General features: G+C 49.6%; 58 protein-coding genes, 1 tRNA gene and 1 pseudogene (2 of these 60 cut by a window edge). 6 read left to right on the top strand and 54 right to left on the bottom strand.

Features of this window, described 5'->3' with window-relative positions; genetic code table 11:
• The 3 genes from AC3ARB_RS08435 to AC3ARB_RS08445 all read right to left on the bottom strand — a co-directional run.
• On the bottom strand, positions 1-237 hold the 5' portion of the coding sequence (locus AC3ARB_RS08435) for a CopY/TcrY family copper transport repressor (protein WP_488320127.1). It extends 195 nt beyond the left edge of the window; 237 of the gene's 432 nt are visible here — the first part of the coding sequence; it begins with the start codon at positions 235-237; its stop codon lies off the left edge, out of view.
• Positions 238-393: 156 nt separating this feature from the next.
• Positions 394-1110 (bottom strand): YebC/PmpR family DNA-binding transcriptional regulator, encoded by a 717-nt coding sequence (locus AC3ARB_RS08440; protein WP_488320128.1) that lies wholly within the window; start codon positions 1108-1110, stop codon positions 394-396.
• 111 nt (positions 1111-1221) lie between these two features.
• Positions 1222-2325, bottom strand: a complete 1104-nt coding sequence (locus AC3ARB_RS08445; RefSeq protein WP_488320129.1) for a nucleotidyltransferase — start codon at positions 2323-2325, stop codon at positions 1222-1224.
• A 703-nt stretch (positions 2326-3028) separates the two neighbouring features.
• On the opposite strand from AC3ARB_RS08445, the gene AC3ARB_RS08450 reads away from it, so the two are divergent.
• Entirely contained in the window at positions 3029-3778 is a 750-nt protein-coding gene (locus AC3ARB_RS08450) for a DUF6261 family protein (RefSeq protein WP_488320130.1), read from the top strand.
• Between the two features lie 60 nt (positions 3779-3838).
• Here the strand turns inward: AC3ARB_RS08450 and AC3ARB_RS08455 are convergent, their stop codons facing one another.
• The 26 genes and pseudogenes from AC3ARB_RS08455 to AC3ARB_RS08580 form a co-directional block, all read right to left on the bottom strand.
• Positions 3839-4624 carry a Fic family protein gene (locus AC3ARB_RS08455; protein ID WP_488320131.1) on the bottom strand — a complete coding sequence of 262 codons (786 nt, stop codon included), beginning with the start codon at positions 4622-4624 and terminating at the stop codon, positions 3839-3841.
• Positions 4625-4638: 14 nt separating this feature from the next.
• On the bottom strand, positions 4639-6054 hold the full coding sequence (locus tag AC3ARB_RS08460; RefSeq protein ID WP_488320132.1) for a hypothetical protein: 1416 nt from the start codon (positions 6052-6054) through the stop codon (positions 4639-4641).
• Positions 6051-7148, bottom strand: a complete 1098-nt coding sequence (locus AC3ARB_RS08465) for a hypothetical protein (RefSeq protein ID WP_488320133.1) — start codon at positions 7146-7148, stop codon at positions 6051-6053. The genes AC3ARB_RS08460 and AC3ARB_RS08465 overlap by 4 nt, the downstream gene beginning before the upstream one ends.
• Positions 7149-7159: 11 nt before the next feature.
• The gene (locus AC3ARB_RS08470; protein WP_488320134.1) at positions 7160-9970 is read right to left on the bottom strand and encodes a DNA methyltransferase; all 2811 of its coding nucleotides are present in this window, start codon (positions 9968-9970) and stop codon (positions 7160-7162) included.
• A 117-nt stretch (positions 9971-10087) separates the two neighbouring features.
• Positions 10088-11404: a hypothetical protein gene (locus AC3ARB_RS08475; protein ID WP_488320135.1), complete on the bottom strand. Its 1317-nt coding sequence runs from the start codon at positions 11402-11404 to the stop codon at positions 10088-10090.
• Positions 11405-11413: 9 nt separating this feature from the next.
• Positions 11414-12157 carry a class I SAM-dependent DNA methyltransferase gene (locus AC3ARB_RS08480; RefSeq protein WP_488320136.1) on the bottom strand — a complete coding sequence of 248 codons (744 nt, stop codon included), beginning with the start codon at positions 12155-12157 and terminating at the stop codon, positions 11414-11416.
• A 48-nt stretch (positions 12158-12205) separates the two neighbouring features.
• Positions 12206-12559 carry a ribosome silencing factor gene (gene rsfS, locus AC3ARB_RS08485; RefSeq protein ID WP_488320137.1) on the bottom strand — a complete coding sequence of 118 codons (354 nt, stop codon included), beginning with the start codon at positions 12557-12559 and terminating at the stop codon, positions 12206-12208.
• A gap of 10 nt (positions 12560-12569) precedes the next feature.
• Positions 12570-13013, bottom strand: coding sequence for a GNAT family N-acetyltransferase (locus tag AC3ARB_RS08490; protein WP_488320138.1), 444 nt, complete (start codon positions 13011-13013; stop codon positions 12570-12572).
• Entirely contained in the window at positions 13006-13518 is a 513-nt protein-coding gene (locus tag AC3ARB_RS08495; RefSeq protein ID WP_488320139.1) for a cysteine hydrolase family protein, read from the bottom strand. Before AC3ARB_RS08495 ends, AC3ARB_RS08490 begins: the two co-directional genes overlap by 8 nt.
• Positions 13511-14101 carry a bis(5'-nucleosyl)-tetraphosphatase (symmetrical) YqeK gene (gene yqeK, locus AC3ARB_RS08500; RefSeq protein WP_488320140.1) on the bottom strand — a complete coding sequence of 197 codons (591 nt, stop codon included), beginning with the start codon at positions 14099-14101 and terminating at the stop codon, positions 13511-13513. Before yqeK ends, AC3ARB_RS08495 begins: the two co-directional genes overlap by 8 nt.
• Positions 14098-14730 carry a nicotinate-nucleotide adenylyltransferase gene (locus AC3ARB_RS08505; RefSeq protein ID WP_488320141.1) on the bottom strand — a complete coding sequence of 211 codons (633 nt, stop codon included), beginning with the start codon at positions 14728-14730 and terminating at the stop codon, positions 14098-14100. Before AC3ARB_RS08505 ends, yqeK begins: the two co-directional genes overlap by 4 nt.
• Positions 14731-14739: 9 nt before the next feature.
• Complete coding sequence (gene yhbY / locus AC3ARB_RS08510) at positions 14740-15063, bottom strand: ribosome assembly RNA-binding protein YhbY (RefSeq protein ID WP_488320142.1); 324 nt, start codon at positions 15061-15063, stop codon at positions 14740-14742.
• A gap of 32 nt (positions 15064-15095) precedes the next feature.
• A complete protein-coding gene (locus AC3ARB_RS08515; protein WP_488320143.1) occupies positions 15096-15488 on the bottom strand; it encodes a DUF5301 domain-containing protein in 393 nt (130 codons plus the stop codon).
• 11 nt (positions 15489-15499) lie between these two features.
• Complete coding sequence (gene yqeH, locus AC3ARB_RS08520) at positions 15500-16606, bottom strand: ribosome biogenesis GTPase YqeH (RefSeq protein ID WP_488320144.1); 1107 nt, start codon at positions 16604-16606, stop codon at positions 15500-15502.
• Positions 16607-16610: 4 nt separating this feature from the next.
• On the bottom strand, positions 16611-16778 hold the full coding sequence (locus tag AC3ARB_RS08525; protein WP_488320145.1) for a hypothetical protein: 168 nt from the start codon (positions 16776-16778) through the stop codon (positions 16611-16613).
• Positions 16779-16793: 15 nt separating this feature from the next.
• Positions 16794-17342: a YqeG family HAD IIIA-type phosphatase gene (locus AC3ARB_RS08530; protein WP_488321553.1), complete on the bottom strand. Its 549-nt coding sequence runs from the start codon at positions 17340-17342 to the stop codon at positions 16794-16796.
• A 46-nt stretch (positions 17343-17388) separates the two neighbouring features.
• Positions 17389-18305: pseudogene (locus tag AC3ARB_RS08535) on the bottom strand (DMT family transporter).
• Between the two features lie 228 nt (positions 18306-18533).
• The gene (locus AC3ARB_RS08540) at positions 18534-19247 is read right to left on the bottom strand and encodes an MIP/aquaporin family protein (protein WP_488320146.1); all 714 of its coding nucleotides are present in this window, start codon (positions 19245-19247) and stop codon (positions 18534-18536) included.
• Positions 19248-19333: 86 nt separating this feature from the next.
• Complete coding sequence (gene glpO / locus AC3ARB_RS08545; protein ID WP_488320147.1) at positions 19334-21157, bottom strand: type 1 glycerol-3-phosphate oxidase; 1824 nt, start codon at positions 21155-21157, stop codon at positions 19334-19336.
• Positions 21158-21255: 98 nt separating this feature from the next.
• Positions 21256-22761 (bottom strand): glycerol kinase GlpK, encoded by a 1506-nt coding sequence (gene glpK / locus AC3ARB_RS08550; RefSeq protein ID WP_488320148.1) that lies wholly within the window; start codon positions 22759-22761, stop codon positions 21256-21258.
• Between the two features lie 195 nt (positions 22762-22956).
• Positions 22957-24432, bottom strand: a complete 1476-nt coding sequence (locus tag AC3ARB_RS08555) for an AcpB/EbpR/MafR family transcriptional regulator (protein ID WP_488320149.1) — start codon at positions 24430-24432, stop codon at positions 22957-22959.
• Positions 24429-25745: an NAD(P)/FAD-dependent oxidoreductase gene (locus AC3ARB_RS08560; protein WP_488320150.1), complete on the bottom strand. Its 1317-nt coding sequence runs from the start codon at positions 25743-25745 to the stop codon at positions 24429-24431. The genes AC3ARB_RS08555 and AC3ARB_RS08560 overlap by 4 nt, the downstream gene beginning before the upstream one ends.
• A 133-nt stretch (positions 25746-25878) precedes the next feature.
• Positions 25879-26415, bottom strand: a complete 537-nt coding sequence (locus AC3ARB_RS08565) for a YceD family protein (protein ID WP_488320151.1) — start codon at positions 26413-26415, stop codon at positions 25879-25881.
• Positions 26416-26433: 18 nt separating this feature from the next.
• On the bottom strand, positions 26434-27330 hold the full coding sequence (gene htpX / locus AC3ARB_RS08570) for a zinc metalloprotease HtpX (protein ID WP_488320152.1): 897 nt from the start codon (positions 27328-27330) through the stop codon (positions 26434-26436).
• A 50-nt stretch (positions 27331-27380) separates the two neighbouring features.
• Positions 27381-27935, bottom strand: coding sequence for a LemA family protein (locus AC3ARB_RS08575; protein WP_488320153.1), 555 nt, complete (start codon positions 27933-27935; stop codon positions 27381-27383).
• Positions 27936-28060: 125 nt separating this feature from the next.
• Positions 28061-28444, bottom strand: coding sequence for a hypothetical protein (locus tag AC3ARB_RS08580; protein ID WP_488320154.1), 384 nt, complete (start codon positions 28442-28444; stop codon positions 28061-28063).
• A 223-nt stretch (positions 28445-28667) separates the two neighbouring features.
• Between AC3ARB_RS08580 and rsmG the strand changes: the two genes are divergently transcribed.
• From rsmG to AC3ARB_RS08600, 4 genes are all read left to right on the top strand, one after another.
• Positions 28668-29381: a 16S rRNA (guanine(527)-N(7))-methyltransferase RsmG gene (gene rsmG, locus AC3ARB_RS08585; protein ID WP_488320155.1), complete on the top strand. Its 714-nt coding sequence runs from the start codon at positions 28668-28670 to the stop codon at positions 29379-29381.
• Positions 29378-30748: a TrkH family potassium uptake protein gene (locus AC3ARB_RS08590; RefSeq protein ID WP_488320156.1), complete on the top strand. Its 1371-nt coding sequence runs from the start codon at positions 29378-29380 to the stop codon at positions 30746-30748. Before rsmG ends, AC3ARB_RS08590 begins: the two co-directional genes overlap by 4 nt.
• Positions 30749-30783: 35 nt before the next feature.
• Positions 30784-31455, top strand: coding sequence for a potassium channel family protein (locus AC3ARB_RS08595; protein ID WP_488320157.1), 672 nt, complete (start codon positions 30784-30786; stop codon positions 31453-31455).
• A 225-nt stretch (positions 31456-31680) separates the two neighbouring features.
• Positions 31681-31938, top strand: coding sequence for a hypothetical protein (locus tag AC3ARB_RS08600; RefSeq protein ID WP_488320158.1), 258 nt, complete (start codon positions 31681-31683; stop codon positions 31936-31938).
• Positions 31939-32090: 152 nt separating this feature from the next.
• On the opposite strand, the gene AC3ARB_RS08605 is transcribed toward AC3ARB_RS08600, so the two are convergent.
• The 25 genes from AC3ARB_RS08605 to AC3ARB_RS08725 all read right to left on the bottom strand — a co-directional run bounded on the left by AC3ARB_RS08605 (position 32091) and on the right by AC3ARB_RS08725 (position 55262).
• Positions 32091-32729: a response regulator transcription factor gene (locus AC3ARB_RS08605; protein WP_488320159.1), complete on the bottom strand. Its 639-nt coding sequence runs from the start codon at positions 32727-32729 to the stop codon at positions 32091-32093.
• On the bottom strand, positions 32716-33726 hold the full coding sequence (locus tag AC3ARB_RS08610; RefSeq protein ID WP_488320160.1) for an envelope stress sensor histidine kinase LiaS: 1011 nt from the start codon (positions 33724-33726) through the stop codon (positions 32716-32718). Before AC3ARB_RS08610 ends, AC3ARB_RS08605 begins: the two co-directional genes overlap by 14 nt.
• The gene (gene liaF / locus AC3ARB_RS08615) at positions 33723-34421 is read right to left on the bottom strand and encodes a cell wall-active antibiotics response protein LiaF (RefSeq protein ID WP_488320161.1); all 699 of its coding nucleotides are present in this window, start codon (positions 34419-34421) and stop codon (positions 33723-33725) included. The genes AC3ARB_RS08610 and liaF overlap by 4 nt, the downstream gene beginning before the upstream one ends.
• 131 nt (positions 34422-34552) lie before the next feature.
• Positions 34553-36514, bottom strand: a complete 1962-nt coding sequence (gene pknB, locus AC3ARB_RS08620) for a Stk1 family PASTA domain-containing Ser/Thr kinase (RefSeq protein ID WP_488320162.1) — start codon at positions 36512-36514, stop codon at positions 34553-34555.
• Positions 36515-36516: 2 nt separating this feature from the next.
• Entirely contained in the window at positions 36517-37257 is a 741-nt protein-coding gene (locus tag AC3ARB_RS08625; RefSeq protein WP_488320163.1) for a Stp1/IreP family PP2C-type Ser/Thr phosphatase, read from the bottom strand.
• Between the two features lie 48 nt (positions 37258-37305).
• Entirely contained in the window at positions 37306-38628 is a 1323-nt protein-coding gene (rsmB, locus tag AC3ARB_RS08630) for a 16S rRNA (cytosine(967)-C(5))-methyltransferase RsmB (RefSeq protein ID WP_488320164.1), read from the bottom strand.
• Positions 38621-39553 carry a methionyl-tRNA formyltransferase gene (gene fmt / locus AC3ARB_RS08635; protein ID WP_488320165.1) on the bottom strand — a complete coding sequence of 311 codons (933 nt, stop codon included), beginning with the start codon at positions 39551-39553 and terminating at the stop codon, positions 38621-38623. Before fmt ends, rsmB begins: the two co-directional genes overlap by 8 nt.
• Before the next feature lie 196 nt (positions 39554-39749).
• Positions 39750-40400, bottom strand: a complete 651-nt coding sequence (locus AC3ARB_RS08640) for a CPBP family intramembrane glutamic endopeptidase (protein WP_488320166.1) — start codon at positions 40398-40400, stop codon at positions 39750-39752.
• A 199-nt stretch (positions 40401-40599) separates the two neighbouring features.
• Positions 40600-40938: a type II toxin-antitoxin system RelE/ParE family toxin gene (locus tag AC3ARB_RS08645; RefSeq protein ID WP_488320167.1), complete on the bottom strand. Its 339-nt coding sequence runs from the start codon at positions 40936-40938 to the stop codon at positions 40600-40602.
• Positions 40931-41221, bottom strand: coding sequence for an antitoxin (locus AC3ARB_RS08650; RefSeq protein WP_488320168.1), 291 nt, complete (start codon positions 41219-41221; stop codon positions 40931-40933). The genes AC3ARB_RS08645 and AC3ARB_RS08650 overlap by 8 nt, the downstream gene beginning before the upstream one ends.
• Positions 41222-41597: 376 nt before the next feature.
• Positions 41598-42239, bottom strand: coding sequence for a PBECR4 domain-containing protein (locus tag AC3ARB_RS08655; RefSeq protein ID WP_488320169.1), 642 nt, complete (start codon positions 42237-42239; stop codon positions 41598-41600).
• Between the two features lie 732 nt (positions 42240-42971).
• The gene (locus AC3ARB_RS08660) at positions 42972-45350 is read right to left on the bottom strand and encodes a primosomal protein N' (protein WP_488320170.1); all 2379 of its coding nucleotides are present in this window, start codon (positions 45348-45350) and stop codon (positions 42972-42974) included.
• 39 nt (positions 45351-45389) lie between these two features.
• Positions 45390-45704: a DNA-directed RNA polymerase subunit omega gene (gene rpoZ, locus AC3ARB_RS08665; protein WP_488320171.1), complete on the bottom strand. Its 315-nt coding sequence runs from the start codon at positions 45702-45704 to the stop codon at positions 45390-45392.
• 231 nt (positions 45705-45935) lie between these two features.
• Positions 45936-46550: a guanylate kinase gene (gene gmk, locus AC3ARB_RS08670; RefSeq protein WP_488320172.1), complete on the bottom strand. Its 615-nt coding sequence runs from the start codon at positions 46548-46550 to the stop codon at positions 45936-45938.
• A gap of 260 nt (positions 46551-46810) precedes the next feature.
• On the bottom strand, positions 46811-47551 hold the full coding sequence (locus tag AC3ARB_RS08675) for an ABC transporter ATP-binding protein (RefSeq protein WP_488320173.1): 741 nt from the start codon (positions 47549-47551) through the stop codon (positions 46811-46813).
• Positions 47551-48546, bottom strand: coding sequence for an ABC transporter substrate-binding protein (locus tag AC3ARB_RS08680; RefSeq protein ID WP_488320174.1), 996 nt, complete (start codon positions 48544-48546; stop codon positions 47551-47553). Before AC3ARB_RS08680 ends, AC3ARB_RS08675 begins: the two co-directional genes overlap by 1 nt.
• Positions 48543-49316, bottom strand: coding sequence for an ABC transporter permease (locus AC3ARB_RS08685; protein ID WP_488320175.1), 774 nt, complete (start codon positions 49314-49316; stop codon positions 48543-48545). The genes AC3ARB_RS08680 and AC3ARB_RS08685 overlap by 4 nt, the downstream gene beginning before the upstream one ends.
• Positions 49276-49566, bottom strand: a complete 291-nt coding sequence (locus AC3ARB_RS08690; protein ID WP_488320176.1) for a thiamine-binding protein — start codon at positions 49564-49566, stop codon at positions 49276-49278. Before AC3ARB_RS08690 ends, AC3ARB_RS08685 begins: the two co-directional genes overlap by 41 nt.
• A 387-nt stretch (positions 49567-49953) precedes the next feature.
• Positions 49954-51438 carry a DUF1846 domain-containing protein gene (locus AC3ARB_RS08695; RefSeq protein WP_488320177.1) on the bottom strand — a complete coding sequence of 495 codons (1485 nt, stop codon included), beginning with the start codon at positions 51436-51438 and terminating at the stop codon, positions 49954-49956.
• A 148-nt stretch (positions 51439-51586) separates the two neighbouring features.
• Positions 51587-52342 carry a DNA repair protein RecO gene (gene recO / locus AC3ARB_RS08700; protein ID WP_488320178.1) on the bottom strand — a complete coding sequence of 252 codons (756 nt, stop codon included), beginning with the start codon at positions 52340-52342 and terminating at the stop codon, positions 51587-51589.
• Positions 52332-53507, bottom strand: coding sequence for a pyridoxal phosphate-dependent aminotransferase (locus AC3ARB_RS08705; protein ID WP_488320179.1), 1176 nt, complete (start codon positions 53505-53507; stop codon positions 52332-52334). Before AC3ARB_RS08705 ends, recO begins: the two co-directional genes overlap by 11 nt.
• A gap of 105 nt (positions 53508-53612) precedes the next feature.
• Positions 53613-54056 (bottom strand): transcription antitermination factor NusB, encoded by a 444-nt coding sequence (gene nusB / locus AC3ARB_RS08710; RefSeq protein ID WP_488320180.1) that lies wholly within the window; start codon positions 54054-54056, stop codon positions 53613-53615.
• Positions 54049-54438 (bottom strand): Asp23/Gls24 family envelope stress response protein, encoded by a 390-nt coding sequence (locus tag AC3ARB_RS08715; protein WP_488320181.1) that lies wholly within the window; start codon positions 54436-54438, stop codon positions 54049-54051. The genes nusB and AC3ARB_RS08715 overlap by 8 nt, the downstream gene beginning before the upstream one ends.
• A 58-nt stretch (positions 54439-54496) precedes the next feature.
• Positions 54497-55057 (bottom strand): elongation factor P, encoded by a 561-nt coding sequence (gene efp / locus AC3ARB_RS08720; RefSeq protein WP_488320182.1) that lies wholly within the window; start codon positions 55055-55057, stop codon positions 54497-54499.
• A 134-nt stretch (positions 55058-55191) separates the two neighbouring features.
• A tRNA-Cys gene (locus AC3ARB_RS08725) sits at positions 55192-55262 on the bottom strand.
• Positions 55263-55454: 192 nt separating this feature from the next.
• On the opposite strand from AC3ARB_RS08725, the gene AC3ARB_RS08730 reads away from it, so the two are divergent.
• On the top strand, positions 55455-57671 hold the start of the coding sequence (locus AC3ARB_RS08730; RefSeq protein ID WP_488320183.1) for a G5 domain-containing protein. The gene runs 4161 nt beyond the window's last position; the window shows 2217 of its 6378 coding nt (coding positions 1-2217); its start codon is at positions 55455-55457; the stop codon falls past the right edge of the window.

The following is a 57671-nucleotide window of genomic DNA, read 5'->3' on the forward strand; positions in this document are numbered from 1 at the left end:
AGTCAACTGATCTTGATTGGCCTGACTTTGAGCCACCAAGGCCTCGTACTGAAACTGGCGACCAGACTTCGTCGTTTGCAGGTAGCCCTTGTCCACCAAGCGGGCCAGGAGGGTCTTGGTGGTCGAGGCCGACCAGGCCAATTTGTCCTCTAAAACAGTAACAAGCTGGGAAGATGAGCTGGCAGGTCTGGCCCAGACCGCCCGCATGACTTCCCATTCCGAAGGGGATATGGTCATTGATTGCTCCTTTCATCTACATTTGTAGATTTATTTTACCATGAGCTGGTTGTTCTGTCAAGTTAAATATCTACATTTGTAAACAAAAACTTCTGCTCTGCTATTTCCCCCAAAAAAGAAAAGGCTGGGAAATCAGCCCAGCTCAAATCATGTTTCTTAGAAATCCGCCACGTTGTGGTAAACTTTTTGCACGTCGTCGTCGTTCTCAAGAGCGTCAACCAGCTTTTCAAAAATGGCCAAGTCCTCATCAGACAGGGTCACCTCGCTCTGAGGAATCATCTCAAGCTCGGTCACTTGGAAGTCGCTAATGCCAGCTGCACGCAGGGCTTCAAGGCCCTTGTGGAGGTCAGTTGGAGCCGTGTAAACGGTGATGGTGCCTTCTTCAGCTTCCACATCGTCCACCTCAACGTCCGCCTCAAGCAGGGTCTCAAAAATGCTGTCGGCATCATCGCCCGCAAAAACGATGACCCCTTTTTTGTCGAACATGAAGGACACCGCACCCGCAGCACCCATGTTACCACCGTTCTTACCGAAGGCCGTGCGGACATTGGCTGCCGTCCGGTTAACGTTAGAAGTCAGGGTGTCAACGATAAGCATGGAACCGTTAGGACCAAAGCCCTCGTAACGGCCCTCAACGAAGGTCTCGTCGGTTTTACCCTTGGCCTTGTCGATGGCACGGTCAATGATGTGCTTAGGCACCTGTGCCTGCTTGGCCCGCTCCAAAACAAAACGCAGGCTGGCGTTGGTCTCAGGGTCTGGATCGCCCTGCTTGGCTGCTACATAAATCTCAACGCCAAATTTAGCGTAAACCTTCGAGTTGGCACCGTCTTTTGCGGTCTTCTTGGCAACAATGTTTGCCCACTTACGTCCCATGGGAAGTCTCCTTTTGATTGGTTGTGTTTTTGGAAATAGCAGAGCTGATGACCAGCTCCTACTTTGCCTTACTATTATAGCATAGACCGACCCTTTTTTTCAAACCAACCACTAAAAATTATTAGGGGAGAAACGAACCGGCACCCGTACCCAGTTCTGCTCAGGCAGGTCAGGGTTGCCTAGTCGGTAAATCTGGTCAGCTTGTTGGGTCAGCTGGTCCCAGGGCTCCTTGCCGATGCGGCTGACCAGCTGGACCTGGCCCTTAACCTGAGACAAGTGGGCTTGCCCGGCTGGGCTAAAGCCCAATACCCGCACGGCTGTGGGCAGCTGGGCCTCCCTGGCCTGAACCAGGATATAGGCCAGAACCCGCCGCACCCTGGCCTTGGTGTAACGTTTCGTTGAAACTTGCTCGACCAGTTCTTCCACGGTCTGGCTACTGGCAATAGCAGAGCGGAGACGGCTGGCCAGTTCTGGATTGACCTGATAGGTGCTGGTTAGGTCTGGGTTAGTTAGAATTTGGTAGCGGAGCAGAGGGAAATAGTCCTGCCAGGACACCTTGGGTGCCTCTAGGAACAGGCTGGCAGCTGGGCTTACCCTGTGGACAAAGGCTGCATCAGACTGAAACTTTCTGATGGCTGTCGCTGAGGCAAACTGCTCTGCCATTTCCTCCGAATGAAACCCAGCTCCCTGCCGCTGAATGGGGCAGAGGCAGATGTCTTTGCCTGCCACGGCCTTGGCGTAGGCCAGACCCAAAATGTGGTTGGGAGTGTCACCAGTAAAATCAAGCCCTGTAAAGTGCTGCCACATGGCCTGGGCCTTTTCGGGGTAGGAAAGCTGGTCGGGGAGGGCCGCCAAATAGGCGTCCATCTCTGTTCCACGGCAAGCGTAGGTGTCGGCCACGGCCTGGTAGTCCAAAGGGGTCTCCGTGCCGAACACCAGGCGGTCAATGCCCAGACCAGCCAGGATGTCCACCGCCCCCTGGGCAAAGTAGTCCGCCGACTGGACGGCTACCAGAAAAGGCAGCTCCACCACCAAGTCAGCTCCGTTAGCAAGAGCCATCTGGGTTCGGGTCCACTTGTCCACAATGGCAGGCTCCCCCCGCTGGGTAAAGTTGCCCGACATGGCCACGATTTTGAGCCCTTTCGCCTGATCCAAGAGGTACTTGTGCCCATTATGGAAGGGATTAAATTCTGCGATAATGCCTGAAATGGTCATGGAGTGGCCTTTCTAACGACTAAGGGAAATCTACTCCTTCTATTATACCACATGAGGCAGGGGAAACGAATTCGAGGACAGGAACCTATCCAGACTTGCCGCTACTGGACACCAGCAACTCATCGTCGTTCTGAAATTTGTCCGAAAAAATTTGGAGTGAAAAAACATCCTCACAAACTGCGAGGACGAACAATAACGGTGAAAAATAACCTCGCAAATTGCGAGACCGAACAATAACGGTGAAAAATAGCCATGCAAATTGCGAGACCGAACGATAACGGTGAAAAATAACCTCGCAAACTGCGAGAGCGAACGATATCTGTGAAAAATAGCTACGCAAACTGCGAGGACGAACAATATCTGTGAAAAATAGCTACGCAAACTGCGAGGACGAACAATATCTGTGAAAAACAGCTGCGCAAACTGCAAGGACGAACAATATCTGTGAAAAATAGCCATGCAAATTGCGAGGCCGAACGATAACTATGAAAAATAGCCATACAAACTGCGAGAGCAACTAATAACGGTGAAAAAAAGCCTCACAACTGACGAGGTAACCTTATAACTAGCAAACTAAGCTATCCTGCTGGGATAGGAAATAATAGTTGTTTTTTTCAGCACTAAAGGAATTTTTTACGGAACAATTACGAATAAGTAAATAAGAAATCTTATTTCTCAAAAAATATCAAAGGAGGTCGTCATCATGACCCAATCTATTTCTTTAAATACAGGCCAACTGAGCCAAGCGGGTTTTATTCAGCTAATTAGTAGTTCGGTCGATAACCTGGAACAAAAGCAAGTGGTTTCTACTGACCCTATGGTTACCACTCTGTTGGGACGGCTAAAGACCAACCTGCCTCTCTTGCAGGCCAGTCTCAAGCAAAAACGAGGCTCGTTGTTGACCCAAACCATTTCCCAAACCCAACGGGAACGCAATGGAGACATTGTTGCCCTTGTCTCTGCCCTAAAAAGTTACCGTCAAAGCAGGCTTCCTGATAAGCTAGCGGCCTATCAAGAACTCATGCCCCTAGCTAACCATTATAAGGAAATGACACGGGTCAACATGGAGGACAGTATGGCCTTGGTCACTTCTTTTCTGACTAAACTGGCCGAGGAACCTCGTCTGACTGCGGTTAAAACCTTGGGCTTGACCGAATTTGTCACCAACCTCAAGGACAGTCAAGAAAAACTCTACCAACTCTATCTCAACCGCTCCCAAGAAGTAACTGATAAACCTAGCCTGAAAAGCTCTGCCATTCGTCAGAGCATCACCAAAGACTACAATCTGCTCTATAAGCACCTGCAAACCAAGCTGACTATCACCCCAGAGGACCCCGATAAAATTATCTTTTTGCTCCTCAACGACATCCGCAAGGACCATGCGGACAATGTGAAACGTCGCAAGCCTAAGCCAGGCCTCACCCATAAGGAGAAGATTGAAACCACGGCATAAAAATTTACCCCCAGTCCTGAATAGGGCTGGGGGTGGGTTGTTTTTGGGGGAGAGGGGTTTCTACCTCAGGGAAGCAAAACGCTTAAATTCTCCCTCAGTCACTAATGCCTTAAAGAAATCATCCAAAGGTTTAGTCGATTTTAAAAGCTGATTACTGGTATTGGCCAGAACAAGAGCATCACGGAAATACTCGGCATTTTCTGCAAAAGGGGTATTATCAACAGCAATTCCAAGCGAGCAAAGATAAAGCTCTGTAAAAACGGCAATCGTCCTAGTGTTCCCCTCTTCAAAAGGATGAATCTGCCAAAGTCCAGAAATAAAGGACTGGACAGCATGAACCTGCTCTTCACGACCAAGCGCCTTGTAGTCTTTTTTCTCTTCTTGGCTAAAGTCATAGTCCAGGGTATCAACAATGAGGCTACTTGCCGTATATAAAACAGAATCGCCATTCAAAACAGGTTCGTCCTTACGAATATCATAAGTCCGATACTCCCCAGCCTTCATGAGCGGGGGCAGAACACCATCAAAGAGGAAGCGATGGATAGACTTTAGGACGTAAGGTCTGAGGATAAAGTCGCCCTTTTCCAAGAGTTCTACAATCCGCACCGAGACAATGTCAGCCTCCTTAGTCCGATTGACATCCTCTGTCTGTTCGTAATAGGTTTCTAGCTTTTCATAGATAGTCGGGAAATCTGCTTTGCCCTTGATACTGTCCTTAGACAAGTCTCGAACATAGGCTGACGGGGTCAGACCATCCGTTTTTTGCAGACCAAAAGCCACATCCCAAAGTTTCTTTTTGTATTCAGGACTAGATTTATAAATAATTTTTTCGTAAGTTGGTTGCATGGTAGAACTCCTAATTATTTAAACCAGAAAATACCTATCACAGAAATACCAATCCACAATAAAGAGATGATTCCTGACCAAATATTAATGTCTTTTTTTACATCACTTAAATTCTTGACATTAAATACAGTTTCCAGTTCTTTTACTGAATAATATTCCTCAAAATTATTTTTTAGCTTATCTAATGTCTTTTCATAAGCTTGTAGCACAAAATAATTTTTAACATTAGTTAAAATACAATATATAACAGAACAAACCATGGTTATCCTTATAATCTTATTAACATCTGGAGTAAATATTGATTCTAATTTTTTCTCTTCTAATATAGTTGGAAGTAAAGTTGTCGCTAAAAATATCCCAACAGCAACAATATTATAGAAAAATCTTTCTACAATAGTTACTTTAATCTGAGATAGCTCCTGTAAAGTAGACGTAATGAATTCGGCCGTTTCTTTCTTAACTTCAAAATATTTCTCTATTTTTTCCTTTATTGCTACGTTATATGTTTTTTGAATAAGATCGATTATTTCAGAATCAACGCTTAACTCATTTTTTAGATTCAGAGCTAAAACATTTCTTGTAATCATTGCCTTGTCTAAATAATTATCATCTGCTACTATCCATTTATAAAGGTCAACAATAGCTGGATTATATTCAATGTCATGAATAGGAATAGTTAATTTTTGAATCCGATCATGAGACATTTTAACAACAATGTTCTCGCTCTCAACACTTCCCTCATACCCAATATAGAGGATCGATAGCATCGTTACAATTTTATTAAATAAAGTTACTATCTGATTTTTCTGTTCCATTTTAGTAAGTCGAAAATCTTCAGGTAACAACCTATATTCTGAAATATTGAAAAAACGACTCAGGTATTCAGTCCTCGATAACTTCATTCTTCTATCAGATGTAACAACCGAACAGGACGTTTGAACTGGTATGAATGAAATATATTCTGTCGAAAATGCAAAAAAGTTATTATGCCTCACTTCAAAAATAAGTCTATTTTTCGAAACTTGAAAATAATCCGAGATTTTCTTAAGAACATCTAACAATGGCAATGAACAAATCTTTGACTCAAAGGTTTCAAATGAATAAATTGATAAGGTTTGATTTATCAATTGCTTCCTAACTTCAAGAGTTATAATTAATAGTTCATCTGCCTCTATTACGTTCTCGTTATAAAAATCAAAAATAATATCCTGACGATATTGTGAAAGGATACTACCTTCATCCAAGTTTTCACTACGAATGGAAATCTCTAAAGTGTCCCTCTCTGAGATTGCGTCAAAAATTGACTTAATCAGACTATCCAGTCGTTCTACTGGACCAGAAAATTCAAAACTTGCTTGATACCGCCTGAAATATTCTTCGTCCTTAAAATTACTGTAGGTTGAGATTAATTCACTAAGCATAATCATCACGACGTTTTATCCTTAGTAATGGTTCTTTTGAATGAATCAAAAGTCTCTTGGTCATCAATGTTAATAATTAATTGCTTGCCATGGTTAGGATCTTCTTTCGCTTGAATAACATGTTCGATGTTATCAATTGCATCTGTAATCAATAGACTTAGACCGTGACGAAGAGGTAGTGTTTTCTTGATACGAACATTCAATACGGAGTGTTTCGATTCAAAAATCGTATCGAAGCCTCCACTTTTTCTTTTTGGTAATTTTTCAAGCTCCTCAAACAACTCAGCCTTAAATTCGTCATTGAACTTCTCATTATCGGACTGATATTGACCTACAATTTCTGAAATCATATCGTTATAATCTAAAGCCCCACCTCTGCGGTAGTAGTTTACAAAAGCATTGCGAAGAATTTGGTAATCATTGGGAAAGTATTTCTTTACTTCTTTTCCCAGCAACTTATCAATTGCATTAAAGGAGCGTTTGGTATTAACTTCATCATCAGTCATCTCATCTAACGATAGGAACCTGTGATGCCAATAGGTTGAATTATTATTTGAATAAACATCTGCTAAATAATAATTATCACCCGCTTCTCCTTCAATTTCTACCAATGTAAAGAGACATGATTTCCACAACCGTTTAACTTCTTTTATAATACCTCTAGCGATACTAACGTCATCTGTCTTTAGCATAGAAACAACTTCAACTTTTGACAATAAAAACTTATCAACTTGTTCTTCCTCATCTCTAAGCAAAACAAGAAGCAACTCACCTTTCTGAATTTTATTTAAATGCCCAGATTGACTATCTACATCTGCTTCAATGCTAACTAACCGTTTAGCAACCTTTAATAACTGACTATCTGCATTATCTATAAAACCTTCGTCTGTTAATGAAACATTATATAATTTGATAATACTCGTGATGACTTCTTTATTTGTTGAACGTGTTCTATATTGCTTTGTTGATTTGTTCATCTGAATTTCTTCAATAATTCCATTAACAAATTCATCAACTTCTGTCTCATCATCTTCATGAGAAATATCTAGATTTTCTACTTCTCCTGTGCTGGTTCTAAATAACCATTTTTTTAAGATTTCCATAATTACTTCCTTTATTTATTTCCCACTCTCTCCTCATACATCTCAAACAGCCTAGCTACCGTCTCACTTTCAGTTAGCCAGGTTTTCTTGCCATCAACGAGTTTGGTCATGCCATAGGCTGCCATAACTGCTATATCATTGGCTTGGTGAGCTTTGCGGAGTTCAATGGGCATGGTCAGCTCATCATAAAGGTCGGCCAGACTGCTATCGGGGTAGAGGGCTCTAGCGTCTAAGATGGCCTGAGCAGTTTGAGCAATCTTGGCTTGACTGGCCTCATCTAAGTCTGGCCAAGGGAAATTGTTGTAAACAATCTTGGCAGAATAACGGTAATCACTCTTGAGCCGCCCCGCTACTGTCCGCATCCAAGCCATATGAACGTTAGAGGTCAGAACACCAAAATGGTAGAGGCTGGCGTCCTCAATAATCGTTGCCGAATCTGTCGGAACAACTGAGTCGTCAAGAAATCCTAACGGTATATAACGACGTCGTTCTGATGAAACCCTCGGAACAACAATATAACTTTGAGGATTCTTTAATTCTCTAAAAAGATGAGGGGTCTCAGCCAACTTTTGACGATCTGGTGCTCCATCTAACCGGTCGTGACGACAGGCTTCAATCCGCTGCAAAACCAGGGGCATGGAACGCAGTTGAGACGGACTAAGACCGACCAACCAGAGGCAATAGCGAGGTTTATTATTGATAAACTCAACTGCCCCTGTTAATTTCTTGATATACGGTAAAGCCTTGGGCTCACGCTTGATAAACTCCTCGTAATCTTCTGCTTCGATAATAAGATGACCCCCATCAGCTGGTCGGTTGCCTGTTGTCATTTTGGGAACTGGAGAAATCGGCTGACTACGACTGTCTAAAAATACGGTTTGACCGGCTTGCAGGTAGGGGTTAATCTCTACCACCTTTTCAAAGTGGTCACCAGTATAAAGCCGTCTGGTCTGCTCTGCTATGTCAGCCGTCAGGCTGGAAGAGGAAAAACCAATAATCACACAATGAACGGCCGCCTTGTTTTTGGCTTCACTGTTCCAAACAAAGGATTGGTAGGCAAAATCAATAGTCATTCCAAATCTGTGATAAAGAGGAGTAAAAACGCTAGACACCTGGTCTCCTTGAGTGATGGAGTTGGTGGACACTAAAGCCGTTTTGATGGCAGTTCCCACCATGAGTTGGCAAGCCTTAAAGTACCAACCCGCCACCAAGTCAATCTTGCCCGCTGTCTTGTAGGGCTTACCGTTTTGATCGACATAAACCGCTTTTAGGGCTTCTTTTTGCTCCTTGGTCTGGAGGGAGTAGCCAACAAACGGTGGGTTGCCAATGATGTAGCGGAGTTTAGTCTTATCAACAACGGTCTCCCAGTCGGTGGTTAGGGCATTACCGTGGACGATGTGAGTATAGGATTTGAGAGGGAGAAAGTCAATGTTAGCAAAGACGATTTCCTTGGTTGCCTCAAGCATTTGGCTCTCTGCAATCCAGAGAGCGGTCTTAGCCACCGAAACAGCAAAATCGTTAATCTCGATACCGTAGAACTGGTTGAGTTTAACCTTGACCAAATCCTGGCCAGTATCAAGATAGACCTTGTCACCCATATAGAGCTTGATGGCCTCGTTTTCCAAACGTCTGAGGGCAATGTAGGTCTCCGTCAGGAAATTTCCAGACCCACAGGCAGGGTCAAAAAAGGTCAGGCTGGCCAGTTTGTTTTGGAACTGCTTGGCCTTTTGCTCGACCGTCGTTGCCTGCTTGAACTGGCGAATGGTATTGAGTTCCTCCTTGAGCTCGTCAAGAAAAAGTGGGTCGATAACCTTGTGGATGTTTTCAATGGACGTGTAGTGCATGCCCCCACTTCTGCGGGTCTCAGGGTTGAGGGTGCTCTCAAAAACCGCTCCGAAAATGGTCGGACTGATGTCTGACCAGTCAAAGTTTGAGCTGGCATGTTCCAAAATCAGCTGTCGCAATTCCTCCGTAACATTTGGGATTTCAATCTGCTTCTCCGCAAACATGCCTCCATTGACATAGGGAAAGGCTGCTAAATCAGGGGCCAGATAGGGATCACGCTCCGCCAGAGGCGTGTCCAACACTTCAAAAAGCTCAATCAAACCCTTGCGGAAATGAGTGGCCGAAAACTGAGCCAGATAATCATGAAAAGCTAACTTATGCCCAAAAAGACCTGAGTCCTCAGCGTAAAGGCAGAAAACCAGACGGACGATGAGCTGGTTGATGGCGTGTAAGGTCTCAGGGCTATCAGGAGTGATGTACTGCTTAAGCAAACCATCGTAAATTTCGCCCACGATTTCCCCCGCCTGCATGGAGATGGCCATCTCCCGCTCCAGGTGCTCATTGGTCTTGTCAATTAAAAACTCCAAGCGATAGGATTCCGTCGCCAAATCTGCCAACTTGATGACGGTGGCTTCACTATTAGGCTGTTCCATATCATAGATATAAAACTCCCTAAAGTTACAGGTTACAATCCAACGTGGTCTCTGAGAATAGGGCAGATTAGCCGAATATCGTTTGGCCTGCTGGAAAGGCGTTAAAAAGGACCCATCTGATTGCTTTATGGCCTTGTTGAGGTCCTTGTTCGCCCCCTTTTGTTCGATAAGGACCTTGGTTTTTTCGATGTAACCGTCAATAAAACTGGTGTGGTCCAGCATGACCTTGTCCTCAAAAGTGATGTAACTGCTTGGATTCTCAATCCCATAAACTGACCCCAGCAAATCCAACCAGAAAGACTGACTGTCCTGACGTTCATTTCCTCGACCTGTCCACCGCTCGATAAAGGCCTTGGCCTGTTTCTTTTGTTCTCGTAAGTCCATAATGCACCTCGTCTATTCTTTATTAATTATACCACAAAAGCCCTTGGTAGAGGGCTTTGTACAATATCTAACAATTAGTAGAGACTATCGAGTATGTAAAACCAAGTAAATGCTTAATTATTTCTTTTTATGCAATCGCCTACTAGAATTATATTTCACATATTTAACATCTTTAACGACCTCATCCTTAACATCCTCATCCTCTTTTTCTATCAAATAGGGATGAGTGCGAGTCAAGGAATCTATAAGATAAAATATCCCAATTGATATCAAAATCGCACTTACTAGTGCAAGAAACTGCAAGAGAAAATAATCTCGAAAAATAGAATTATCAACTTGATTTAGAGAAAATTCCCAAATTTCATAGCCCATCAACTTCTGTTTATTTTCAGACATGATATTATAAATGAATAAGGATACTAGTGAAAATAATTTCAATTTCGCAAATAATTGTCTCCCTTGTACACTTAGTTTGACTTCTTTAGCAGCATATCTTTGGTAATTCAAATAAACAAAATCATCTAATATTAAAATGATTACTGCTGGGAAAAACCAAACTACAATATCTATTTTAACCCAATTTATCATCCATATATAGAGAAGTATGCCTCCCCCCATAGTTACAAAATAATATAATTCCTTATAAGAAACACCAAACTGTCTATATAAAAATAACCTCAAATACAAGAACGTATAATAAGCAAATGAACCAGGTAATATAACTACCCATGAAACTTCCTGAAGGAGTTCTTCTAATATGGCAGATAAAACAGCTAAAAATAAGACTGTTGATAATAATTCTGCAAACCAATAAAATTTACCGGACTTTTGTTCACCAAACAGGAAGTATTCTATACCAATACCATTGTAAAATCTCGTGATTAATAGATACCGTAATGTTACAACTAAAATAGCGAGTATAACAGATGTTAAGCCATTTTCGATATTGACTTTAAAAAAAGTTACCCCCCAGAAGAAAAATAAACTGACAATATCTGCAAGAATATGTGCTTGGACTTTTCGCTCAATTAACCAATTTGACAAAAAACTAACTGATAAATCAAAACATAGTAAAAATATTATGTTCCATGTATTCCAATTTAGATAAAATGTCCATATAAGAAAAAAAGAAGGGAGCAAGTGACAGATGAATGACAAAACACTAAATCTTTTATCATTTATTTTAGCAGTATATTTACTGATCAAATAAGACTTTATTATGGAAAATACTATTAACAAAACAAATACCACAATTTGCTTCTGATTTGAAAATTCCAATAAGGTTCTAAATGATACTTTTCCAATAAGATATGTCGCTATTATTATAAATGATATATTTGGCCATGGAAACCATAAATACCAGGTCTCTCTTACTTTTTTACCATCTAGTAATTCTAAAAATGAATTTTCAAATTTAGTCAGTATATTTCTCACTCTTATCCCCTACTTCCTCGCCACAAAAAACCACCGTTTGCTGGTCTCTGTCGGCTCTTTGTCCTCAAAATCAGCATAGACCTTAACATCGGTAAAGCCTGCCTGCTCCAAGAGAATGTCGTAGGTCAGAAGCTCGTAGGTCCGCTCCTCGTGGAGTTCATCATGGCGGCTAAAGTTGCCATCCGCCTCCTTGATAAAGAAGGTCAGCTCATGGACCACCGAGTGGGGGGCCTCATCGGCATAGGTGTCCCAAACCATGGCAAAGTCCTCGGCATTTTCATGGTGGGCATAGCCTGGAAAGACCTCATCGGTCTGGTAGATCGAGTGGACGTCAAAGATGAAAGTACCACCCTCATTGAGATGAGCGTAAACCTGGGCAAAGGCGTCGCCCATCTCTACCTCGTCGGCCAGGTAGCAGAGGCTATCCGAGTAGCAGGTCACCAAATCAAAGGTCCCAACCCCGCTCAAATCCAGCATGTTGCCCGCCACAAAATCGACCGCTACCTTGGCAGAGGCCGCCCGCCGCTTGGCCAGCTCCAACATCTCCACGCTCAGGTCCAAGCCCGTCACCACAAAGCCTGCTTGGGCGAACCGCACCGACTGGATGCCCGTCCCACAGGCCAGCTCCAGCACCCTTTCTCCCTTTGGTTTTTTAGGAAAATGGCGGAGCGAAAAGTCTGTCCACAGGTCGTACAAACTATCGTCCATAATGGCATCGTAAATGGCTGCAAAGGTCTCGTAATTTTTAGTCATGTTTTTTCCTCTAAAAAGAGGCAGGAACTCTCGTTCTCGCCTAATTTTTTATGCAATATAGGCTGACACATCCACCAAAGGTGCTTCGTGCCAGAGTTTTTCCAGGTTGTAGTGGGCACGGTCTTCATCGGTAAAGATGTGGACGATAACGTCGTTGAGGTCCAGAAGGACCCAACCGCCCTTGCTGTCGCCTTCCATGTGACTGGCATCAACACCAGCCTCTTTGACTTTCTCACGAATGTTGTCGGCCAGAGCCTCCAACTGACGGGAGTTGGTCGCTGTCATGATGACAAAGTAGTCGGTCATGCTGGTCAAGCCAGCCAAATCAAGGGCCACGATGTCTTCGGCCCGTTTTTCGTCCGCCGCTTTCACGACGAGTTCTACTAATTCTTGTTTGGTCATAAATGCCTCATTATTCTAAATCTAATTTTGTAAAAATCTCACGCTCATCTTGGTCAAAGGCTTCAAAGCCTAAAGCATTCAAGAGATGGGCCATCTTGTCATTGCCTTTGACATAATCCACCCGCACATGGTTACAAACTGGGTGTTGTTTAGCCAGGTCAATGACGGTTGCCAGCACCTGACGCCCGTAACCTTTTCCTTGATGGGCTTGGTCAATCATCAGCCGCCAGACCATGTACTGCTTATCGTCCTCGTCAATGTCAATCAGCAAGAAACCAACCACCTGGTCTCCTTCCCAAACCGCATAGGGGAAGACATCGCCATTGTCACGGTAGAGCCAGCATTCTGCTAAAGAACGAGCGTTTGAAGCCACGAAGGCCTGGTCAGGCTCAGCCACCGTCAGGTTAAGCACCTGATAAAAACTGATCTCATCAACTGGTTTCACTTCAATCATCTAGCAATTCCTCAAAGCTGGCCACCCTGGCCACAGACCATTCCCAAACCTGCTCGTGGTAGGCGATGAGGTCGGCGGCCGCAAAGGGTCCTAAGTCCGTAGTGGTGGTGCCGTCCTTGACGATGCCCACCTGGTAACCCAGTTCAAAGGCCACCTTGGCCGTGGCGTCGATGCAGAAATTGGTCTGCATGCCCACCAAAATCAACCGCTCCACGCCCAGTTGGATCAGGACCGCCTGCAAGTCAGTTCCCTTAAAGGCTGAGTTGTAGGCCTTGTTGAGGACGATGTCTCCCTCTTTGGGGGCAATGGCAGAGCTGATTTGCCAGCCCTCGCTCCCTTCCACAAATTCCTCGTTGGTGTGGCGGATGTAGATGACTGGCAGGCCTTTCTGCCTAGCGGTCTCAATCATATCTGCCCAGTCTATCAAGCGGTCGGCGATAGCATAGGGTTGCTCATCAATCAGCAGATTCTGGACGTCAATGACCAGTAGGGCTGTCTTAGTCATGCAGGTACCTCACATAGCTGTTGTAGGTCTCCAGGGTCTGGGGATAGATGGGGAAACCATTTTGGGCCAGATAGGCCACTGTCCGAGCGGTTTCGTAGGCCACAGCCTTGTCCAAATCTTCTTTGGCCAGGTCACGGGCGGTCTCCACACCAGGGAAATCCCGTCCCTCTTCGATGTAGTCGGCCACATAGAGGACCTTGTCCAAGAGGGTCATATCGCCTGAACCCACCGTGTGAACGGCGATGGCTTGCAAAATGGTCTCATCGGTCAGGCCAAACTTTTCCGCAATCAGGTAGCGGCCGACCAAACCATGCCAGACATTGTTGCCCCAGGTTTTGAGGGCTGGGTCCAGCTGGTAGCGGTCAATCAGGTCTAAGAAAACCTGATCAGGCTGCTCCTTGGCATAGTCATGGAGGAGGGCTGCTAGGCTGGCCTTGATAGGGTCGCAACCGTAGCGGTCGGCCAGTTCCAAGGCAGCTGTTTCAACGCCCAAAACATGGCGAAAACGATCCTCGCTCATCTGCTCGGCTATTTCCCCTAAAAGCTCCTCACGAGAGCAAAACAAATAGTCGGCGTAGGTCATCGGTAGAGCCCCTCTTCCTCGATGTAGTCCAGGACCTCGTGGGGCAGGAGGTAATTGGGGGTGCGGCCGGCCTTGATGAAGTCACGCACCGTGGTCGAGGAGATGTCCATGAGGGGCACGTCCACCCAGATAACGGGGTAGGAGGTGCCAGCCTTGTAGCGGGGACGCTGGACGCCCACGAACTGGACCAGCTCAATCAGCTCGTCGATGCGGTGCCACTTGGGCAGGTAGTCCACCATGTCCGCCCCGATGATAAAGTAATAATCGGTGTCGGGATTGGCCTCGGTCAAAAGCTTCATGGTGTCGTAAGTGTAGGAAATGCCCTTTCGTTCCAGCTCGATGGTCTCGATGGCCAGGCCCTCCACACCAGCAATGGCCCGCTTGAGCATCTCCAGGCGGTGGGTTTCCGAGATGGTTTCCTTCTTGTCCACATGGGGTGGGGTGTACTCAGGCATGAGGTAAACCGCATCCAGGCCCAGCTGCTGGCGAACCTGATCAGCCACAATCAGGTGGGCGTTGTGGACAGGGTTAAAGTTGCCACCCAAAATCCCCACCTGACGGCGGTTGCTGTCCTTGCTTTCCGTTTCCAGATCCACCTTGGTAAAGGGGGTCAAGAGTTCTAGTGCCATAGCCGTCTCCTAACCCTGGCTCTTGATGGCCTTGACCTTTGGCGAGAGCTTGCGGTTCTCCTTCTTGGACGACTCCTTGTAGAGGATGAGGATGCGGCCGATTTTCAGGACCGTGTCCACACCGATTTCGTCTTCCAGGATTTCCGCCACCTCATGGATGTCCTCGTCCGTGTTCTGGAGCAGGGTCACCTTGATTAGCTCACGAGCGTCCAAGGCATGGCGAACGCTGGTCTTGATTTGGTCATTGAGGCCGTTCTTACCGATCTGGATGATGGGTTTCAGGCTGTGGGCTTCCGACTTGAGGAAGGCCCGTTGTTTGGATGTTAAACTCATAGTTTTTCTTTCTTTTTTGGGAAATAGCAGAGCTAGTCAGCTGGTTGGTCCAGCCAGCTCTGAGGGGGATGGTTCAATCTGTAAATGCCCACATAAGGCTGTTCAAGGTAGGTTCCTGTATAGGTCTCATAGAGGTAGGCGGTGCCTGCCCCACCTGTCCGATGATGAAAAACCAGACGGGTATAGGGCTGGACAGCTGGGCTATCGTTGACACTCTCTTGGCGGGTCCTGCGGGCCGTTCTCAGTTCTGCCAGCAAGGCCGCAATCTGTTCAGGCTGGTCCAAACCAACCGTCCCCTCATCACTAACCAGGCTGACGGCCACCAGCTCATCAGCAGCTGGCAAGGACGGGGCTGGCCCAGGCCAGAACCAGTAAAGCCCTGCCAGACCTAACAAGGTTAGTAGGAACAGTAACACCTTTTTCATGGGCAAGCCTCCTAGATGATGGCCTTGCGTTTGATTACGGCAACACCTTTTGGTGCCCAGGCAACCAGTTTGGCTGGGGAGCCGACCCGAATCCAGCCCAGACCTGAGAAGACGATGTCCGATTTTTCAGTCACCGTGAACTCATGGGCAACTAATTCTGGGAAATCGGCCAAGTCTTTGCTGGACGGCGGAATCAAGAGCCCGCCGACATGCTTGGCATAGAAAGCGTCAGCCCCAGCTAACTTGGTCCGATGGATATCTAGGTTGTTGTCAAAATAGGCTGTGAAGCCCTGCTTTTCCCCCGAAACATAGTCAAACCGAGCCAAACCGCCCAAAAAGAGGGTCTGGTCAGGGTTGAGCTGGTAGGTTTTGGGCTTGATTTCCTTTTTTGGAGTGACCAGCTTGAGGGCCTTGTCGGACAGGTAGTGGGCCATCTGATGGCGGTGGATGATACCAGGCGTGTCGTAGATGTGGCTGCCGTCGTCCAGCGGAATCTCGATTTTGTCCAAGGTCGTGCCAGGAAAGCGACTGGTCGTGATGACGTCCTTGTCGCCCGTGATTTCCTGAATGATGGCGTTGATGAGGGTGGATTTGCCCACGTTGGTCACGCCGACCACATAGACGTCACGGCCTTTTCGCAACTGGTCAATCTTGGCAATCAGGTCGGTGATGGCCTGCTTGTTCTGGGCAGAGGTCAAGAGAACATCCAGAGGCCGCAGGCCCTCTTCGTGGGCCCGCTCGGTCAGCCACTGGGTCACCTTGCCGTCCTTGACAGACTTGGGCAGGATGTCCTTTTTGTTGCCGACCAAGAGGATGTCATTGCCCGACACAAAACGGGCCAGACCAGGAATGACCGAGCCGTTGAAGTCGAAAATATCCACCACATTGACCACCAAAGCCTCGCTGTCCCCCACCTCGTTGAGGAGTTTGAGGAAGTCGTCGTCCGAGATGGAGACGTCGGTGATGTCGTTGTAGTGGCGGAGCCTGAAACAGCGTTGGCAGTAAAGCTCGCCAGTTTCCAGGCCCTTGTCCAGGGCTGATTTTGGAGTGAAGCCTAGGCCAGCCTTATCAGCTGTCTGAATGGCCACCCCGCAACCGATACAGAGTAAATTTTCCATAAAATTAGTGTCTCTTCTTTCTGATGAGGTGCTCGACAATGCCGATGAGAAGCTGAGCCAATAAACTTGCCGCCATAATGGTCCAAAAGGACCACTCACGATTGAGCAGACCAAAAATGATGCCAAAAACAAGAATGGTTAGACCACCATGCAAAACAAATTTCTTAAGCAAATTCATCCTAACGTGCTAAATACTATCCTTGTAGTCAAAGGGACCGTACTGGGCTTCAATCTTAGCCTTGACCCGCCGTTCCCGCCAGCGGTTAATCTTAGTGTTCCAGGCATCTGAGGTCACCAAAGGCTTGACCAAGATGGAGCGAATACCTGCCCGATGGGCAGCCCGAATATCGGTCATGAGCTGGTCACCGACCATGACCACCTCGTCGCGGTCAAAACCGTAGGCCGTGATGGCCTTGTTAATGCCGTGGGCAAAAGGTTTCATGGCTCGACTGATAAAGTCCACGCCGAATTGTTCAACTGCCCGCTGAACACGGGCATGCTTGTTGTTGGAAACGACCACGACTGGCAGGCCAGCCTCGGTCATCTCATCCAGCCAGGCCCGCAATTCTGGGGTGCCATCTGGATTGTTCCAGGCAATCAGGGTGTTGTCCAAGTCCACCAAAACCGCCTTGATGCCCTGCTCCCGCAGGACATCTGGCCGCAAATCATAAACAGCATTGACCACGAAGGTCGGTATATAGTCTTCTATACTCAAGATGTTACTCCAAAAATTGATGTTTCCCTTTATTATAGCATACTCTAGCAAAAAAGACTAGGAAACCCTAGCCTTTAGAGGAAGCTGGCGCAGCCTCTCTTTTCAAGTTCTGCCAACTCACCAGGAAGACCGCCATCAGAATGAGGGCCATGCCCAGCAAATCAATCAGATAAAAGGACTCCTTGAGGAGAACAAGGGCGAAAAAGATGGCTGCTACAGGCTCGATAGAAGCCAGCAGACTCCCCTTGACTAGCCCAACCAGGCTGACCCCTTGAGAAATAGGGTATAGGCTGCGATGGTTCCGATGCCGATAATGCCCACATAGGCTGGCAGGGTCTCCAGTGACAGCTGGCTTGGGTAGCGCCAGGCTTGCGTCAGCACTGGGAAGACCAAGCCACCAAACAACATCCCCAAGCCAATAACTGGCAGACTTCCCCAGCGCTTAATCAAACCTACTGGCAAAAGGATGTAGGCCGCATAGGTGACCGCCGACAAGAGCCCATAGGTCAAACCAATTGGGGTGACCGCCAAACTGGTTAACTGCCCACGCGTTGCCATGATGACCGTCCCCCCAAGGGCAAAAACTATAGCCGCCAACTCCGTCTTAGTCGGAAAACGTTTAGTCTTTAGACAGACAAAAGCTAAGATTAACACTGGCGTCATGTACTGAAGGACTGTTGCGGTGCCTGCATTGGTGTAGCGGATGGCCTGAAGGTAGGCGTACTGGTTGAGAATAAGGCCCAGTAGGCTAAAGGCTACCAAACCAATGAGAGTGGTACGATCACTCAGCATCTGCTTCAATTTGGCTGGCTCTCTGATGGCTACCAGGGCAACCAGGACCAGACCCGAAATCAAAAGCCGCAAACTGGTCAAGAGGTTAACATGCAGGCCTTGGGTCATCAAAAACTGGCCACTGACCCCTGAAATCCCCCAAAAAGATGCGGCCAAGAGGGTCAGGACACTTCCCTTCATCGACGGTGACATCGGCCATCTCCTTCTTCTTTCTTGTTGAGCAGCGGCGAAAATTACCAGCAGACTGAGACCAACCCCAGGAACCTGAGAACCGCTAACTTTGTTATAAAACAAAGGGGCGTAGTCTGATGGGAGGGCAACCCCTACGCTCAATCCCATCCATTATAGCATAAATTAAGGGGCCTTGCAGGACCGATAAAAAATTGCCAACCCTCACGGGTTGGCAATCTTGTGTCATGCTTAGAAAATCAAGCCATGCAGGATAGCAGCCAAGACACCACCGATTACTGGACCAAGAACTGGTACCAAGGCGTAGCCCCAGTCAGAGTCACCCTTATGTTTGAGTGGCAAGATGTGATGGATGATACGAGGACCGAGGTCACGAGCTGGGTTGAGGGCGTAACCTGTTGTTCCACCAAGTGACAAACCGATTGACAGGATCAAACCACCAACGATCATTGGCCCAAAACCTGGTGCCAACTCATGAAGGCCAAAGCTCATGATGGCAAAGATAAGGACAAAGGTACCAACGATTTCACCGATGTAGTTTGAAGCCGTGTCACGGATAGCTGGACCAGTTGAGAAGGTCGCAAGCACCGCACCAGTGTCTTCTGTCGCATCGTAGTGTGGCTTGTAGAACTGCCATACAATCAATTGCCCCAAGAAGGCACCCAAGAATTGGGCCAAGATGTAAGGCACAACAGATGACCACGGAGTGTTTCCTGCTACTGCCATCGCGATGGTCACCGCAGGGTTAAAGTGAGCACCTGGTGTTAATTTACCGAAGGTGAAGACGGACATGGCAACTGCCAAGGCCCAACCAAAGGTGATGACAATCCAACCGGCATTGTTGTTTTTAGTCTTGTTGAGCACAACACCTGCAACAACCCCGTTACCAAGGAGGATCAGCATCGCTGTTCCTAAAAATTCACCAAGCAATTCATTCATTAACATTGTCTTTTCCTCGTTTCTTTATTAATACATTTATCATAGACCAGGAAAACCCTTTCAACAGGAGGACAAATCCTTAAACCTGTCCCCTATTTGAGGTCTGCCAAATCGTTCTTGTCCAAGGTCTCCTGCAACTGGGCAGTCTGGGCCGCTACTTCTTCTGCTGACCAGTCATAGTAGGCCGCCATTTCAGCAATCACATCCTCCTTGATAGCGTCCAGTTCTGTCCGCATAAAGAGCATGTAGTTGGTGCGACGCAACAAGTAATCCACTGGCGTTAAGGCCATTTCCTCACGCAAGGCATAGTGAAGCGAGAGCAGGTCGCGTTGGTTGAGCGCCGTCACAGGTTCAACAGTCTCTTTTAAGGCAAATACTGCTGGCGCATTTGAGCCATACAGGTTGGCCAAGTAGAGGGCATCTACTTCAGAAAGCCCCACTACCACTCCCTCTTGGGCTAGCGCTTGGATTTCCGCCTCAACATTTGAAGCATCCAGCTCACCACCAGAAACCTTGTAGGTACTAGAGTCAATCAACTGGTAGTCACGACCGAACTCTTCCTTGAGCAGACGGACAATCTCTTCCATGGCACCTTCTGCCATCTTGCGGAAGTCCGTAATCTTACCACCAGCTAGGGTTAGAAGACCATTCTCATCGCGGTCAAAGCTGGAACCACGAGAAACAGCGGATGGGTCCAGAGTCTTTTCAGAGGCACTGGTGTCCAGTTTGCTTAAATCACGCTCCACGTCGTCACGGGATTTTTCATTGTTGAGATAGCCCTTGACCGTTGCAATCAGCTGGTCAAAGCTCTCATCACTGAGTTTGCCGTTGTTACCACCATTGTAGTCCGAAGAGCCGTTACCTGACAGAAGCGGACGTAGGCCCACCCAGCCAGACTCGATGTCTTGAACCGTCAGCTTGACCTCTGGGTAGCGGTTGTTAACCACCTTGAGCAGGTAGTCCACATCTTCCTTGGTCACCCGTGGGTCAGCCAAGTCACCCTTGTAGTCGGTATCAGTCGTTCCAAAGTAGGTCTTGTTCTCCCGCGGCAGGACGAAAATCATGCGGCCATCACCCAAACCGGTGTCAAAATAGGTTGGCTGTGGCACAGACAAACGGCTGCTGTCCACCACCAGGTGAACCCCCTTGGTTGGACGCATCTGGTAGACCCCAGAGCCTTCACCACCCAGGTTACGCACCTCATCGCTCCAAGGGCCTGCTGTGTTAATCACCAGACGGGCCTTGATATCAAAGGTGTCACCCGTCAACAGGTCGCGAGCAGTGATACCGACCACCTTGCCTGAGGCATCCTTGATAAAGGCCTCGGCCTTAACCCGGCTAGCAATCAGAGCACCATCCGTATTGGCCCGCTTGATGTTTTCGATGACCAGACGGGCATCGTTGTTGCGGTAGTCCAAATAAGCACCACCACCCAAGAGCCCCTCTTTTTTCAGATGAGGTTCACGTTCCAGAACTTCTTCTGCCGTCAACAGCTTGTTGGCATAAGGCCCATCTTGCACCCCTGCCAAGAGGTCATAGAGGTCCATGGCTACCTTGAGGCGGAAGAGGCTAAAGGTTGAGCCTGGTTCATCATAGACTGGCAAAAGCATCGGGTCTGGCTTTGGAATATGAGGAGCAATGCCCTGAACCACCGCCCGTTCGGACACAGTATCTGACACCACTTCAACGTCAAATTGTTTGAGGTAGCGCAGACCACCATGAACCAATTTGGTTGAACGGCTAGAGGTTCCCTCGGCAAAATCCTGCATCTCAATCAAGGCCGTCTCCAAGCCACTAGCAGCTGCCTGAACAGCCACACCAGCACCGGTGATTCCCCCTCCAATAATCAACAGGTCTAACTCTTTTTCTTGCATGCCAACAATGGCCTGTTGGCGACTTGCTTTTGAAAAACTCATCTTGTCCTCTTTCTAAGCGACTAAGGAAAGACCATCGACCACCACACCAAGACCATTTGGTTGGGTAGCGGCCGATAATTTTCCTTGTCTACACTAACTTATTTGTCTTCTGCGAAGAACTGGGCTGCCGCAACGGCACGTTTCCAGCCCTTGTAGAGTTGTTCTTTGCGCTCATCATCCATTTCAGGTTGGTAGCTCGCCCCAACAGCGTTGAGGGTCTTGAGCTCTTCCAAGTCCTTCCAGAAACCAGTCGCCAAACCAGCCAGGAAGGCCGCTCCAAGGGCTGTGGTTTCAAGGTTGGCTGCACGAGCGATTTCAATGCCCAAGATGTCAGCCTGGAATTGCATGAGCAGGTTGTTCATGGCTGCACCACCGTCAACCTTGAGCACAGAGATGTCAAGGCCTGAATCAATCTTCATGGCATCAATAACATCACGCACCTGGTAGGCAATGGATTGCAGGGTAGCTTTTACAAAGTCTTCTTTACTGCTACCACGAGTCAGGCCAAAGACTGAACCACGAGCATCAGGGTTCCAGTAAGGGGCACCCAGACCTGTGAAGGCTGGCACCACATAGATTTCGTCTTCGCTGGTCGATTTGCGGGCCAAATCTTCTGATTCTGGTGATTGCTCAATCATGCGAAGGCCGTCACGGAGCCATTGGATGGCTGAACCAGCAACGAACACTGACCCCTCAAGGGCGTAGTTGACCTTGCCGTTGATGCCGTAACCGATGGTTGTGATCAATTGGTTTTCTGAGAACTGGATATCCTCACCCGTGTTCATGACGATGAAGGAACCGGTACCGTAGGTGTTTTTCACCATACCTGGTTCAAAGGCCAACTGACCAAAGAGGGCTGCCTGTTGGTCACCCGCCATACCAGCGATTGGCACTTCAGCACCGAAGAAATGGAATGGGGCAGTTGTGCCGTAGATTTCAGAGTTAGACTTCACTTCTGGCAACATGGCTTTTGGAATGTTGAGGAGTTCCAAGATTTCCTCATCCCACTTGAGCTCTTGGATGTTGTAAAGCATGGTCCGTGATGCGTTTGAGTAGTCGGTCACGTGGCACTTGCCGTTGGTCAATTTCCAAACCAACCAAGTGTCGATGGTACCAAAGAGCAACTCGCCTTTTTCAGCCCGCTCTTGAGCCCCTTCCACATGGTCCAAAATCCAACGAACCTTGGTAGCTGAGAAGTAAGCATCAACCACCAGACCTGTTTTCTTGTGGAAGAAGTCAGCGTAACCGTCAGCCTTGAGCTTGTCCGCCAACGGTGCTGTTTGACGCGATTGCCAAACGATGGCGTTGTAGATTGGCTTACCAGTTTCCTTGTCCCAAACAACCGTTGTTTCCCGCTGGTTGGTGATACCAATCCCCACCACCTGGTTAGGACGGATGCCAGATTCGATAAAGGCACCAGCGATGACAGACTGAACAGAGTTCCAGATTTGGTTAGCATTGTGCTCTACCCAACCTGGGTGTGGGAAGATTTGTGGAAATTCTTTTTGGTAGCTTCCAACTTTTTCCCCTTGTTTATTGAAGATGATGGCACGAGACGATGTTGTTCCTTGGTCGATGGCCATGATGTATTGTTCTTGTGACATGTTGTCCTCCTTTGTCGCTTGTTGGCGCTTTCTTATTTGATAAACCTATTGTACCCTATTTTGATAGCGCTATCCTATCAACTTTTTTTGAAGTCTAATTTTTTTTGATAGCTTCTTATCTCTGTACTTATTACCCCCTAGACAAAAAACCAGCCAGTTAACAAGAACTGACTGGTCACAACAAGAACAAGGGCTTTAGCTAAAGCCCAATCTCGAACGGTTGCCGCTACGACGATAGAGGGGACGCTCGGATTTTTGCCTGCCCAACTGTTGAATCATGTTTTTTAAGGCCGTCAAATCCCCTTGACTAAGGCCATGATAAAGAAGGTAGGTTGGCTGTGCCGCAAAGGTTTGAAAATCCGAAATCACCAAATCATAGGTTTCACCCTCCTGCCACTCTTCGATGGAGATGTAGCGGTTCTGCTCCAGGGCCTTTCTGAGTTGGTGAAGGACTGGCATGCGCTCGACCCCGTCTCCTGAAAGGGCAACCCCAATGAGCAGTTCCGACGGCAATTCCATGGTCATGTAGTCAAAGAGCTTGCCTAGTTCATGACAGATGGTCTCGTAAAAATCGCCTGCTAGCTCTGCCTTTTGCCCATAAACCCCTTGGGACACCTCCTGGAACAGCAAGCGGGCCTCCCTGCGATAGGTTTCTGCTAGGACCGACGGACCATGGCTGACCACCTGCCCCTGGAAAAAGTAAATTTGTCCCAGGAGCTGGTTCAGATGATAGAGGGCCTCTTCATCCAAAACCAGGCGATTGGGTAATAATTCCCGTAGGCGAGCCAATCCCAAGCTAGTAGCTTCCTTAATGGGACCACCAAAGGCCAGCATCTGCTCCACCTGGGGTGCCCCCAAAATAAAGTGGAAAAAGAGAAAGGCAAACAAACACATGACCTCCCCCTCCTGAAAGCCACCCGCCACCTGCTCCAAGAGGGTCATGACCACCTGCCTCAGGCGATCATAAAACTTATGGTCCTGATAGGGAGCCATCAGGGCTTCCAAAGGTGCAAACTCCAAACCAGACAGCCGCATCCGCTTGTGGCAGATGACCAACCAAAGTTGGAGTTGCACCACCTGTCTGGGTCGAAAACGGTCTTCATAGAGGCGTTCAAAAACCTGAACAGCCGGGCCTTGAAAGGCCCTTGCCTGAGCAAAGTCATCGCCGTGAGCCCCGCCCAGCAACCAAAACAACTGGTAGTAAAAGTAGCGAATCTGCAACTCACTCCCCTGAAGTCGCCCCCGTCTAATGGCAATGCCGAACTCATCCAAGAGTTGGTTGAGGGCTGATAGTTGCCGATTAAGACTAGCCTCGCTAATCAAGAGTTTTTGGGACAGGGCCTGGATGCTAAAATCCTCCTTGTCAAAAATAGCTGATAAAATCTGATACTTGAGAGAGGATTGAGCAAAAAAGCGGGCATAGCTGGTCAGCCTTAAGTCAGGAGCTCGGCAGTAGAGAAGCTGCTCCCCTTGGATTTGGAGCGACAGACCTAGTTCAAGGGCCTGCACCTCCTGACCCAGGCTCTCCACATAGCGGACCAGGGTGGAACGGCTAACGCCCAAGTGGTCACAGAGGTCCTTGACAAAGGCGTTCCCAGGCTGATTCTGGATCCTGCAGAGCAGTTGGTAAATCACACGCTCACGCTTTTCAAAGAGGTCTTCTAGTCTCACTGGTCCACCTCCTTCAGCTGGCGCCAGAGGTCTCGCAAGGCTTGCAGGCATAAGGCGACACTGGTCGGCACTGACGCTTGATGATAGATAGAATGGCTAAGCAGAGATGCTAGAGGTAGCTCTGTCTCCAGGGCCAGGCTAAGAAGAGTCAACAAGGGGTCTTGAGGAGCATAGCCCTTCAGCTGAACCCCTAAGAGGGCACCCGTTGACTGGCTGGCAACCAGCTTGATTCCCAAGGACCGATCAGGCGTCCACTGTTGCGCCACTAGCACCGGTTCCCACAGGCTAGCCTGCTGCTGGGTTTGACCTAGACTAGTCAGTTGATGGCCAAACAGGTCCGATGTCACCTGACTAACCGACTGGAGCAGGGCGACTTGGGGACCGAACAGGTTTTGGGCAGCCAAACGACCGGTCAAAATCGCAGGGCCAACCATCGGTCGATAAACTTGACCAAAGGAGGCTGCAGGCAATTGAATCAAATCCCCCACCGCAAAAATACCTGGCTGACTGGTCTCCAGATAAGGATTGACCCAGACGGTGCCATCTGCCTGAAGGTCCAAGACCTCCTCAAAGAGCTGGCTGTTGGGACGAACATTGGTCGCTAAGAGAAGTAGGTCTGCCTGGTAGGTCTCCGATTGGGTTTTCAGGGTCAGCCCTTCTGCAACTGTCCAGCTGATTCTAGTGACTACTTGATTAAAGTGGGTAGTCACCCCCCGCATCTCAATGGCTTCCAGGAGGTCCTCTGTCATGGCCTGGTCAAACTGTTTGGCCAGAGGGCGGTTCCTAGCCTCAATCAGTTGGCAAGAATAGCCCGCCTGACTGAAGGCATCCAGGCACTCCAAGCCCAATTGGCCGGCACCCACCACTGCCACAGACTGGGCCTGCTGGAGCTTCTCCAAAGCCAGCTGACTGTCCGCCAGACTCTTGAGGGAAAGCAGGTAGGGTTTCGCCTCTGGTTCAACTAAACAATAATCTTGATGGGACCCTAAGGCCAGCACCAAGCGGTCATAAATCACCTCTTCTTGGCCTCCCTCATGGCTAAAAATCAGGCGGCGAGCCACTGGGTCACAAGAGAGCAACTCATAACCTAGGTAAAGGGGCAACCGCTCTGCCATTGCCTCCTCAAAGAGGGCAGACCGTTCAGCCGACAAATCGTTCAAGTCCCCCTTTAGTTTTCGATTAAAGTTGGTCGGCACATAGCCAACCTGGACCTCTCGGTCGTAGATGGCCACCTCAGCTTTGGGGTATAGTCGACGCACCTCCAAACCACAGGCCAGGCCTGCAAAAGAGGCCCCAACAATCACAATCATCATCTCCGTCTCACTTTCATTTCCTAGTCCTCCTATTGTTTCAAATTCAGGGCAAAAAAGCAAGGGATTGCCAACTTCTGCCACCCTCACCGACAACAAAAAAGCTGAAACCTTGTTTCAACTTTTCAGACTGCTCTTATTCCTCGTCGAAGAGGCCGCTGAGGCTGGCAAAGGGGTTGTTGGCTGCTTTTTGTTCTTCCTGCTTGGCCTGATACTGGCTTTCAGTTAGGACAGCCCAGCTCTCGCCACTTGGCAGCTGATCGTCAGCTTCTTCTTCTGGGCTGAGGACTCGGATGGGCAGGTTGAGCAGGATGTTATCAAGGACACTTTCTTCCAAGTCAATGGCTGGGGTCTCCAAAATCAGGACCAAATCCTCCTCAACCAACTCTTTCTGAACAGCGACTTGGTCAGCCTCGATAAAGACCTCGTTAACCGCTCGGCTATTTTCCAAAGCCACAGGAACCAGGGACCGGCTAGAGGGCAGGGTCAGGGTGTAAGCCATCTGGTAGTCCAGGAAGTAGAGGCCCCGGTCCTGATAGACCCGCCCCGTCACGGTGACGGGACTGAGGTCCAAAACCTCAGGCTCACGAGCCATGAGCTGGTCCTTAACCACCAGCTCCCGCTCAAAACTCAGGCCGTCGCTGGCCTTTTTAATCTCGGTTAGTGAAAACATATTTTTCTCCTTTTTGTCCTAAAGACGCTCCAGCCGTGCAATTCGGTCGGCAATGGGCGGGTGGGTCCGAAAGAGGGCCTGGAGGCCGTCTCGGTTTTTAGGCATGTTGATGTAAATGGCAGAGCTGGCAGGGTCAATCGGCCTGCTCATGGGGGCGGATTGGTCCAACTTCCTCAGGGCCTTAATCATGCCCTGAGGGTTGCGGGTCAATTCAACCGCTCCCGCGTCAGCCAGGAACTCCCGTTGGCGGGAAATAGCCAGCTGAACAAGGGTCGCCGCCAGCGGAGCCAGAGCCATGGTCACCAGAGCCAAAACCAGCACCAGGGCCTGGGCCTGACCGCTGTCTCGGTCGTCCCGCCGCTGATTGCGGCCACCCCCATACCAGATGAGGCGACTGCCCATGGAGGCCAAGAGGCTGATGGCCGAGGCCAAGGCCAGGGCAATGGTTGCCAGGCGGATGTCGTAGTTGCGGATATGGCTGACCTCGTGGGCCATAACCCCCTCCAGTTCCTCCCGGTTCATGACGGCCAAGAGGCCGGTCGTGGCGGCCACGGCTGCCTTGTCAGGGCTGGGGCCAGCCGCAAAGGCATTGAGGGCAGGGTCCTCGATGACATAGACCTTGGGCATGGGAATCCGAGCCACCATGGCCATGTCCTCCACCACTCGATAGAGGTCAGGAAATTCTTGCTCGGTCACCTCACGGGCCCGGTTCATGGCCATAACCACACGGGTGGACTGAAAGACCATGATGGCCCCATAAACCAGACCGACAACCAGGGCCAAGACCAGACCAGTTTCCATCTGACCAGTCATCAGGTAGCCCACCGCTGCCCCGATAGCAGCCAAGAGGGCCATAAAGACCAGCAAGAGCAAGACCGTCCGCCGCTTGTTGGCCGCAATTTGTTGAAAGAGCATGGCAGTCTCCTTTCTCAGTCTAGGCTCTGGCTACCCCAGCCTGCCAGGCCTTAAAAGTCAAAATGAACGGTTGGCACAGCCTTTTCTTCCTCAGGAATATCAAGGAAGGCCGCCTTTTTGAAACCAAAGAGACCAGCCAAGACATTTCCTGGAAAGACTTCTTGTTTGAGATTGAAATTGGCCACCGTGCTGTTATAGAGTTGGCGAGAATAGGCAATCTTGTTCTCGGTGTTGGTCAGCTCGTCCTGCAACTTGATAAAGCTGGCATTGGCCTTGAGATCTGGGTAGTTCTCTGCAATGGCGAAGAGGCCTGAGACCTGACGGGTCATGGCATCCGAAGCCGCCATGGCCGCCTCAGGGCTGGTCGCCTTAGCAATCTGGGCCCGCAGCTCAGCAATTTTTTCCAGGGTGCTGCCCTCATACTTGGCATAGCCCTTAACGGTTTCAATCAGGTTGGGAATCAAATCGTTGCGGCGTTTGAGCTGAACATCAATCTGGCTCCAGGCCTCCTGGGTCTGCATGCGGGCCTTGACCAGGCCATTGTAACCGCCAATCACCGCTAGTAGCAACAAGAGGGCAATCCCTCCAATAATCCAGAGTGTCATGCATCGTCCTCACTTTCTGTTTTCTATTATAGCACAAATCAGGGCCTGACGGGGTGGGGAAGTTGGCAAGACTTAGCAAGCCACTGCCAGAAAATCCTCTGAAAAGCAGATAGCTCTCTCTACCCTCACACCGACCGATCCGCCAAATAGGCCTCAACCTCCACCAAACGCTGTTTAACGGCAACCGTCAAATCAGTCAAAGCTTCTTGAACAGCCTTGGTATCCTTGGCCACTGAGAAGTCAAGCAGATAATCCCAGTACAGTCCCTTCTTGGCGTCATAGTTGGGTGGAGCAGGGAGATAGCCTGGCAGCAGGCGGTCAATCTTATCCCTAATCCGTTCCAAAACTTGCTCCGCCTGGGCCATCTTCTGTCTTTTGATGAGGGTGGCAAAACTACTGGCCGACCACAAGTCCACCGTGTTGTCAGTCAACACCTTGTCCAAGAGCTCCTGGGCCTGAGCCAAGTCCACCAAGAGTCCTTCTAAATGTTCCTTTAACAGCTTGCTCATCTCAAAACCTCCTCAGTTTCTTGACCACGACAGGGACATAGAAAACTCCCTCGAAGGCATGACTGGTGATGACTAACCTAACGGCGATTTCTCTCTTGAGTTTTCAGGGAATTTTCCAAAAACCAACAGTCTCTTCTACTATCCATCACACTTCCTATCCCTATTTTACCAAAAATGGCCCACTTGTGGTAAAATAGAAGCAATAAAGAGAAAAGAGGTTGCCATGACCCCACAAGATTTTTACGATCGCCTGGCCGCAGACGGTTTTGCCCTGACCGACCAGCAAAAGGCCCAGTTTGCCCGCTACTTTGAGCTCCTGGTCGAGTGGAACGAGAAAATTAACCTGACGGCTATCACTGAAGAAACCGAGGTCTACCTCAAGCACTTCTACGACAGCCTAGCCCCCGTCCTTCAGGGCCACATCAGCAATAGCTCTGTCAAACTCCTGGACATCGGTGCCGGCGCCGGCTTTCCTAGCCTGCCCATGAAAATCCTCTGCCCTGAGCTGGACGTCACCATCATCGACTCCCTCAACAAGCGGATTAGCTTTTTGACCCTCTTGGCCGAGGAACTGGGCCTGACTGGTGTTGCCTTTTATCATGGCAGAGCGGAAGACCTGGCTCAGGATAAGACCTTTCGTGGGGCTTTTGACATCGTAACCGCCAGGGCTGTCGCCCGTATGCAGGTCCTATCTGAGTTGACCATCCCCTTCCTCAAAATTGACGGCAAGCTGATTGCCCTCAAAGCAAGTTCCGCCCAGGAAGAAAATGAGGCTGCCCAGAACGCCCTCAAGCTCCTCTTCTCCCAAATCACCCTCAGTCAGGACTACCTCTTGCCCAACGGCGACCCTCGTAACCTGACCCTGGTGACCAAGAAAAAGGAAACCCCAAACAAGTACCCTAGAAAAGCTGGCCTGCCCAACAAGAAACCCCTATGATAAGATTTTCCAAACTTTCCATCGCCCAACGCCTGTCGCTGAGCTTTCTGGTCACCATCCTGATCGGTAGTGGCTTGCTCAGCCTGCCCATCTTTCACCTGCCAACCGCACCTGCCACCAGCTACCTGGACCACCTCTTTCAGACCGTGTCCATGGTCTGCGTGACGGGCCTCTCTGTCTTTCCAGTCGCCTCCGTCTACAACACTTGGGGCCAGGTCATCTGCCTGCTCCTCATGCAAATCGGTGGCCTGGGGCTGGTCAGTTTACTAGCCATCAGCTATTATAGCCTGAAAAAGAAACTGGCCTTCCAAGACCAGGAACTCCTCAAATCAGCCCTTGGTCGAGACAGCAGTTCTGACCTCAAAGGCTACCTATTTTCCATTTACAAGCTGACCCTGACCATCGAGGCCATCGGTGCCTTGCTCTTGTCCCTGGATTTTGTCCCTCGCTTTGGCTTTTTCAAGGGGCTGGGCCACAGTATTTTCCTAGCCATTTCTGCCTTTTGCAACGCTGGTTTTGACAATCTGGGCGGCAACAGCCTCATGGACTACGCCACCAATCCCCTGATTAACCTGGTCATCGCAGGCCTGATTTTATCAGGTGGCATCGGCTTTGTGGTCTGGCTGGATGTCTTACGAGGGCTCAAGCAAATCAGTCAGCCCAAACGCCTGACCATCAACCGCTTTTTCCAAAAACTGACCCCTCATAGCAAGCTCATGTTACTGACCTCAGCCCTGCTCCTGATTGGCGGCAGCCTGACCAGTCTGGTGACCGAGTGGCAAAACCCTGACACCATCGGCAACCTGGCTATTGGGGACAAGGTTCTGGTCAGCTTTTTCCAGACCGTGACCATGCGAACGGCTGGTTTCGCGACCATTAGCTATGGCCAAGCCAACCTGGCCACCAACATCCTCTACATGCTGCAAATGCTGGTCGGCGGTGCTCCTGGTGGCACGGCTGGTGGCATCAAAATCAGTGTCCTGGCCCTGCTCTTTTTGCTGGTTCGGGCGGAATTTTCTGGTCACCGCCACATCAGTTTTGCCCATCGGACCATCCCTGAAAAAATCTTTCGGCAGACCCTGACCGTTCTGGTCTTTTATGCCATGGTCTTGATTAGCAGCTACTTGATGCTTCTGGTGGCCGAACCCAAGCTCAATCCACTGGCCCTCTTCTTTGAGTCGGTTAGTGCCATCGCCACGGTTGGAGTGTCCATGGATTTGACCCCAGACCTCAGCCGACTGGGCCAGGCCATCATCATGTTTTTGATGTTTGTGGGCCGGGTCGGGCCGATCACGGTGTTGATGAGCCTCTGGCAAAAACAGGAACAAGACCTCCACTATGCTGAAACCAGTATTTTGATTGGTTAACAGCTCTGCTATTTCCCAAAAGAAAAGGAAGACTTATGACACGAAAAACCATCGCGGTTCTCGGCCTGGGCGTTTTTGGACGGACCATCGCACGGGAGCTCACCCAGTTTGACCAGGATGTCATCGTCGCTGACCATGATGAGCGGCACATCGCTGCTGTGGCTGATTTGGTCAGCAAGGCGGCCATCGGGGACATCACCAACATTGCTTTTCTGAGGTCCTTGGGTATTGACCAATGTGACACCGCCATCGTCGCTACGGGGACGGACCTAGAGAGTGCGGCTCTGGCGGTCATGAACTGTAAAAAGCTGGGCATCGGCTATATTGTGGCCAAGGCCAAGAGCCAAGCCTATGAGGAAGTTCTCTATGGTATCGGGGCTGATTTGGTGGTGTCCCCTGAGCGAGAAACCGCCAAACACCTGGTGTCCAAGATTTTACGCCACAAAATCCAAGGGATTTTCCACTTTGAGGATGGCATTTCCTTGATTGAGTTCGCCATTCCAGACAGCTGGGTCGGCAAGTCCATCGTGACCCTCAACCTCCGCCAGACCTTCCAGATGAACGTCATCGGTCTGCGGACCCAAGCCAAGACACCCTTGCAAACCAGTATCGACCCCAATCAGGCCTTGACCCAGGGAACGGTCATCGTGGCCATCGCCGACACCCGCCTCTTTGAGCAATACGATTACCTGGACTACCTTAACTAGGGGCAAGAGACGGAGGAGGTTTGTACTGCTGTGTTTTTCTGAAATTTTCAGAAATAAACTCTGTTGATTCCCTCCTACTCTTCAAAAATCCAACCCGCTCGAAAGCGGGTTTTTGCTTGCTTCTCTGAAAAAAAGTTGTATAATATAGTCAATTCCACAGCACGGAGGTGTTTTCTGGATAAGACAAAACCCTTAGAAGACTTGCAAGTCATCTAGGCTCAGCTATTGGCGACGCCCAAAAGCCCGCTAACAGCGGCCGTCAAGCAAGAAGTCGAGAACTGCCACCGCCGCTTGGCACAAAAAGACCAATCCGACCTGGCTATGGCTGGCGAGCTTAATGAGCTTTGGCACGAGATTAGCAGTCTGGAGCACCGCTACCAGGCCAAACTTCCTGAGCAGGTGGCTAACCTAATCAAACCTCTCAGCAATCAGACCTTCAAGATTCTGACCAGGGAGGGCATCATCGGAAATATGACCTTTTAAACCTTGGACCGCCCAGCTGGTTTTATTCAATCTGACTGAAGGTCCGTCTGACCTCCTTTTCAAGATAAAAAAAGCTGAGACAAGTGCCTCAGCCTTTTATGTTTTATCTTTGGTTGCCTTTATGGGCTTGAAGACAAGCCTTTTTCTGAACCCTAGGTATCGCGTTCAACCAGGCCATGTTGGAAGGCATAGACAACTGCTTGGGTTCGGTCAGCCACATTGAGCTTGGCCAGGATGTTGGACACATGGGTTTTGACCGTCTTGAGGGAAATGTAGGACAAGTCTGCAATGGTCTGATTGTCGTAGCCCTTGGCCAAGAGGGCCAGGATATCCCGCTCTCGGGCGGTCAGGTCCTCATGCAGGTGGGGGCTGTTTTTGTGGTTCTGGAACTTCCTGTCCACCTCGGTCTGGATAGCCAGCTCACCCTTGGCCACCTTCTTGATGGCATTGAGAATCTCGGCTGCACTAGAGGTCTTGAGCATGTAGCCCTTGGCACCAGCCTGAATAACGGGGTAAATCTTCTCGTTATCCAGATAAGATGTCAAGACCAAAATCTTGACCTCTGCCCAGCTATTTAACAAAGCCAAAGTCGCCTCAACCCCGTCCATCTGAGGCATAACCAGGTCCATGACCACTACATCCGGTCGCAGGGACAGGGCCAAATCAACGCCCTCTCGCCCGTTGCTGGCCTCGCCCACCACCTCGATGTCGGGCTGAACCCGCAGGAAGCTGCTAAGCCCCAAGCGAACCATCTCGTGGTCATCCACCAAAAGCACCTTAATCGTTTCCATCTGTTTTTTCCTCCATAATCGGTATGCGAATGTCCATGGACACCCCCTTGCCCTTGGCACTGAGAAAGCGGACGGTTCCCGCCATGTCTTCCACCCGGTCCTCGATATTTTTCAGACCATAGCTCAGGCTCCTGGCCTCATCCACCGCAAAGCCCTGGCCATTGTCCACCATCTTGAGCTGGACCTGATTGTCAGTTTGCACCAGGTAAACGTCCAGCTGGCTGGCCTTGGCGTGCTTGAGGGTGTTGCTGATAAACTCCTGGGCAATCCGAAAGAGGTTGTCCTCAATCAGCTTGGGCAGCCCCTGGATATCTTCCTGATAGCTGACGGCAATGTCACTCTTGTCCCTGAGTTCGGTCAAAATCATGGCAAAGCCTTCAGATAGGGTGCGGCCCTCCAACTCGGTCGGCCGCAGGTGCAAAAGCAGAATCCGCAGGTCCTTTTGAGCCTGCTGGAGGATCCCTTCTAAGGTGACCAGTTGTTGGGTCACTTGCTCCTTGTCCAAATAAGCCATGGTCTGGGACAGGCCTGAAACCATCATGGTGGCTGCAAAGAGTTCCTGACTGACCGTGTCGTGCAGGTCACGGGCAATCCGTTTGCGTTCTCCCTGAACGATTTCCTGGCCATTCTGGATGTAGGCATTTTCTGTCTTTTGCAGGCTGGCGGTCAGGTGCTGGAGTTTCTTAGACAAAAGGCTGATATTGGCCCCCAACTCCGTGTTGGGCTGTTTAGAGATGGTCTTATTAGCCAGCATCCGTTTGAGGTTCTTGTTGAGGTGGCGTTTGGCCACCTCATCCGACCAGTACCAAACCATGAGAAAGAGCAGGGTCAAAGAAACACTGAGGGACGCCACCGAAAACAGCAGTCGCCACACACCAAAGGGATTTGCCATGATATCCACCAGGGCCAGGCCAAAGCTGGTCAAGACAACATAGGCCACCGCTGAAATAATGATAACAGCATAGAGCAACATGAGCAGTACCGTTTGTCGTTTCATCGGCGAATCACCTCCACCTTACCAGCAATGATGTTAATCATCATCTTGACCGACCGATTAGCCTTGTGGTAGCAGTCTTCCTGCAATTTCAAGGCCTCGTTGCGGAGGTCGTATTCGGCCCCGTCCAAGAAACGGATGGAGCCGTAGATGGCACTCACATTAAGGCTGATGGCCACATCAATAGGCACTCGAATAGTGGTCGGGCCGTAAAGCTTTCGAATAACAATGAGATTATCGCACCCCGCCACAATCACTCGGTCCAAATCAATGGTATCTGTTCCACTCAGGCGAATGATGTTGACGTCATCAAAGGCATAAGAATCGGTCAAGAGAGGCTGGTTGTCCCCCACCCATTGGTTGGGTTTAGGAGAGACTTGCAAGTCCTCCTCCTTGAATTGGATCAGGGCGTGACGGTTCTTGGTTTTGACCTGGGCAAAGTAGTTGATGACCGTGTAAACCAGTCCCAGAAGCACCGCCAGGATGACAAAGGGATTGAGCATGACCACCAAAAAAAGCAAGAGTAAACCTGCCGTCAGCAAAAAATTGCTCCGACTGCCCTGATTATAGTAACGTAGGGTCAAGAGCATAACCACCAAAATCAGTAAAAAACTATACAGATTATTGGCTAAAATGGTCATCAAGGCCAGGGCCAAGAGAACCGCCTCCACCAATAAAAACAACTGAAATTTTCTCACAGGACCTCCCTAGAGCCGTTTTTACCACTATAACAAATTTTACCCTAGCTGTCACGTTTCAACCGTAAAAAAGGCCAGGACTGTCGTCCTAGCCTTAGGGCAAAAACTATGGTTAATAGAGGTGACGAGCTTTATTCAGAGGTTTCTGAATCAGCGCTAGTCTCTGTCTCAGGAATTGGAGCTGCTTCCGCCTCAGGGGTCGTTGCTTCGCTTGACGAACTGGATGACGTGGATGTCCCCGTTTCCGTAGTCGTTGATGGGCGACTTGTGTGCTGACTGTTCGAACTGCTGGACGATGATGGATCAGTAGCTGAACCTTGCAAATAGAGAGTCAATCCATCCAGCTCTGCCAAGCTAACAGTAAACCCATAATAAGGCTCTTGAGCGACCACAGTAGCTGTTCCCTGGGGCCCCTTCACCTCCACATAACCCTCTTCAGTTGGAAGGTAGAAATGAATCTTGTTGGCTGGAATTCCCAAGCCAGTTAAAAGGCTTCTGGTCTGATCAACCGTATGGCCAATTAAATCAGGCATGGTCACGTAATTGCTCACGGCCACATCAAAAATAATTTTGTGACCTTTCCCCAGTTCAAACTGACTGCCAGGTATCGGGGTCTGATTCAAGATGGTACCTGGTTGGTCCTCATAACTCTCAATCTCACGCACCTCGATGTCCTGGACATCAACCCCATACAGTTTGGTCAAACTTTCCAAGGCTCTTGGATAATCTAAACCAATGTAATCTTCCAACACAATCACTGACTTCGCCTTCGCCACATAAAGGTTAATTTTTGACCCCTTACGGCGGCTACTACCTGCACTCGGCACCGTTTTAACAACCTGACCCTGGTCATGGCTATCGCTGTCAATCTCATAAACTTGGCCCAGAGTAAAGCCAGCCGCTGTCAAACTCGTTTGAGCAGCTTCAGCAGAGCTCCCCGCCAAGTCAGGTACAGTCACCAAACGTGGGGTTGATAAAATCAAGTAGGCAAAAACAGCTAAGAGAAAGACGGCAACCGCTGCAGCAATTTTCAATAAAATGGATAGAAAACGACCGCGACGTCTCGGTTTAAGCAACTTAGGCAAGACAGGTTCCTCAGGCAAAGCGTCAAAAGGAGCGTCCTGAGCAATGAAGGGCTTGGTGTTTTGGCTTGGAGAAGGTTTCAACTTCCTCGTTTGGCTCGGGTGTTTAGGCCGTTCTGGCAGTTGCGGCAAAACCTTGGTTTCCTGGGCTTCTTCCATCAGGAGACGACGCTCACCTTGTCGGCTAGGATTAAGCACCGTGCTCAAATCCCGTCTCATCTGAAAGGTTGAGAGGTAGCGATCCGTCAATTTTTTGGCAGTCGCTCGTAAAACCACGTTTTCCAAAGCCTGGGGTACCCTTGGATTTTCCAACAAAATTGATGGCAAGGGCTCTTGAAAATGTTGCAGGGCAATGGTCACCGCACTGTCCCCGTCATAAGGCACATGACCTGTCAACATCTCAAAGAGGATAATCCCCATGGCGTAAATATCACTTTGAACCGTGGCTTTTGACCCCCTTGCCTGTTCAGGAGAGAGGTAATGAACAGACCCTAGCATGGAGTTGGTCTGGGTCAAACTGGTCTCTGCAAAGGCAACTGCAATACCAAAATCCGTTACCTTAGCTGTCCCCTCTTTGGTTAAGAGGACATTTTGCGGCTTGAGGTCCCTGTGGACAATCCCCTGCTGGTGAGCCAAGGTCATGGCTGATAAAATCTCGCCCATAATCCGAACCACTTCAGCATTAGACAGAGGATGGTGTTCCTTGATGTACTGTTTGAGGTCGTAACCGTCCACATACTCCATGACGATAAATTGCTGACCGTCTTCCTCCCCGATGTCATGGATGGCCACGATATTAGGGTGACTGAGATCAGACATGGCCCGAGCTTCCCGTTGAAAACGATCCACAGCCACTTGATCGGTCTGGTAATTGGTCCGAAGCACCTTGACAGCCACCTGTTGACTATCCAAAATCAAGTCTTGAGCCAGGTAAACGTCTGCCATACCGCCCCGTCCAATGGATTTCAAAATCCGATAACGACCGGCAAATAATTTACCAACTTGCACCATGGCTAGCCCTCCTTAGTCACATGAACAAGTGCCAAAGTGATGTTATCTAATCCTCCTGCAAGGTTGGCTTCACCAATCAAATAGTCCGCTTTTTCATTCAAACTGAGGTCATCTGACAAGAGCCGCTCAATGATTTCTGTGGTAACCATATTGGTCAGGCCATCGCTGTTAACCAAGAGGTAGTCTCCTGGGAAGAGCTCCTCGATGGCCACATCAATAACCAGAGGATTTTCTTGACCGATAGACTGAATAATGAAGTTGCGTTGAGGGTGGGTAGCTGCCTCTTCCTCCGTCAACTGACCAGCCTTGACCAAGGCATTAACCAAAGAATGATCGCTGGTCAAGAGTTGGTAACGGCCGTCCCGATACAGGCCTACCCGAGAGTCCCCAACATGGGCAAAGATGGCATAATTCCCAACCAAGGCCACCGCCTCAACAGTTGTTCCCATGCCGTGGTAATCTTCTTCTTGACCCATCGCATAAATCTTTTTGCTTTCCGCTTCAATGGTCTCCAAAAGCCAGTTCCGAATTGGCTCCCAATCCCCTTCAGTAAAGTCCGTTTTGACCCATTCCCTACCCAAGTCGGTCACCGTCAATTCGCTGGCAATATGACCAGCCTTATGGCCGCCCATCCCGTCAGCTAAAACAATCAAAACCTGACCAGACTTGTTCGAAAACTTATTGATGTTGTCTTGGTTATTTGACCGCTTACGGCCAATATCTGTTTTTAATGCAATTTTCATAGTGTCTTCTGACTTGGTCAGACTCCTTTCTTGGCGATTAACCGCCAGCTAACGCACCCGTCTCAGCTGAGCGATGAAGAACCCATCCGTTCCAAACTGCTCTGGCGTAATGGCCAAACAGCCCTCTTGGACAATCTCCGCCTGCTCATGACTCAAAGCCACCTGTTCAAACTCAGGATGGCTGGCCAAAAACTGGGCAACCACTTCCTGGTTCTCCTCAGCCACAATGGTGCAAGTGCTATAAGTTATTATACCACCAACCACTAGGGTTTGACAAACACTAGATAGGATTTTCAGCTGCAAGGCCTGCAAACTGGCAAAATCCTGGCTATCCTTGCGGTATTTGAGGTCTGGCTTGCGGCGGATCAGCCCGATACCCGAACAAGGCGCGTCCACCAAGATTTTGTCAAAGCTGTCTTTGGGAAAATGGCGGTGCACCGCTGTCGCGTCCAGTTTCAAAGGTTTGACACGATCCGCAACCCCTAAACGCTCAGCATTGTCCGCAATCAGGGCTAGTTTGTGGTCATAGAGGTCCAGGGCCGTCACAGTTCCTGATGTCAAGTAAGAAGCCATATGGACAGTCTTACCACCAGGGGCTGCACAGGCATCTAAAACCCGCTCCTCCCCCTGCAAGTCCAGGGTTGGTGCCACCAGCTGGCTGGTCTCGTCCTGAATGGTGATCAGCCCCTTAGCAAAATCCTCAGTCGCTGCAAAATGCCCACTGGGCTTAGTCAACCCAACTGGCGACAGCAAAGACCGCTCTGCCCCTGGTTCCTCTGCGATTCGCTCCAACTGGCTAGGGTCAGCCACTCGGATACTGGCCTTATTACGGATATAGAGGCTCTCAAAAATGGCCACCGCCCGCTCCTCACCGTACTGATCAATCAGCTTCTTAACCAGCCAAACCGGCAGGCTGTATTGAATCGAGTAGCGTTTGTTGACCCGCTTGATGCTGGTCACATCAGGCAGGCCTTCTCGCTGAAGCCGTCTGAGAACAGCATTGACCAGCTGGTCAGCCCCTGGTTTGGTCTGGCGGCTCTTGGCCAATTCGACCGCCCCGTTGACCAGGGCATGGTCGGGGATTTTATCCAGATAGACCTGCTGGTAGAGGCTGAGCATGAGCAGGTAATAGACCCACTTGTCCAGCTGGTCTCGGTCTGCAATGACGTGAGACAGGTACCATTCCAGGGTCATCTTGCGGGCGACTGTCCCGTAAACCAGCTCGGTGACCAGGCCCTTATCGGCTGGTGACAGCTGGCTGGCGGTCAAGTGGCGGTTGAGGGAGACATTGCTGTAAGCCTCATTGTCAAAGACGTCTTCGAGAATGGCTAAGGCTAGCCCCCTGGCTGTTTGTTTCCAGTTCTTAGCCAAAATAATCACCTACCTGCAGGTCACGACCTGCCCCGTTAAGGAAGTCCGCCACGGTCATCTTGGGCTTGCCAGCTGGCTGGACGGTCAGGAGGCTAAGGGCTCCCTGACCCGTCGCCACGACCAGAGCTTTCTTGGTTTTGGCGATAATCTGACCAGGCTGACCTTGACCGTCAACAGGCTCAACCTCATAGAGTTTGAAGCGGTCGCCTGCCAAAAAGGTGTGGGCAACAGGGAAGGGGTTGAGCCCCCGAACCTTGTTGAAGACCTGGCGGTTGGTCAGGGTCCAGTCAATGATTTCTTCTTCTGGTTTGATGTTGGGTGAGAAGGTTACCAAACTTGGGTCCTGAGGGGTTGGGGTGATGGCACCTGCTAGGTAGTCAGGCAGGATGGCCAGAAGCAAATCCCGTCCCAGCTCTGCCATTTTCCCAAAAAGGGTGCCGACGTTGTCGCTATCAAGGATAGGGATGGCCTTCTGGGAGACCATGTCGCCCGCATCCATCTCCTTGACCATCTCCATGATGGTGACGCCGACTTCCTCGTCGCCGTTGATGAGGGCGTAGTGGATGGGCGCCCCGCCGCGGTACTTGGGCAGGAGGGAGGCATGGACGTTGAGGGCAAAGCTGACGCTGTTCAGCAAACTCACCGGCAGGAACTGGCCAAAGGCGGCCGTGATGATGCCGTCAGCCCCCAGAGCCATGAGGTCAGCCAGCTCCTGACTGCCGCTCAGTTTCTCAGGCTGGTAAACAGGGAGCTGGTGGGCAAGTGCCACCTCCTTAACAGGGGTCGGTTTGAGCTCCCGCTTGCGGCCCACCGCCCGGTCAGGCTGGGTCACCACCGCCACAATCTCGTATCTAGCGTCAGCCAAGAGGCCCTGGAGCACCGTGGCCGAAAAGGCTGGTGTCCCCATAAAAATCAATTTGGTCATATCTTCTCTTTTCTAGTGTTTCTTCAATCGTCGCTCGGTCGAAACCTTGCTATCCTTTCTATTATAGCATATTTGGAGACAGAAAGCCCACCAGCAGTAAGGAAAGGTTCGGAGAGATAAGAATAGCAGGGCTGAAAATATCAGTAACCTGCTCTTTTTTAGAATTAATAATAAGCCCATTCAGTTGATAGAGGCATCAAAAGTAAACATCTAGAGTGGCTAGGGCATTGTTGAGAAAATGCAGAGCCATAGGATAGGCCAGGTTGCCCGTCCGCTTGTAAAGGTAGCCCATGGCCAGACCGCCGCTGCCATAAATCAGCCAACTGGGCAGGTCGGTCGGCCCATGCAGGGCAGCAAAGAGCAAGCTGGATAGGATGAGAGCTGGCCAACTGTTGCGACCAAAGAGCTTGGTCATGAAGAGACCCCGACAGATGACCTCCTCCAAAACTGCTGGCAGGAGGGTCATGCTAAACCAAACAAAGATAGGAGGGAGGCTGGCATTCCTTTCCAAAATCAGCTGGTTGTTAAGGGTGTCAGACTTGCCCAGAGCCTCCAACCACAAGTGACCTAGACGACCAATCAAGTCTGTCAGAACCCAGGTCCCACTAACCAACATCAAGGTCTTCCAGCGGAAAAAGTCACGGCCAAACCCAACATATCCCCATTTTTTAGCCAGTGAATAGGCCACCGCAACCACCAGCAAAACAAGCAAACAGCCCAGAGCCGTCTGTTGCCAGCTATAATTGGCTCCCCAGGGCTGATCCATGACCGCACTAGGCAGTATCAACAAGAGCATCAGGGGAATGGCCAACAAACAGTGAACAATTCCTTGTAAAAATCGAAGCATCGGAACCTCCTAAAAAACGTGTCATCCCTCTCCTGATGGCAAAAGCACTAGAATAGGAAATCAGGACGGTAGTAACGAATCAAAAGCTGCTATTGGCAATCATTCAACTCCAGCATCGTCACCATCAAATGCTAGGCGACTATCCCATTGAGTTTTGACAACACCAACGTCATAATCTTCTTTCGCGCCATCACAAAACTCATTTGTTGAATAGCCTAGCCCAATCTTGCCTTGAACTCAGGACACGAGAGACATAAACCTCATGCCCCTCCACATAATAGAAGGCAAGGTAGTTCTCAATAGGCATATAGCGGTATCTCTTACCATCATCGGTTAACTCACCATAGCCTCTACTTGAAACCAATGGGCAAGCTTCAGGAAAAATCTCAAGTGTTTCAAGTCCTGTCAGAATTAAATCCAGTTTACCATCTGCAGCCTGTTGGCTATAAAAATTGACCAGAATATAATCATGAATCCCTTGTAAATCTGATGTTGCTTTATCGGTCAGGAAGACCTGGTAACGTTTGTGATTAGCCAAGTCCAAATGCCTTTCTCACATCTGACAGTGCAGTCACTTTACCTTCCATAATGTCTTGATGACCTAATCGGATTTCTCTTTTCAAGTCCTCAAAAGCGACTTGGTATTGGTGATCAGTGACGTCACTTGAAACGAACTCTCTAGCATCCACAGCACCAGTCGCAATCTTGCGGAGCGCGGCATTCAAAACATCTGAAACGGTTAATTTCTCAGCCGCCAGAATGTCTTTTGTTTGTTGGTAAAAAACCGAATCTGCTCTAAAATTTACTGGTTGTGTCGCCATTGTCGCCTCCTCTTCGTAAAGGTATTATGTATTTACATTCTATCAAATGTCCACGACTGAGTCAACTACAAACCCAACCTTGTGTGTCGCTTACCAGGGCTTGATTAGTTTTGGAAAATAGCAGAGCTGAAAACTAGCTCTGCTATCAGTTATAGCTATTCCTGTACCAACAAATCATAAAAGAAATAGTCTAACCCCTTTAATTGATTTTAAAATAGTCTCATTTTTGTAACCCTCTATATGTAATCTGCAACCCAATAACCTTGTCCCTTGTTTCGTGCAAAGTATCAAATAAAATATATCTACAAACTCTAATCCATTAATAAAACATCGTAATATCATCGCAACAGTTGGCAGTGATTTGTAAGCTATTACTTTAAATTGATTTACTCTTTCCTTTTTTTGCCTTTTTAGTCTGCTTAGACTTCTTAGACTTCTTAGACTTCTTAGTGTTTTTCGGCTTTCTTGAATTAATCAGAGTAGCTAATTCTTCGCCATTTTGGTAAATAACCAACTTCGTGACAATATACGGAGCCTTGTAAACACCATTACGAGTATCTGAACAATCAATGACAGAATACGGTACCAATTCAGTCGCCTTTTCCGATTCAACAAATGTTAAAAATAGCTGTTTTTTCTGTATTCCAGCATCGTATTTTATACTCGCAGTTTGGCCACTCTGTGAAAACTTAACATCGGTAGTTCGTACATATTTCAACAAATTCAACACATGTAACTTCACATTAATAAAACTAGATATTCTACATTGTTTTTTATTGATACTGTCACTTTTTAAAGCATCATAAAATTGTTCCGCAGCTTTAAAATCTGGCTTATCAGAGTAGCTCTCAACACCACAAAGGTGCATAAAGTTTTCCTTGCCAAAATATATCGTTTTTTTAGCCTTTTTAATCCCAGATCCACTATAGTGATATTCAAAAGTTTTTCCTAAGAAATTAGTGTCATATTCATCAAATATAGCCTTGATTTGCATTAATTGTTTATCAGAAATCACCATAGAAACTCATTTTCTTAAATTTTATATGTAAAAAGCGTATCCCAGTAAGATACGCTTTTTACCGTTGTCTAAAGCATTAGACAACAATTTCTATGTTTTGTCGTATTTACTAGGATAGTTCATCTCTTTCAAGAGACCGACATCATTTTACAATGAGGTGCCACTCACCCAAACTATCCGTTTCTAGGCGTATTAAATACCCTAGTACGATTGTGGTTATCCAGCATAGACTGGTGAAGGTAAGATTTTTGGATCACTTAACACAAGTTCTAGCAGTATTAAGGTGTGTATCCACGTCATGTTCAACATATTTACTGAACATAATTTCATGAGATTCCCTTCTTAATCTATAAAAAAGATATTTTCAACACTACTCTTGAACACACATCGGAGTAGGACTTCCTTCACGATTTAATTTTACCTCATTTTAACTTTATTTGCAAGCATTTCCTCCTAAAAAATTTTCTAGTAATTTTTACCACTCAATATACCAATGCCTAAAAAGCCAACAACAGCAAGCCAAAGCTAGGCACCTTTATGTTTAAAGTCTGTCTGGCTAGTCAAAACTAGCCAAAGCAAGCTAGTAGCCTTAGCTTGCTTTTAGATCTAGGCAGGCTCCAACAGTCTGGGATTAGACTGTTGGAGGTGCGAGTCCTGAAATACGCAAGCGAGCTAGTTGTACTGATGGTACACCAAAGCGATCTAACGCCGAGATAAAAATAAGCTAAGCCACTAAATATGCTGCGGTTCATAGTCAATGCTGACCCACAAGTCCTTGTTGGCCTTGTCCTGGGTCAACTCTAAAATCTGGTTGAGGGCCTCTTCCAGCTGGGGTTCTCGCTTGAATTTGATCAGGAGCTGGTAGTGGTAGAGGTTGTGGGTTCTGGCAACGGGTTTGGGGGTTGGCCCCAAGAACCTGGCCTGGGGCGACAGCTGGGATTTGAGCAAGCTCAAGAAATCGTAACTGGCTCGCACCGCCTCGTCCTCATTTTTATGAGAAATGGTGACGGCGACCGTGTAAAAGTAGGGTGGGTAGGCCAGGCTGCGACGCACAGCCATTTCATAGGCATAAAAGCCCTCGTAATCATGGGTTTGGGCAAAGTTAATGGCGTAGTGATCAGGGTTGTAGGTCTGAATAATAACCTCGCCCGGTCGGTCAGCCCGACCGGCTCGGCCTGCCACCTGGGTCAGGAGCTGAAAGGTCCGCTCGGAGGCCCGGAAATCCGGCAGGTGGAGGGAGGTATCGGCATTGAGAACCCCAACCAAGGTCACCCTGGGAAAGTCCAGACCCTTGGCAATCATCTGAGTCCCCAGAAGAATGTCCGCCTCCCCCCGACCGAAGGTGTCCAGCAGGTCCTGGTGGCTGCCCTTTTTGCGGGTGGTGTCCACGTCCATGCGGAGAATGCGCGCCTCTGGAAAGAGGGCCTGCAACTCCTCAGCAGCCTTCTGGGTTCCCGTGCCATAGTAGGCAATGCTGTCGCTCTGGCAGTTAGGGCAAGCCCTGGGAATCCCCTTGGTATAGCCGCAATAGTGGCAATTCATGGACCGAGTGGTCATGTGGAGAGTCAGGGAAATGTCACAGTTGACGCAGTTGTCCACATGAGAACAGTCCCGACAGAGCATGAAACTGGAGTAGCCCCTGCGGTTGAGGAGCAGAACCACCTGCTCTTGTTTGGCCAGACGGTCACGGATTTTCTCGACCAGAGGTGGGGTGAAATTGCTGGCCGCCTGCTGGCCGATGTGGTCCCGAAAGTCCACGACCTCAACGCTTGGCACCACCGCCTTGGGATTAGCCCGCTGGGTCAGCATGAGGAGCTCATAGACCCCCTTGCTGGCCCTGGCCCGAGACTCGATGGACGGGGTGGCCGACCCCAGAACCAGAACCGCCTTGTGGCTCTTGGCCCGAAGCAGGGCCACGTCCCTGGCGTGGTAGCGGGGATTGGACTCCTGCTTGTAGGTGGCCTCGTGCTCCTCGTCGATGATGATGGCTCCGATGTTTTCCATGGGGGCGAAAATAGCAGAGCGGGCACCGACGACTACCTTAGCTAAGCCAGAACGGATTTTCTGCCACTCATCCAGCTTCTCACCGTCGGATAAGGCCGAGTGCATGATGGCCACCTGCTGGCCGAAGCGGCCAATAAACCGCTCGGTCATCTGGGGGGTCAGGGCAATCTCAGGCACTAAGACAATGGCCGTCTTGCCCTGTTTCAAGGCTTCCTCAATGATGTGGAGGTAAACTTCCGTCTTGCCCGACCCCGTGATGCCTTCTAACAAAAAGGGCACATGGTCAGTCCCCATGACAGCCGTCACCTGGTCAACAATGGCTGCCTGCTGGGCATTGAGCTGGATGGGCTTGCTAACTGCAACTCGGTCAAAATAGGCCTGGCTGCGGCTGGCCACCTCTTCGGTAACCTGTAAAATGCCCCAGTCCACAAATTTCTTAACCACTTCACGGGAATAGGTCTCCATCAGGTCAGCCAGCAGGCCCTCTTGAGGATTGGCGGTCAGAAAATCAGCCAGAGCCTGCTGTTTCTTGGCTCGGCTAGAAATGGGTGTCTCAATCAGCTTGACCAGGTCAACCGTGTAGGTCTTGATGGTCTTGATGGTCTTCTTGTCCTTGGCCAGATAAGTCACCTCAACCTGACCAGCCTTGAGGAGGTTTCTGGCCACGACCTGCTGCTCTGCAGTCAAATCAGCCATGCTGATGCTGGTTTTTCCTGACGGAAACAAGCCTGGCTCAGCTGGCTCAACCAGACTGGTCAAGACCTTGTCGTAGGCAGAGTTGAGAAGACTGGGCAACATGGCCTTGAGCAGGCTAATCTTGTAGGAAAAGACCTGTCGTCTCAGGGCATCCGCCAAGTCCAGCTGCTCCTGGTTGAGGACAGGTTCCAAATCTAAAACGGTCAGAATGGCTTTCAAACTCTCCTGCTCGGCCATTTCCCCAAAACCAACCACAAAGCCCTGCAAGGGCCGGTTGGTGCTGCCAAAGGGCACGTGGACCCGGGAGCCGATGGCAACCAGGTCACTCAGGTGGTCGGGCACCGCATAGGAAAAGGGTTTGTCGGTCTGCTTGAGGGGCAGGTCAACGATAACGTGGGCAATCTCTTTCATGGCGTTCAAATAGGAAAAAACCTAAGATTGGGGACAACCTTAGATTTTTTCTCCTTCTTCTTTTTCTTTAGCAATCTGCTCTTTGATTTTGCGTTCTTCTTCCTCACGGGCCAGACGCTCGGCTTCGATGCGGGCACGCACCGCTGCACGCTTGGCTTCTGGGTCTGGGTGGATGGTCACCAGGCCTGCCTCAATTTCCTCAAGGGCACGCAGGGTTGATTTGACGGACGAGAAGTCCTTGGTCGGCTTGGCTCCAGCCTCCAACTCGTGGGCACGCTTGGCCTGGAGGACACAGAGGGAGTATTTTGACGGCACCTTGTCCAGCAGGGTGTCGATGGATGGTTTCAACATCATGGGCTTGTTCTCTTTTCTTTTTTGAAAATTCTTTTTTTGATATTTTTCTTAGGTGGTGCGGACGGGAGCAACCGCCTATCGGCGTTTAATCCCTAAATTCTGAGCCAAAGTCTCAGAACTTCCGTCAGTTATCAGCGATAAATCGCTGATAATTTTTTCACCACGGCGAAAAACATCAGGTAACGCTCACTGCGTTCGCGTCGTCTGTCTTCACCTTTAGCTCCGACAGCCTTAAATATCCTTAATCATGTCATTGTAGTGGCCGATGCAACGTTCCACACGGAAGTGTTCTGTCTCAATGATTTTCTTGACCCGTTCAGCGGCCAGATGAACCTCGTCGTTAACAACGGCGTAGTCATATTCCCGCATGAGGGCAATTTCTTCCTTGGCACGAGCAATCCGTTGGGCAATGACTTCCTCACTGTCCGTTCCACGGCCAACCAGGCGGTCCTGCAATTCTTCCAAGTCAGGTGGTGTCAAAAAGATGAAAACCCCATCTGGCACCTTTTTCTTGACTTGCAGAGCACCCTGCACCTCGATTTCCAAGAAGACATCAATCCCCTTGTCCAGGGTTTCATTGACATAGGTCAGGGGTGTGCCATAGTAGTTACCGACATACTCAGCATACTCCAGCATGAGGCCCTGACGAATCAGCTCCTCAAATTCCTCACGGGTTCGGAAAAAATAATCCTTGCCCTCAACCTCACCAGGACGTTGGGGACGGGTGGTCATGGACACCGAATACTCAAATTTGTGGTCTGGTGTTGAAAAAATTTCCTGCCTCACCGTTCCCTTGCCGACCCCAGATGGGCCAGAAAAAACGATTAGCAGCCCTCGTTCAGACATAGCACGCTCCTTCTTATTCTTCCTTCTAGTTTAACAGATAGACCTGTATTTATCAAGTGATTTTTCATGAAAAAGACCCCTTCTCAATCGAGAAAGGGGAGCTAGTGGCAAACTTCTGGACTTGGCTGGCTGGTTTTAACGAATAGCAGAGCGTTTTAGTTAGTTGGGTCTGAATAAGAGGCATGAGTTGGATTTTCAGCTCAGCTATTTCCCCAAAAAACTGGAAAATCAGCCCCTCCACCTCCGCAGGCGACAGGGGCTTATCCACAAGCCAATGGGTTCAAACCTAAACTTTCTAAAATGCTAGCCTTGTAAGCCGCCTGCTGGTCTGGGGTCAGCTGGCCATTTGTTCGCTCAATGACCACTTGAGCCACCAGCTGGCCAGGGCGGTGTTTGAGGATGTAAATCCGATCACTCAGCAAAATCGCCTCATCGATGTCGTGGGTAATAAGCAAAGTGGACAGACCTAGCTCCTTCTGCACCTCCAAATACCAGCTGTGGAGCTCAGCCTTGGTCAGGGCATCTAGGGCCGAAAAGGCTTCGTCCAGCAAGAAAAGCTTGTGCTTGAAGAGGTAGGTGCGAAGTAACGCCACCCGCTGCCGCATGCCCCCGCTCAATTCCTGTGGGTAGCGGTCAGCGTAATCCTGCAAGCCAAACCGCTCCAAGAGTTGTCTGGCTTCATCATAAGCTTCTGCCTTTTTGATGCCTTTGATAATGAGAGGCAGAGCCACATTTTTCAGGACTGTCTTGTGTTCCAGGAGCAGGTCTTTTTGGAGCATGTAGCTGACCTTGCCGACAAAGTCGGTGCTGCCAAAAATCTCAATCTCCCCAGCCTGCAAGGGCTCAATCCCCGCTACAATGTTAAAAAGAGTGGACTTACCGACGCCGCTGGTACCGATCAGGGCGACCATTTCGCCATCGCCGACGGTCAAGTTGATGTCTGCTAAAACCTGTTGATTCCCATAAGCGTGGGACAGGTGTCTAATCTCTAAACTCGCCATTAGTCCAGATACTCATTGCTGAAACCTTGGTCAGCTTCCAGAGGCTTTTCGGTCAGCTTGTTGTCGTTGATCCAGCTGTAAAAGGCATTCCAGCGGGCAGGGTCGATGACACCCCACTTGCTCTTGTCAGTGGCGTATTGACCAGCCAGGTACTCTTGGGAAGCGATGATGAAATCTTCCTGACCTTGCAATTCTGGCACGTGTTTGATAAGGATGTTGGCCGCTTCTTCTGGCTTGTCCATGGCGTATTGGTAGCCTTTTTTGATGGCTGACAGGATTTTCTTGGCTTCCCCTGGGTTTTCCTTGAGGTAGTCGTTATTAGCGATGATAACTGGGGTGTAGTAATCCAGCTCAGCCGCATAGTCCTTGAGGTAGAAAAAGTTGGATTTAACTCCCTGGCTCTCTGCCAAGACGCCGTCCCAAGCATAGAAAATCCAAGCCATGTCAAAAACGCCATTTTCCATAGCCGTGATAGAGTTGCTGTCGGTGTTTGGCACCAGCTCGACTGACTTAAAGTCGCCACCCTGTTTCTCCAGGAGGGTCTCCATCATAGCCAACTCAATAGGATCATTCCAGGTCCCGTAGGTCTTACCCGCCATGTCTTTGGGTTCTTTAACACCTGCTTTTTCGGTCGAAATCACACCAGAGGTGTTGTGCTCGATGATGGCCGCCACCGCCGTGATTGGGGCACCTTTAGACAACTTGTTGGCCATGCTGTCTTGAAAGTAGATGCCTAGCGGCGCCTTGCCGTTGATGATGAGGTCGGACGAGCTGTCTTCTGGTGGCAGCTTGATGTCCAGGTCGATGCCTACTTCGGCGAAATAGCCCAGCTCCTTAGCCACATAAAGGCCTGTGTGGTTGGTGTTGGGGGTCCAATCGAGAATAAAATCAACGGTTTTGAGGTCAGAAGCCCCTTCTTTTTTAGCCTGACCAGAGCAGGCTACTAAGAACAGTGCTGCAAACAAGGCCACAAATCCAGTTACAATTTTTTTCATTTCTTTTCTCCTAGGTATTTCCATTTAATCACATAGCGTTCGCTCCACTTGACCAGCCGCATGGAAGCCAGGCTGACCAGAGAAGTCACAATAATAATGGCAAACATGGTGTCGTACTGAAAGAGCTTCTTGGTCCGAATCATGTAGACCCCCAGACCTTCAAAACCACCCAGCCATTCGGACACCACGGCTGCGATAAAGGCATAGGACACGCTGACCCGCAGACCAGCGTAAAAATAGCTAAGGCTGCTGGGAATTTTCACATGCCAGAGAATCTGCCACCTGCTGGCCTTCATGAGCCGCAAGAGCTGAATGGTGTCAGGGTCAGCATGACGAAACCCATCCAGGATAGAGATCACGATGGGAAAGGTGGTCGTCAGGACAATCAAGACCACCTTAGGTGCCATGCCGTAGCCCAACCAGAGCACCAAAATCGGGGCAATGGCAATGGTCGGTACCGTCTGGGTGATGACCAAGAGGGGGTAGATGGCCTTGTTGAGTAGGGGAAAAGCGTCCATAACCAAGGCCAATAGACAGGCAATGAGGACCCCATAGCCCAGCCCCACCACCGCCTCCAAGAGGGTTACCCCTGTGTGAAAGAGGAGGTGCTCCCAGTTCTTGATGGCTGCGCCAGCGATTTCCCAAGGCGTGGGTAAGATGAACTTGGGCAAGAGCCCCAGATGTCCGGCCAACTGCCAGACCAAAAGCAAGCCCAGGATGGTCAGGAGGCTAATGTGCCGTCCCAGTATGTTTGGCCACTTTTTCGTCAATGGTCAGAATCCTCCCGTAGTTAATCTTGACGTTGGCGAAGATGTTGTCACAATCCCTGCCCGCCAGCTCGATGGCACCCTTGAGGGTCGCCATGAGGTCATCATAATCCCCCTCCATGACCGTCTCAAAGGGCGTCACCACCAGATCAGGATGGCGACTTTTCAGATAAGCAATGACTGCATCAATGATGGGCAGTCGCTCTCCCTGACCCAAGGGCAAAATTTGCAGGGCAATACTCGCATTTGGCAAACAAAAAACCTCCTAAAGCATAGCATCAGGAGGTTTGTACGCAAAAAAATCCAAGAGTGACGTCCCTACGCTGGCATTACCCAGATCAGGTGCGGTCGCAACTAGCAGTTGCCTCTCAGACTGTCCCACAGCCTCCCGTAAGTCCAGTATAACACAAGCTGAGAGGGGTTTCAAGAGGTTGCACCTGTTTTTTTGGATAATCTTAAGCCAGCTAGAACCAAGAACCTTTATTCACATCTCAGCATTCACCTGACTGGCTAGTTTTGGCTCACTCTTTGTCACATTTTTTGGTCATACGGCCAGTATTTCTGCAAAAATGTTTCTCAATTGCACCAAAACTAGCCTAGTCAATCAAATACTTCGATTGTGAATACAGGTTCTAAGATTTTAATGGCGATATAATTTTTTACGAGAATAGTTGGGGTCAACGGTCACGTTGATGCCCAGTTTACGAAGGACAGCCTTGTCTTCCTCTGGGAGAAAGACGGTAGAGTGCACCTCGCTCCCCTTGAGCTTGCCCAGTTGCTCCATGGCCAGCTTGGCTTCTGGCTTGGTCATGGCTGTGATGGCCAGGGCAATCAGGAGTTCATTAGAGTGAAGCCGAGGGTTGCGGTTGGCCAGGTGATTGATTTTGAGGTCCTGAATGGGGGTCACATACTCGGGCTCAATCAGGTGCGTCTCCTTTTCAATACCTGCCAGGGCCTTGATGGCGTTGACGATAACGGCTGCCGACGGCCCGAAGAGGTCGGAGGTCTTGCCAGTCACAGTTCGGCCATCTGGCAGTTCCAGAGCCAGGGCAGCATCGCCTGTCAGCTCTGCCTTTTCCCTAGCTACCAAGGTCACCTGACGATCTGCTGGGGTGATGCCCAGGTCGTTCATGAGGAACTCAATCTTTTTAACCGCTGACTCAGGCACCCGCTCAGCCTTGTAGTCCACCAGAGTCTGGTAGTAGCGGCGGATGATTTCTTGTTTAGAGGCTTCTTTGGCAGCGACGTCGTCGCTAATGGCAAAGCCGACCATGTTGACCCCCATATCGGTCGGAGAGGCGTAAGGAGACTGGCCCAGGATCCGTTCCAGCATCCGCTTAACAACTGGGAAAATCTCCACATCACGGTTGTAGTTGACCGTGGTTTTGCCGTAGGTTTCCAGGTGGAAAGGATCAATCAAGTTAACATCGTCCAAGTCAGCCGTGGCCGCTTCGTAGGCCAGGTTTACAGGATGGTGGAGGGCCAGGTTCCAGACAGGGAAGGTCTCAAACTTGGCGTAACCAGACTTAACCCCATTGACCTGGTCATGGTAGAGCTGGGACAAGCAGGTGGCCAGCTTGCCTGAACCTGGTCCAGGAGCCGTCACGACCACGAGGTTACGGCTGGTTTCAATGTAGTCGTTCTTGCCCATGCCCTCTGGGGAAATGATGTGGTCAATGTCCGTTGGGTAACCCTTGATGGGGTAGTGGAGGTAGGAAGCAATCCCGTGCTTGGTCAGGCTATGACGGAAGGCATCCGCTGCGGCCTGGCCAGTATACTGGGTGATGACCACCGAACCCACGTAGAGGTCCAAGTCGTTAAAGGTGTCAATCAGGCGGAAGACTTCCTGGTCGTAGGAAATGCCCAAGTCACCCCGAGCCTTGGAATGCTCAATATTGTTGGCATTGATGGCAATCACAATCTCCACCTGGTCCTTCAACTCTTGCAGCAAACGCATTTTATTGTTGGGCTCGTAGCCTGGGAGCACACGGGCAGCGTGGAAGTCTTCCAACATCTTGCCCCCAAATTCCAAATAAAGTTTGCCCTCGAACTGACTAATCCGCTCCAAAATATGGTCACGTTGCAGGTTCAAGTACTGTTCTGAATCAAACGCTATGCGTGTCATTTGGTCACTACCTCCTTAATTAAAAAAGCTATTTTAACACGGTAAAAAGCCCTTGTCAAGCAAAAACTTGACCTAATTGATGAATAATCGTTTCCTATGTTTTTCTGAAAGTTTTCAAAAAAAGAAAAAGAGACCTATGGCTCTCTTTCTAGGATAAAACATCTCCCCAAGTCCCCAAATCATCAATAAACTTCTTGCTTTTGAGGCGGATGCCCACATAATCCTCGTAAATCTGGTCGATAAAGAGGCGGAGCTTGGCCTTCATCTCTGGGCTGAGGGAGATGGTTTTGAGCTCGGCCATGGACAGGTTCTGGAAACGGCTGAGCAGGTAGGGAACGTTGGGGTCCAAGTGAGGCCGTTTGTCATCTTCATGGTAATGATTGGGGCAGAGCAAGCCCGAATACTTGAAGGAAAAATCAAAGGCCTGACCCACTCTGTGGCAGAAAACACAGTCATGAAAATTGAGCTGAACCCCGAACCGCTCCAAAATCTGGATTTCAAAGATATTGGTCAGGACCTCATGATCCAAGCCCTCCTCCATCAACTCCAGGGTCTTGCAGAGGAAGGCAAAGAGCTGGGCATCGTGGACATTGTCCACAATTGCTGCATCAGCCAGGGCCACCAGATAGGTGGCATAGGCCAGAAGAAAGATGTCCCCGTTGATTTTCTTAAAAGTCTGGACATGACCATAATCCTCGATGTAGGAGAGGCCCGTCTCATTGATTTTGAGGACAAAATCAGCCATCGTCAAAGGCTGAATGACCGAGCTGACCTTGGAGCTGCTGGCGTGGCGAACAAAAAACATCCGTTTGCCCAGCTGCTCGGTGAAAATCTTGACCAACTTGTCATCCTCACGGTAGTTGCGGTTGTAGAGGACCAGGCCTCGGCTTTCCCTAAGCTCCATACTGGCTCATAAAGACCGCCAAGCGTTCCATGGCCGTCTGGATGGTCTCCATAGAGGCCGCATAGGAAATCCGCAGGTAGCCCTCGCCGTATTGACCGAAGGCCACACCAGGAATCAGGGCAACTGCCTGCTCGGCCGCAAATTTTTGTAGGAAGGCAAAGGAATCCTGACCCTCCGCTACTGGAATCTTAGCAAAGATGTAGAAGGCCCCGTTGGGACGGATAATCTCAAAGCCCATGGCCGTCATCTTGTCGATGATGTAGTCCCGCCGTTTGATGTACTCAGCCTTCATGGGCAGGGCATCGTTTTTACCAACGGTCAGGGCGGCAATGGCAGCATGCTGGGCGGCGGTGTTGGCAGCCGTCACCAGGTATTGGTGGCTCTTAATCAGCTGGGCGGTGATGTAGGCTGGGGCAAAGATGAAGCCCAGCCGCCAGCCGGTCATGGCATGGGACTTGGAGAGGCCGTTGATGACGATGGTCTGCTCAGGCAGGAACTCACCGATGGAGACGTGCGGCTCCTCAGTATAGGTCAGCTCCGAGTAAACTTCGTCACTCACGACAAAAACCTCGTACTTACCCAGCACGGCGGCCAAGGTCGCCATTTCCTCACGGGAGTAGGTCACGCCCGTCGGGTTGGTCGGGTAGTTGAGGATGACCGCCTTGAGCTTGTCCCCCTGCTCCAGGATAGCTGCCTCCAGCATCTCTGGGGTCAGGACAAAACCGTTGGCTCGGGTGTCAATCTCCACGATGTCTGCCCCCACCAGATTGACGATAGGCTGGTAGCCAGGGTAGGCCGGTGCTGGCAAAAGCACGGTGTCGCCTGGCTCCAGGATTGCCGTCAGGGTCGCTGACAAAGCCTCAGTCGCCCCGATGGTCACTAGGATTTCTTTTTCAGGGTCATAGCTGAGCTGGTACTTTTCACGGACAAAATCAGCCGCTGCCTGCCGCAGCTCTGGCAGGCCAGCCATGCCTGTGTAGTAGCTCTTGTTGGCGTCGATAGCGGCTTTTGCCGCCTCCTTAACGTGGTCAGGCGTGGTAAAATCAGGCTCTCCCAGGGTCAGGCGGACAATGCCTGGAATGCTTGAGATGGACTGGTCAAACTGGCGAATGAGGGAGACCTCAATCCGGTCTAAATTCTTGTTAAAACGATTGGCTAAAGACATGATTTCTCCTTAATTCACATGACAGAACGATGGTAACAAAAAGGTGGAACCAGCAGCCAACTGGCCTCGCTAGTCCCACTCAAGGGTTGGTTGGGCTGCTGATTTTTAGTCAGCAACTGGTTCATCGGCCACAAACTGCCGCAAGAGGCCATTGACAAACTTGCTGGAGGTAGGGTCCGAGTATTTTTTTGCAATTTCGATGATTTCGTTGAGGGCAACCCGGTCTGGAGTTTCCTCAAAGTAACTGATTTCGTAAAGACCCAATCGCAAGAGGGTCTTATCCACCAGGGTCAAGCGGTCCAAATTCCACTTGGCCTTGAGCTTGCTATCAATGGCTACATCCAAATCGGCCTTACTGGACACTACGCCTTGGACCAGACTCAAAAGGAAAACAGGTAGTTCAACCTCTTCTCCCTCAGCCAAATCCTTGTCATAGGTGTAGGCAAAGTGGGTCGCTGGTAAAAATTCGCCACCGAATTCCAAACTGAGCAGGGCTTGAAAAGCCCGCTCCCGCAGGTCACGTCTTGAATCCTTAAACACCTTAGTCATCCAGGAAATCCTCATCAAAGAGTGATTTGAGGTCTGGTTTTGGTGTCTTGTCTGGAACGATACCAGCCACATGAACATTAACCGCTGAGACAAGCAGCTCAGCCATGTCAAAGATGGCTGACTTAACCGCCTTTTGGATGGCGATGGCAACGGCAGGCACATTGACCCCGTACTGAAGGTAGACATAGAGGTCGACCACCAGGCTCTCGTCCTCTTGGGTGGTCAGGTAAACCCCACGGCCCAAGTTGGCCTTGCTAAAGCTGTCGGCCACTTTTTTGTTGTGAAGGGAGTGAACCCCGTCAACCTTTGTGGCAGCAATGCCAGTAATAACTTCTAGTACACGAGGAGCGATTTCAATCTCTCCCAAAGCGATGTGTGACATATCTTATCCTTTCTCTCTAACCAAGGCAGGCTAGGCTGCTCAGCTATTTCCCTAAGGCTTAGGCACGAGAAACGTAAGTGCCTTCTGCGGTGTTAATGATCAGTTTTTGACCAATCTCAATGAAGTCTGGCACGTTAACCACCAAGCCAGTTTCCAAAGTCGCTGGCTTACCAGAACCTGTTACAGTTGCACCCTTAATAGATGGCTGGGTGTCCACAACGGTCAGCTCAACAGTTGTCGGCACAGTCACACCAATCACCTCAGTACCGAAGAACTGGATTTTCACTTCAGCATTTTCAAGGATGTACTTGAGTTCCTCAGCCACGTTGGCGACTGGAATCTCGTACTGGTCGTAGGTTTCCAGGTTCATAAAGAAGGCCACGTCGTCCATTTGATAGAGGTACTGGGCAGGCACAGTCTCAATGATGGCTTGCTCGAACTTCTCGTCAGGACGGTAGGTGGTGTCGAAGGTTGACCCAGAACGCACGTCACGCAGTTTCATCCGCATGATGGTGTTACCCTTACCTGGCTTGTGGTGGCTGGCTTCAAGAACCTTAATCAACTTGCCGTCAGCAGCGACAAAAGTAATACCAGCGCGGAGTTTGCTTGCTTCAATCATGTTTTTCACCTCAAAAAATTCATATTATCACTTTATTCTACCATAAACTTGCCTTTTGCTCAAATGTTTATTTTGGAAAATAGCTGAGCGACAAAAAAAGTTCCCTCTTTTCGAGAGGGAACAGGGAGGTATTCAGGCGGTAACCGGATTTGAACCGGTGATCAAGCTTTTGCAGAGCCGTGCCTTACCACTTGGCTATACCGCCATAACACTATTCATTTTATCCCAAAACCGATAACTTGTCAAGACAAAATTTCAAGAGAAGACAAAAACTGAAAATCAACAAAAAAAAACAGAATTAAACAAAATAGCTTGCAAACGCTTAAAAAAGGAGTTATAATAAATTTATCATAGAAAACGATTGCATTTTCAATCACCAAAGAAAAGGAGACGACTAATGGCAAAAGACCTCTTCACCAAGAAGAACCAGTTCAGCATTCGCAAGCTGACCGTTGGTGTCTGCTCGGTCATCATCGGCATGAGTTTTGTCAACAACCAAGACGCTGCCGCTAATGAAGTGACAGCTGACAGCTCCACGACTGGCCTGACCTCGGCCAACACGCTGGACAGCGACACACCAGCTGAAGAACCACAAACACCAGCAGAGGAACTGAACAGCGAGGTGGTCACAGAGACAGCTGTTGCCGAGCCTGGTAGCCAACTTCAGGCTAGTCCTGCTGTAACCACTCGGGCAGCGACGGACGAGGCCCCACAACTCACCAAGGTCCCTGTCGCTGATGGCCGTTTGGAATTGGAAAACGACAAGATTGCCCGCCATTTTGAGATTGAAGACGGCAAACTTCGAACCGTCAGCATTGAGAACAAACTGGCCGAGGGTGGCGATGAGTTAACCTTTGAAACTGGTTCCAAGGAATTCATCATCCAATTTAAGGAAACAAATCCTGAGAACCGCCCTAGCCCACCTGGTTACACCCCTATCTCAACGGACAAGGCCAGCTGGACCCTGACCACCAACTCAGCGGCCAACGCTGGGGCCCGTGAAGGGGCCGTCACCCTGGCTCAGGATAACAATCTAGGAACCATCTGGCACAGCAACTACAACAACGGAACGGGCACCCCAAACCTTCTCCCAGCCCATGTGGACATCACCTTCCCAACTGCTCGTGATGTTCAGACCTTTGTCTATGTGCCTCGTCAAGACGGGGCACAGAACGGCTTGGTCAAGGACTACAAGATTTACGGCAAGGCGGATGGCCAGGCGGATTTTACTGAAATCAAGGCCGGTACCATCACCGAAAACCCAGGCAGCATCCAGTACATTGATTTGGGGAGCCGCCTGACCAATATCAAGGCCCTGCGGTTCGAGGCCCTGACCGCCCAGAACGGTCGCCCCTTTGCTGCAGCAGCTGAATTTGACGTGTCAGACCAGTCAGCCAGCCAACTCCGAGCGGCTGAGGAAGGTCGCCAAGCTAACTACCTCAAGCAGTTAGAAGACCACCTGTCCAGCTACCAAATCAGCCTAGACAAGCTCCGCCTGGCCCAAGATGGCATTGAGCGAGCCAAGACCAGCGACGGTGAGACCCTGACCTTCACCTTCCAACCTTATACCTATAAGACTGTCCCAGTCACCGTCAAGTATGTGGTTGATTTGGCCAAGGACAGCAAGTTCAGCCAGAGCCACCTCCTGATTTCCGTTCCAGAAGCTGACCGTGACCGCTTAACCATTGACACCATCGACCTGCAATCCTTCAAGATTAAGGCTAGTGATCAGGTTCACGACTTCTCCAACCAGCCTGCCATCGCTGAAATGGCTGGGTTCAACGGTTTCTATGCTGGTCTCGGTCAACCGGTTTACATCAACAGCTTCTACACTGGCTCTGAATTCCCGCTCAGCCTCAACACAGTTGAAGCCGCTAACCATCAGATGGTTTCTCGCTACTATTCTGGTAAGACCCTGGCCCAGCTGGGGGTTGACGAAGAGGGCCATACCCGCACCTGGAACACTGTTATCGGTGTCGCCCGCTCTAACGACTACCAGGTTATCCAGCAGGACTTCTACGACTACATTTCACGAATTGGCCAAGACACCTACTTCCGTAAGCAATACAACTCTTGGTTCGACCACATGCTCAACATCACCGCTGAGAACATCCAATCCAGCTTCAACGAAATTGAGCGTGGTTTTGTTAACGGTGGGGTGGCCCCACTTGATTCCTACGTGGTCGATGACGGCTGGCAGGACATGACCACCCTCTGGGACTTCAACCAAAAATTCCCTAATAAACTCTACGATTCCAGCAAACAGGTCAAACGGTTCGGCTCTGACTTCGGTCTCTGGGTCGGCCCTCAGGGGGGTTACTCTCAACCAGGCTTCCTGGCTGATAATTTGGTTCGTCAGGGCTTGGCTTCCAAGCACGCTGGCGTGGTTTACATCGGTGACAAGCGTTACGTGGAAGGCATGGACAAGCTCTTTGCCAACTACGAGAAAGAATTTGACATCAACTACTGGAAACTGGACGGTCTCCTGCTCAATCCTCGTTCCGATACGGATCCTAACGGCAACTTCATCGGTGGCGGCCACCGCAACATGTACGCCATGACTGAGGCTCATGAGCGTTGGATTGGCCTTTACGAGACCATCCGCCGCGAGGCC

It is taken from the genome of Streptococcus sp. ZY171113, assembly GCF_057748235.1.

Excerpts from the sequence above, each read along its gene's own strand:
- AC3ARB_RS08440 (WP_488320128.1), bottom strand. The coding sequence starts at position 1,110 with ATGGGACGTAAGTGGGCAAACATTGTTGCCAAGAAGACCGCAAAAGAC.
- AC3ARB_RS08445 (WP_488320129.1), bottom strand. The coding sequence starts at position 2,325 with ATGACCATTTCAGGCATTATCGCAGAATTTAATCCCTTCCATAATGGG.
- AC3ARB_RS08450 (WP_488320130.1), top strand. The coding sequence starts at position 3,029 with ATGACCCAATCTATTTCTTTAAATACAGGCCAACTGAGCCAAGCGGGT.
- AC3ARB_RS08455 (WP_488320131.1), bottom strand. The coding sequence starts at position 4,624 with ATGCAACCAACTTACGAAAAAATTATTTATAAATCTAGTCCTGAATAC.
- AC3ARB_RS08465 (WP_488320133.1), bottom strand. The coding sequence starts at position 7,148 with ATGGAAATCTTAAAAAAATGGTTATTTAGAACCAGCACAGGAGAAGTA.
- AC3ARB_RS08470 (WP_488320134.1), bottom strand. The coding sequence starts at position 9,970 with ATGGACTTACGAGAACAAAAGAAACAGGCCAAGGCCTTTATCGAGCGG.
- AC3ARB_RS08480 (WP_488320136.1), bottom strand. The coding sequence starts at position 12,157 with ATGACTAAAAATTACGAGACCTTTGCAGCCATTTACGATGCCATTATG.
- rsfS (WP_488320137.1), bottom strand. The coding sequence starts at position 12,559 with ATGACCAAACAAGAATTAGTAGAACTCGTCGTGAAAGCGGCGGACGAA.
- AC3ARB_RS08490 (WP_488320138.1), bottom strand. The coding sequence starts at position 13,013 with ATGATTGAAGTGAAACCAGTTGATGAGATCAGTTTTTATCAGGTGCTT.
- AC3ARB_RS08495 (WP_488320139.1), bottom strand. The coding sequence starts at position 13,518 with ATGACTAAGACAGCCCTACTGGTCATTGACGTCCAGAATCTGCTGATT.
- yqeK (WP_488320140.1), bottom strand. The coding sequence starts at position 14,101 with ATGACCTACGCCGACTATTTGTTTTGCTCTCGTGAGGAGCTTTTAGGG.
- AC3ARB_RS08505 (WP_488320141.1), bottom strand. The coding sequence starts at position 14,730 with ATGGCACTAGAACTCTTGACCCCCTTTACCAAGGTGGATCTGGAAACG.
- yhbY (WP_488320142.1), bottom strand. The coding sequence starts at position 15,063 with ATGAGTTTAACATCCAAACAACGGGCCTTCCTCAAGTCGGAAGCCCAC.
- AC3ARB_RS08515 (WP_488320143.1), bottom strand. The coding sequence starts at position 15,488 with ATGAAAAAGGTGTTACTGTTCCTACTAACCTTGTTAGGTCTGGCAGGG.
- yqeH (WP_488320144.1), bottom strand. The coding sequence starts at position 16,606 with ATGGAAAATTTACTCTGTATCGGTTGCGGGGTGGCCATTCAGACAGCT.
- AC3ARB_RS08540 (WP_488320146.1), bottom strand. The coding sequence starts at position 19,247 with ATGTTAATGAATGAATTGCTTGGTGAATTTTTAGGAACAGCGATGCTG.
- glpO (WP_488320147.1), bottom strand. The coding sequence starts at position 21,157 with ATGAGTTTTTCAAAAGCAAGTCGCCAACAGGCCATTGTTGGCATGCAA.
- glpK (WP_488320148.1), bottom strand. The coding sequence starts at position 22,761 with ATGTCACAAGAACAATACATCATGGCCATCGACCAAGGAACAACATCG.
- AC3ARB_RS08560 (WP_488320150.1), bottom strand. The coding sequence starts at position 25,745 with ATGATGATTGTGATTGTTGGGGCCTCTTTTGCAGGCCTGGCCTGTGGT.
- AC3ARB_RS08565 (WP_488320151.1), bottom strand. The coding sequence starts at position 26,415 with ATGTTTTCACTAACCGAGATTAAAAAGGCCAGCGACGGCCTGAGTTTT.
- htpX (WP_488320152.1), bottom strand. The coding sequence starts at position 27,330 with ATGCTCTTTCAACAAATTGCGGCCAACAAGCGGCGGACGGTCTTGCTC.
- AC3ARB_RS08575 (WP_488320153.1), bottom strand. The coding sequence starts at position 27,935 with ATGACACTCTGGATTATTGGAGGGATTGCCCTCTTGTTGCTACTAGCG.
- AC3ARB_RS08580 (WP_488320154.1), bottom strand. The coding sequence starts at position 28,444 with ATGAGCAAGCTGTTAAAGGAACATTTAGAAGGACTCTTGGTGGACTTG.
- rsmG (WP_488320155.1), top strand. The coding sequence starts at position 28,668 with ATGACCCCACAAGATTTTTACGATCGCCTGGCCGCAGACGGTTTTGCC.
- AC3ARB_RS08590 (WP_488320156.1), top strand. The coding sequence starts at position 29,378 with ATGATAAGATTTTCCAAACTTTCCATCGCCCAACGCCTGTCGCTGAGC.
- AC3ARB_RS08595 (WP_488320157.1), top strand. The coding sequence starts at position 30,784 with ATGACACGAAAAACCATCGCGGTTCTCGGCCTGGGCGTTTTTGGACGG.
- AC3ARB_RS08605 (WP_488320159.1), bottom strand. The coding sequence starts at position 32,729 with ATGGAAACGATTAAGGTGCTTTTGGTGGATGACCACGAGATGGTTCGC.
- AC3ARB_RS08610 (WP_488320160.1), bottom strand. The coding sequence starts at position 33,726 with ATGAAACGACAAACGGTACTGCTCATGTTGCTCTATGCTGTTATCATT.
- pknB (WP_488320162.1), bottom strand. The coding sequence starts at position 36,514 with ATGGTGCAAGTTGGTAAATTATTTGCCGGTCGTTATCGGATTTTGAAA.
- AC3ARB_RS08625 (WP_488320163.1), bottom strand. The coding sequence starts at position 37,257 with ATGAAAATTGCATTAAAAACAGATATTGGCCGTAAGCGGTCAAATAAC.
- fmt (WP_488320165.1), bottom strand. The coding sequence starts at position 39,553 with ATGACCAAATTGATTTTTATGGGGACACCAGCCTTTTCGGCCACGGTG.
- AC3ARB_RS08640 (WP_488320166.1), bottom strand. The coding sequence starts at position 40,400 with ATGCTTCGATTTTTACAAGGAATTGTTCACTGTTTGTTGGCCATTCCC.
- AC3ARB_RS08650 (WP_488320168.1), bottom strand. The coding sequence starts at position 41,221 with ATGGCGACACAACCAGTAAATTTTAGAGCAGATTCGGTTTTTTACCAA.
- AC3ARB_RS08655 (WP_488320169.1), bottom strand. The coding sequence starts at position 42,239 with ATGGTGATTTCTGATAAACAATTAATGCAAATCAAGGCTATATTTGAT.
- AC3ARB_RS08660 (WP_488320170.1), bottom strand. The coding sequence starts at position 45,350 with ATGAAAGAGATTGCCCACGTTATCGTTGACCTGCCCCTCAAGCAGACC.
- rpoZ (WP_488320171.1), bottom strand. The coding sequence starts at position 45,704 with ATGATGTTGAAACCATCCATCGACACCCTGCTGGACAAGGTGCCGTCA.
- gmk (WP_488320172.1), bottom strand. The coding sequence starts at position 46,550 with ATGTCTGAACGAGGGCTGCTAATCGTTTTTTCTGGCCCATCTGGGGTC.
- AC3ARB_RS08675 (WP_488320173.1), bottom strand. The coding sequence starts at position 47,551 with ATGGCGAGTTTAGAGATTAGACACCTGTCCCACGCTTATGGGAATCAA.
- AC3ARB_RS08680 (WP_488320174.1), bottom strand. The coding sequence starts at position 48,546 with ATGAAAAAAATTGTAACTGGATTTGTGGCCTTGTTTGCAGCACTGTTC.
- AC3ARB_RS08695 (WP_488320177.1), bottom strand. The coding sequence starts at position 51,438 with ATGACACGCATAGCGTTTGATTCAGAACAGTACTTGAACCTGCAACGT.
- recO (WP_488320178.1), bottom strand. The coding sequence starts at position 52,342 with ATGGAGCTTAGGGAAAGCCGAGGCCTGGTCCTCTACAACCGCAACTAC.
- AC3ARB_RS08705 (WP_488320179.1), bottom strand. The coding sequence starts at position 53,507 with ATGTCTTTAGCCAATCGTTTTAACAAGAATTTAGACCGGATTGAGGTC.
- nusB (WP_488320180.1), bottom strand. The coding sequence starts at position 54,056 with ATGACTAAGGTGTTTAAGGATTCAAGACGTGACCTGCGGGAGCGGGCT.
- AC3ARB_RS08715 (WP_488320181.1), bottom strand. The coding sequence starts at position 54,438 with ATGTCACACATCGCTTTGGGAGAGATTGAAATCGCTCCTCGTGTACTA.
- efp (WP_488320182.1), bottom strand. The coding sequence starts at position 55,057 with ATGATTGAAGCAAGCAAACTCCGCGCTGGTATTACTTTTGTCGCTGCT.